56 protein-coding genes (1 of these 56 running past the window's edge) are annotated in these 57671 nt (G+C 43.4%); 7 read left to right on the forward strand and 49 right to left on the reverse strand.

Going from position 1 to position 57671, the window contains the following annotated elements:
• Positions 1-274: 274 nt before the first annotated feature.
• From glyS to M8E35_RS05740, 26 genes are all read right to left on the reverse strand, one after another.
• Complete coding sequence (glyS, locus tag M8E35_RS05615) at positions 275-2350, reverse strand: glycine--tRNA ligase subunit beta (RefSeq protein WP_252467844.1); 2076 nt, start codon at positions 2348-2350, stop codon at positions 275-277.
• 1 nt (position 2351) lies between these two features.
• The gene (gene glyQ, locus M8E35_RS05620; RefSeq protein WP_252467845.1) at positions 2352-3242 is read right to left on the reverse strand and encodes a glycine--tRNA ligase subunit alpha; all 891 of its coding nucleotides are present in this window, start codon (positions 3240-3242) and stop codon (positions 2352-2354) included.
• Between the two features lie 476 nt (positions 3243-3718).
• Positions 3719-4276 carry an NUDIX hydrolase gene (locus tag M8E35_RS05625; RefSeq protein WP_252467846.1) on the reverse strand — a complete coding sequence of 186 codons (558 nt, stop codon included), beginning with the start codon at positions 4274-4276 and terminating at the stop codon, positions 3719-3721.
• Between the two features lie 164 nt (positions 4277-4440).
• On the reverse strand, positions 4441-4875 hold the full coding sequence (locus tag M8E35_RS05630; protein ID WP_252467847.1) for a DUF4342 domain-containing protein: 435 nt from the start codon (positions 4873-4875) through the stop codon (positions 4441-4443).
• Complete coding sequence (recO, locus tag M8E35_RS05635; protein ID WP_252467848.1) at positions 4868-5653, reverse strand: DNA repair protein RecO; 786 nt, start codon at positions 5651-5653, stop codon at positions 4868-4870. Before recO ends, M8E35_RS05630 begins: the two co-directional genes overlap by 8 nt.
• Positions 5654-6179: 526 nt before the next feature.
• Positions 6180-6815, reverse strand: coding sequence for a deoxyribose-phosphate aldolase (gene deoC / locus M8E35_RS05640; RefSeq protein WP_252467849.1), 636 nt, complete (start codon positions 6813-6815; stop codon positions 6180-6182).
• 5 nt (positions 6816-6820) lie between these two features.
• Positions 6821-7762 carry a GTPase Era gene (era, locus tag M8E35_RS05645; RefSeq protein WP_252467850.1) on the reverse strand — a complete coding sequence of 314 codons (942 nt, stop codon included), beginning with the start codon at positions 7760-7762 and terminating at the stop codon, positions 6821-6823.
• 560 nt (positions 7763-8322) lie between these two features.
• Positions 8323-8724, reverse strand: coding sequence for a cytidine deaminase (gene cdd, locus M8E35_RS05650; RefSeq protein ID WP_252468126.1), 402 nt, complete (start codon positions 8722-8724; stop codon positions 8323-8325).
• Between the two features lie 110 nt (positions 8725-8834).
• A complete protein-coding gene (locus M8E35_RS05655; protein ID WP_252467851.1) occupies positions 8835-9218 on the reverse strand; it encodes a diacylglycerol kinase family protein in 384 nt (127 codons plus the stop codon).
• Between the two features lie 42 nt (positions 9219-9260).
• Positions 9261-9734 carry an rRNA maturation RNase YbeY gene (ybeY, locus tag M8E35_RS05660; RefSeq protein WP_252467852.1) on the reverse strand — a complete coding sequence of 158 codons (474 nt, stop codon included), beginning with the start codon at positions 9732-9734 and terminating at the stop codon, positions 9261-9263.
• A gap of 147 nt (positions 9735-9881) precedes the next feature.
• Positions 9882-12149: an HD family phosphohydrolase gene (locus M8E35_RS05665; protein ID WP_252467853.1), complete on the reverse strand. Its 2268-nt coding sequence runs from the start codon at positions 12147-12149 to the stop codon at positions 9882-9884.
• A gap of 64 nt (positions 12150-12213) precedes the next feature.
• Complete coding sequence (gene yqfD / locus M8E35_RS05670; protein WP_252467854.1) at positions 12214-13389, reverse strand: sporulation protein YqfD; 1176 nt, start codon at positions 13387-13389, stop codon at positions 12214-12216.
• Positions 13389-13670, reverse strand: a complete 282-nt coding sequence (locus M8E35_RS05675) for a YabP/YqfC family sporulation protein (RefSeq protein ID WP_252467855.1) — start codon at positions 13668-13670, stop codon at positions 13389-13391. Before M8E35_RS05675 ends, yqfD begins: the two co-directional genes overlap by 1 nt.
• Positions 13671-13820: 150 nt before the next feature.
• Positions 13821-14273 (reverse strand): GatB/YqeY domain-containing protein, encoded by a 453-nt coding sequence (locus tag M8E35_RS05680; protein WP_252467857.1) that lies wholly within the window; start codon positions 14271-14273, stop codon positions 13821-13823.
• A 13-nt stretch (positions 14274-14286) separates the two neighbouring features.
• Entirely contained in the window at positions 14287-14463 is a 177-nt protein-coding gene (rpsU, locus tag M8E35_RS05685; protein WP_014904736.1) for a 30S ribosomal protein S21, read from the reverse strand.
• Between the two features lie 143 nt (positions 14464-14606).
• On the reverse strand, positions 14607-14951 hold the full coding sequence (locus M8E35_RS05690) for a histidine triad nucleotide-binding protein (RefSeq protein WP_073028650.1): 345 nt from the start codon (positions 14949-14951) through the stop codon (positions 14607-14609).
• A gap of 77 nt (positions 14952-15028) precedes the next feature.
• Entirely contained in the window at positions 15029-16360 is a 1332-nt protein-coding gene (mtaB, locus tag M8E35_RS05695; protein WP_252467859.1) for a tRNA (N(6)-L-threonylcarbamoyladenosine(37)-C(2))-methylthiotransferase MtaB, read from the reverse strand.
• A 677-nt stretch (positions 16361-17037) separates the two neighbouring features.
• A complete protein-coding gene (locus tag M8E35_RS05700) occupies positions 17038-17775 on the reverse strand; it encodes a 16S rRNA (uracil(1498)-N(3))-methyltransferase (RefSeq protein ID WP_252467861.1) in 738 nt (245 codons plus the stop codon).
• A gap of 1 nt (position 17776) precedes the next feature.
• Positions 17777-18703 (reverse strand): 50S ribosomal protein L11 methyltransferase, encoded by a 927-nt coding sequence (gene prmA, locus M8E35_RS05705; protein ID WP_252467863.1) that lies wholly within the window; start codon positions 18701-18703, stop codon positions 17777-17779.
• A gap of 16 nt (positions 18704-18719) precedes the next feature.
• The gene (gene dnaJ, locus M8E35_RS05710; RefSeq protein ID WP_252467865.1) at positions 18720-19829 is read right to left on the reverse strand and encodes a molecular chaperone DnaJ; all 1110 of its coding nucleotides are present in this window, start codon (positions 19827-19829) and stop codon (positions 18720-18722) included.
• A 568-nt stretch (positions 19830-20397) separates the two neighbouring features.
• The gene (gene dnaK, locus M8E35_RS05715; protein ID WP_252467867.1) at positions 20398-22233 is read right to left on the reverse strand and encodes a molecular chaperone DnaK; all 1836 of its coding nucleotides are present in this window, start codon (positions 22231-22233) and stop codon (positions 20398-20400) included.
• A 19-nt stretch (positions 22234-22252) separates the two neighbouring features.
• A complete protein-coding gene (gene grpE, locus M8E35_RS05720) occupies positions 22253-22858 on the reverse strand; it encodes a nucleotide exchange factor GrpE (RefSeq protein ID WP_252467868.1) in 606 nt (201 codons plus the stop codon).
• A 138-nt stretch (positions 22859-22996) separates the two neighbouring features.
• Positions 22997-24028, reverse strand: a complete 1032-nt coding sequence (gene hrcA, locus M8E35_RS05725; protein WP_073028660.1) for a heat-inducible transcriptional repressor HrcA — start codon at positions 24026-24028, stop codon at positions 22997-22999.
• Between the two features lie 187 nt (positions 24029-24215).
• Positions 24216-25391 (reverse strand): radical SAM family heme chaperone HemW, encoded by a 1176-nt coding sequence (gene hemW, locus M8E35_RS05730; RefSeq protein WP_252467869.1) that lies wholly within the window; start codon positions 25389-25391, stop codon positions 24216-24218.
• Between the two features lie 104 nt (positions 25392-25495).
• On the reverse strand, positions 25496-27301 hold the full coding sequence (gene lepA, locus M8E35_RS05735; RefSeq protein WP_229245584.1) for a translation elongation factor 4: 1806 nt from the start codon (positions 27299-27301) through the stop codon (positions 25496-25498).
• Between the two features lie 242 nt (positions 27302-27543).
• A complete protein-coding gene (locus tag M8E35_RS05740; protein WP_252467870.1) occupies positions 27544-28419 on the reverse strand; it encodes an AraC family transcriptional regulator in 876 nt (291 codons plus the stop codon).
• A gap of 585 nt (positions 28420-29004) precedes the next feature.
• On the opposite strand from M8E35_RS05740, the gene M8E35_RS05750 reads away from it, so the two are divergent.
• The 6 genes from M8E35_RS05750 (at position 29005) to M8E35_RS05775 (ending at position 33073) form a co-directional block, all read left to right on the forward strand.
• A complete protein-coding gene (locus M8E35_RS05750; RefSeq protein WP_252467871.1) occupies positions 29005-29565 on the forward strand; it encodes an RNA polymerase sigma factor in 561 nt (186 codons plus the stop codon).
• On the forward strand, positions 29558-30307 hold the full coding sequence (locus M8E35_RS05755) for a DUF4367 domain-containing protein (RefSeq protein ID WP_252467872.1): 750 nt from the start codon (positions 29558-29560) through the stop codon (positions 30305-30307). Before M8E35_RS05750 ends, M8E35_RS05755 begins: the two co-directional genes overlap by 8 nt.
• 87 nt (positions 30308-30394) lie before the next feature.
• Positions 30395-30823: a hypothetical protein gene (locus M8E35_RS05760; protein WP_252467873.1), complete on the forward strand. Its 429-nt coding sequence runs from the start codon at positions 30395-30397 to the stop codon at positions 30821-30823.
• Positions 30824-30863: 40 nt separating this feature from the next.
• Positions 30864-32159 carry an amidase domain-containing protein gene (locus M8E35_RS05765; RefSeq protein ID WP_252467874.1) on the forward strand — a complete coding sequence of 432 codons (1296 nt, stop codon included), beginning with the start codon at positions 30864-30866 and terminating at the stop codon, positions 32157-32159.
• Positions 32160-32248: 89 nt separating this feature from the next.
• Complete coding sequence (locus tag M8E35_RS05770) at positions 32249-32725, forward strand: DUF4829 domain-containing protein (RefSeq protein WP_252467875.1); 477 nt, start codon at positions 32249-32251, stop codon at positions 32723-32725.
• A gap of 99 nt (positions 32726-32824) precedes the next feature.
• Entirely contained in the window at positions 32825-33073 is a 249-nt protein-coding gene (locus M8E35_RS05775) for a hypothetical protein (RefSeq protein ID WP_252467876.1), read from the forward strand.
• Positions 33074-33240: 167 nt separating this feature from the next.
• Here the strand turns inward: M8E35_RS05775 and M8E35_RS05780 are convergent, their stop codons facing one another.
• The 19 genes from M8E35_RS05780 to M8E35_RS05870 form a co-directional block, all read right to left on the reverse strand.
• Positions 33241-33867 (reverse strand): cyclodeaminase/cyclohydrolase family protein, encoded by a 627-nt coding sequence (locus M8E35_RS05780; protein ID WP_252467877.1) that lies wholly within the window; start codon positions 33865-33867, stop codon positions 33241-33243.
• 29 nt (positions 33868-33896) lie between these two features.
• A complete protein-coding gene (ftcD, locus tag M8E35_RS05785) occupies positions 33897-34796 on the reverse strand; it encodes a glutamate formimidoyltransferase (protein ID WP_252467878.1) in 900 nt (299 codons plus the stop codon).
• 171 nt (positions 34797-34967) lie between these two features.
• Positions 34968-35837: a DMT family transporter gene (locus tag M8E35_RS05790; RefSeq protein ID WP_252467879.1), complete on the reverse strand. Its 870-nt coding sequence runs from the start codon at positions 35835-35837 to the stop codon at positions 34968-34970.
• Positions 35838-35953: 116 nt separating this feature from the next.
• Positions 35954-37069: a hydroxymethylglutaryl-CoA lyase-like TIM-barrel protein gene (locus M8E35_RS05795; RefSeq protein WP_252467880.1), complete on the reverse strand. Its 1116-nt coding sequence runs from the start codon at positions 37067-37069 to the stop codon at positions 35954-35956.
• Between the two features lie 25 nt (positions 37070-37094).
• Positions 37095-37931, reverse strand: coding sequence for a radical SAM protein (locus M8E35_RS05800; protein WP_252467881.1), 837 nt, complete (start codon positions 37929-37931; stop codon positions 37095-37097).
• 80 nt (positions 37932-38011) lie between these two features.
• Complete coding sequence (locus M8E35_RS05805; RefSeq protein ID WP_252467882.1) at positions 38012-38281, reverse strand: 4Fe-4S dicluster domain-containing protein; 270 nt, start codon at positions 38279-38281, stop codon at positions 38012-38014.
• A gap of 103 nt (positions 38282-38384) precedes the next feature.
• Positions 38385-38786 carry a NifB/NifX family molybdenum-iron cluster-binding protein gene (locus tag M8E35_RS05810; protein ID WP_252467883.1) on the reverse strand — a complete coding sequence of 134 codons (402 nt, stop codon included), beginning with the start codon at positions 38784-38786 and terminating at the stop codon, positions 38385-38387.
• Between the two features lie 139 nt (positions 38787-38925).
• Positions 38926-40221, reverse strand: coding sequence for a nitrogenase iron-molybdenum cofactor biosynthesis protein NifN (nifN, locus tag M8E35_RS05815; RefSeq protein ID WP_252467884.1), 1296 nt, complete (start codon positions 40219-40221; stop codon positions 38926-38928).
• Positions 40214-41581, reverse strand: a complete 1368-nt coding sequence (gene nifE / locus M8E35_RS05820; protein ID WP_252467885.1) for a nitrogenase iron-molybdenum cofactor biosynthesis protein NifE — start codon at positions 41579-41581, stop codon at positions 40214-40216. The genes nifN and nifE overlap by 8 nt, the downstream gene beginning before the upstream one ends.
• A gap of 17 nt (positions 41582-41598) precedes the next feature.
• Positions 41599-43017: a nitrogenase molybdenum-iron protein subunit beta gene (nifK, locus tag M8E35_RS05825; protein ID WP_252467886.1), complete on the reverse strand. Its 1419-nt coding sequence runs from the start codon at positions 43015-43017 to the stop codon at positions 41599-41601.
• 24 nt (positions 43018-43041) lie between these two features.
• A complete protein-coding gene (gene nifD, locus M8E35_RS05830) occupies positions 43042-44475 on the reverse strand; it encodes a nitrogenase molybdenum-iron protein alpha chain (RefSeq protein WP_252467887.1) in 1434 nt (477 codons plus the stop codon).
• Between the two features lie 39 nt (positions 44476-44514).
• On the reverse strand, positions 44515-45342 hold the full coding sequence (nifH, locus tag M8E35_RS05835) for a nitrogenase iron protein (RefSeq protein WP_073028688.1): 828 nt from the start codon (positions 45340-45342) through the stop codon (positions 44515-44517).
• A 56-nt stretch (positions 45343-45398) separates the two neighbouring features.
• Positions 45399-45782: a P-II family nitrogen regulator gene (locus M8E35_RS05840; RefSeq protein WP_073028689.1), complete on the reverse strand. Its 384-nt coding sequence runs from the start codon at positions 45780-45782 to the stop codon at positions 45399-45401.
• Positions 45783-45784: 2 nt separating this feature from the next.
• Entirely contained in the window at positions 45785-46102 is a 318-nt protein-coding gene (locus M8E35_RS05845) for a P-II family nitrogen regulator (RefSeq protein WP_073028691.1), read from the reverse strand.
• Positions 46103-46721: 619 nt separating this feature from the next.
• The gene (locus M8E35_RS05850; protein ID WP_373887424.1) at positions 46722-47147 is read right to left on the reverse strand and encodes a HutP family protein; all 426 of its coding nucleotides are present in this window, start codon (positions 47145-47147) and stop codon (positions 46722-46724) included.
• Between the two features lie 326 nt (positions 47148-47473).
• Positions 47474-49360, reverse strand: coding sequence for an LTA synthase family protein (locus M8E35_RS05855; protein ID WP_252467889.1), 1887 nt, complete (start codon positions 49358-49360; stop codon positions 47474-47476).
• Between the two features lie 107 nt (positions 49361-49467).
• Positions 49468-51036: a murein biosynthesis integral membrane protein MurJ gene (gene murJ / locus M8E35_RS05860; RefSeq protein WP_252467890.1), complete on the reverse strand. Its 1569-nt coding sequence runs from the start codon at positions 51034-51036 to the stop codon at positions 49468-49470.
• A gap of 243 nt (positions 51037-51279) precedes the next feature.
• A complete protein-coding gene (gene spoIIP, locus M8E35_RS05865) occupies positions 51280-52371 on the reverse strand; it encodes a stage II sporulation protein P (protein ID WP_252467891.1) in 1092 nt (363 codons plus the stop codon).
• Between the two features lie 100 nt (positions 52372-52471).
• Complete coding sequence (locus M8E35_RS05870; protein ID WP_073028695.1) at positions 52472-52801, reverse strand: phage holin family protein; 330 nt, start codon at positions 52799-52801, stop codon at positions 52472-52474.
• 199 nt (positions 52802-53000) lie between these two features.
• On the opposite strand from M8E35_RS05870, the gene rpsT reads away from it, so the two are divergent.
• Complete coding sequence (rpsT, locus tag M8E35_RS05875) at positions 53001-53273, forward strand: 30S ribosomal protein S20 (RefSeq protein WP_252467892.1); 273 nt, start codon at positions 53001-53003, stop codon at positions 53271-53273.
• Positions 53274-53389: 116 nt separating this feature from the next.
• On the opposite strand, the gene holA is transcribed toward rpsT, so the two are convergent.
• The 4 genes from holA to M8E35_RS05895 all read right to left on the reverse strand — a co-directional run.
• A complete protein-coding gene (gene holA, locus M8E35_RS05880) occupies positions 53390-54418 on the reverse strand; it encodes a DNA polymerase III subunit delta (protein WP_252467893.1) in 1029 nt (342 codons plus the stop codon).
• A 78-nt stretch (positions 54419-54496) separates the two neighbouring features.
• On the reverse strand, positions 54497-54916 hold the full coding sequence (locus M8E35_RS05885) for a type II toxin-antitoxin system VapC family toxin (RefSeq protein WP_252467894.1): 420 nt from the start codon (positions 54914-54916) through the stop codon (positions 54497-54499).
• Positions 54894-55127: a type II toxin-antitoxin system Phd/YefM family antitoxin gene (locus M8E35_RS05890; protein WP_252467895.1), complete on the reverse strand. Its 234-nt coding sequence runs from the start codon at positions 55125-55127 to the stop codon at positions 54894-54896. The genes M8E35_RS05885 and M8E35_RS05890 overlap by 23 nt, the downstream gene beginning before the upstream one ends.
• A gap of 363 nt (positions 55128-55490) precedes the next feature.
• On the reverse strand, positions 55491-57671 hold the 3' portion of the coding sequence (locus tag M8E35_RS05895) for a DNA internalization-related competence protein ComEC/Rec2 (protein WP_252467896.1). 279 nt of this gene lie beyond the right edge of the window; only the last 2181 of its 2460 coding nucleotides appear in the window; its start codon lies beyond the right edge, outside the window; its stop codon occupies positions 55491-55493.

Here is a 57671-nt window from a genome sequence, read left to right on the forward strand (position 1 = left end):
TAGCTTTATTGCTAGCTTTTTTAACGTATGGATTCATATTTAATTGTTGTACCTGTTCATCTGTAAAATAATTCTTTACCATAATAGGATTGTGTCCTTCCAAAATGAATAGCAAACAAAAAAAAGACCCTGTAAAACAGAGTCAGTTAAATTTTGGCTATAGAGCCTCTTTTTCTAACTGTCTATTTTACAGGGTCCATTTTATAATGAGGCAGCCACTTTTTTAAATTAATGAAGTCTTTTAGTCCATAAAAATTGGTCTTTCATTTATTCACTAAGCCAAAATACTTAATTCACCCAAGCATCCCAACATCCCCACACACTGACCGAGTAACGCCAGACGTGCCTTCTTCAAGTCTTCATCTTCCACCATAATCATGACCGCTTGGAAAAGAGCTTCGATTTGCGGGATCAGTTCCCAGGCAAGATCATAGGCCTCTTCATAATTCCCCAAGCTAATCATCTGATCAAAACTCTGTCTGCGAGAGGATATTGCGTCAGCTAAGGCTATTTCGGTTGCATCGACCAAACGGGATGGATCTAACTCTAAAGTTGGTTCTTTTTTGGTTAGGTTAAAGCAACGAGTATAGGTTTGGGCATAAAGGACAAAAGCTTCTTCCACCCGTTTTTCAGAAAGCACCCGAGCTCTTTTCACTACACGATTAATCTCATGACTGCCAAGCGCCAAAACCGCATCCACAGTATCATAGCGCAGACCTTGTTCCTGAAGCACGAAACGCACCCTTTGTTGGAAGAAATCCAGTAACAAAGGCAAGATGTCTCCAATGGGCAAAGGAACCGTTCCTTGCTTCTCAAGAAGGCTGTAGGACTCCAGAATAAGCTCGTTTAAGGAAAGATCCCACCCTGAGTCTAAAAGGATTGCCACAATCCCCTGGGCCTGCCTTCTGAGAGCATAAGGATCTTGAGACCCTGTAGGTTGAATCCCAATGCTGAATGCCCCAACAATCGCATCTAGTTTGTCCGCAATGCTGACCACGCGCCCTGAATCAGAGGCCGGCGTCACATCTCCTGCGAAACGAGGTTGATAGTGTTCAAGTATTCCTTGACAGACCTCAGGCTTCTCTCCACTGGCTTTGGCGTAGTCCGCACCCATGATTCCTTGCAGTTCAGGGAAATCACTGACCATCAAGGTTACTAGATCCGCTTTCGCTAAATAAGCAGTTCGATCGATCTCTTCTTGCTTAGCTGCTCCGAACCCTTGACGCCCTGCCATGAATCGAGATAAACCACGTAAACGTTCAACCCTCTGTTCAACTGTGCCCAATTTCTCGTGATACACAATTTTCCCTAACTTAGGCACTAATTCTGCCAGTGAAACTTTTTGATCCTCCCTATAATAGAAGGCCGCATCTTCCAAACGAGCTTTCAATACCTTTTCATTTCCAGCTTTAACCATGTCTAAGGCGAAATCATTTCCGTTTCGCACCGTAATAAAATAGGGCAGAAGTTGTCCGTCTCGAGATCGGACTGGGAAATACCGCTGATGCTCACGCATTGGAGTTGTAATCACAGCCTCAGGTAAATGCATGTATTGAGAAGCCACTTCGCCTATTAAAGCCGTGGGATACTCCACAAGGTGAATGACCTCACCCAGAAGTTCTTCATCTGCAGGCACCTCGCCACCGACCTTCTCAGCTAGAATTTTCAATTGAGCTAAGATGGCAGTCTTTCTCTCCTCCGGATCGATGATCACATAAGCCTGACGTAAAGCCTTACGATAATCCGAGGGTTGGCCAATCAGTACACCCTCAGTCGCTAAAGTACGATGCCCGCGGGAGGCGCGTCCCGACTCAAGACCTACGAACTCAAAGGGAACGACATCTGAACCGTAAAGTGCAACAATCCAACGAATAGGCCGAGCAAAACGAAAATCAAGTTCGCCCCAGCGCATTGGCTTTGGAAAATGCAAGGAGTTAATAGTATCAATAGCAAGTTGCGGCAGGAGTGCTTTTGTCTCAAGCCCAATTTCTGATTTTCGAGCAAATACATAGGGTACCCCATTAACCTCTTGAACAAAAAGATTTTCTACCGCTACGCCTTGCCCTCTGGCAAAGCCTTGGGCAGCCTTCGTGGGTGCTCCACTGGCATCATAGGCGGCTTTTAAAGCCGGCCCCTTGACCTCCATGGATAAATCCTCTTGGGTTCCCGCAAGTTCCATTACCAAAAGTGCCAGACGACGAGGGGTGGCAAAAACCTTTATTTCCTTATACCTTAAGCGGAGCTCTGCTAAGCGTTTGCGTGCCTGTTCTTCCAATTGGGTCATGGCCCCTGGAGAAAATTTAGCTGGGATTTCTTCCGTTCCAATTTCAAGTAAAAAATCATTCGCCATCTTACTCCACCCCTTTCAGAGAGTTAGTCTTTAGCAAAGGGAAACCCAATTTCTCTCGCTGCTCTACATAAGCCTGAGCACAAAGACGTGCCAACCCACGGACCCGAGTAATGTAACTTGTGCGTTCCGTGACACTGATTGCCCCCCGAGCATCCAGCAGGTTAAACGTATGCGAGCATTTCAGTACGTAATCATAGGCTGGAAGCACTAAACCCTTCTCAACAACCCGTTTGGCCTCACGCTCATACATATCAAACCAAGTTTGCAATGCTTCAATATCCGCTACTTCAAAATTATAGTGGGAGTAATCTATTTCATTCTGAAGATAAATATCCCCGTACGTAATATCCCCAACCCATTCAATATCATAAACATTATCTTTGTTTTGGATATAAGTGGTCAGGCGCTCCAACCCGTATGTGATTTCAGCACAAACCGGTTTACAGTCAATCCCTCCACATTGTTGGAAATACGTAAACTGAGTCACTTCCATACCATCTAACCAAACTTCCCAGCCTAACCCCCAGGCACCCAAAGTTGGGGACTCCCAGTTATCTTCTACAAACCGAATATCATGCTCGAGTGGATTAATTCCCAGCCGCTCCAGACTCTGCAAATATAGCTCCTGAACATTGTCCGGAGAGGGCTTAAGAATGACTTGGTATTGAAAATAGTGCTGCAACCGATTAGGGTTCTCTCCATACCGACCATCCGTAGGTCTGCGAGACGGCTCAACATAAGCTACATTCCACGGCTCCGGTCCCAGAGCCCTCAAAAAAGTTGCCGGGTTCATAGTACCCGCCCCTTTTTCCACATCATACGGTTGCGCAATAATACACCCTTGTTCTCCCCAAAACTGGTTAAGGGTTAAGATAATATCTTGGAACTTCATAGTAGACCTCCTAAAATTAGTTTCTGGACGACTAGGCTGGATACGTGCGGACAGTTCTTCTGTCCCTTTTTTGATTAGGCAAGCATTATTCTAAATTGTTGTAACTCACAGATCTCCTTAAATATCTCTCCGAAACCTTTTTCCTTTGGGCAAAAAACAATAAAAAACCCTCACCCCCGTAGCATTTTTAAAGCTACAGGGACGAGAGCTTGTTCCCGCGGTTCCACCCTGTTTGACCCCTCAGGGTCCCCTTCGTTTTATGTGCTCAGAGTTGCCCCATTCACTTCTCTCATTTCGGCTTCCACCCACCCGAACTCGCTATTAGAGAGGATTCGTGAACTTCTTTCCCATCATCGCATATTAAAGGCATTAATTTTATTTATTATATGCTGAGGAAGAAATTGTGTCAAATGTATCGAGAACTAGGACTGCTTTTTCCTAATGCAACCTTTTGTTAGGCGATATGCTAAAGTACTCTATAATTCTTTAATTTTAGAGATAAACTTCGCATACACCTTATGCATATGAGGTTCATTGCTATATTCAATCAATTTTTCTAGTGGAATCCATCTAACACCGCTATTTTCATCTTCTTTAACAATCACAGCGTCATTCTCATCAGCTTCCATCAAAAACGCCACTGATAAATGTAGATGTGGGGATACATACTCCCCTCTTTTCATATGCCCCAGCACTGGAAGTATGTCCAGAGAAAATATGCCCGGTGTAACCAAGTGAATATTATTAACTCCAGTTTCCTCCTTCAATTCTTTAATGGCCACAGCTAAAAGGTCTTTTTCCCCATCTGCATGTCCACCTGTCCAGGACCACGAATCATAAATATTATGATGGATTACAAGCACTTTATCTCTTGAATTATTTACTGCGAAAGCGGAGCTTGTGAAATGAGCAATCTTATTATTTCTCGTTAAAACATCCTCAAATACCCCTAAGCAATTTAGAATTACCTCTTTATCCTTTTCCTCTTGCTCATTGTATGGACCATATCTTTTGATTGATTCGACGAAATCCATATTCTCTCTCTTTTCATATAAGGATTATCATTGTAAATCTACTTTAAACAGCTAAATTCTTCTAGGTGACTAAAGCAGCTATTTTTAAATAAGAAAAAATCCTTCTAATTTTTAATACCGCTAATGTGCAAGTCAATTATTCAGCAAAATATCCATTAACAAACTTAAAACTCTCCCGTTCCTTCATCGTGAGAATAATCCTCTTTAGAAGCAACTTCCAACTCAAAATGGTTAATCGCCGCCCCTACAGCGCCTACAAGTGCCAGCATTCGCAAACCAGGCTTCCTCCAAATTGTATACGCTAGAGCTAGTCCCAAGGGAGCTGAAAGGCTGATAATCGTATTGTCATGCCGTTTGAGGCTGATTGTAGAGTGACTTATACTCGATATCGTAGATTTGACACTATCCAAGATCCCCTGTCCACGCTCTTCAAAACTCCAGTCTTGCCCTAAACCATTTCGAACCTTCTCCAAATCATCCAAAGCCTTCAGTAAATCACCCTGAGCCAAGTTTAAGGCCGTACGAGCCTCTTCGTATCCAATCCCCATTCGTTCACGCAAAACATCTATCTTTTCAAGTTCTGTCCAAGGTTCATTCATTTTCTTTGCCTTCCTTTCCATCAAAACTTCGCTCCAATGAATCCTGTGTTAAACTTCCCATCCTCCACGATTTAAGAGGACGCTCAAACTTATGCTCAAGATAAACTCGTAATGTCTCCAAAATCTCTTGCTGCATCCAAGCCCCCCAACGCATACGGTCCAGCTTAGTAATATCAGCACGAATCAGCTGACGCATAAATGCAATACTGCCCGCCCGAATCCATCGCCCAGAATAGTTCTCCTGACAATTCCCACATAAAGTCCCACCAGCTTCTAAACTGAAAAACATCCGATCCCCCTTCACGCTAACCCCACACTCAGCACATTCCCCCAGAAGCGGACGATACCCCAAGACTTCCATTAGCCGCAAAGAGTATGTACTAAGCACAAGAGATGGATCAAATTGTTCAAGTAGAAAAAAACAGGTCAAAGTAAGTGTAAAGAGTTCCGTATTAGGCTGCTCAGGTATTGTCGAGATATCTAACAGCTCAGCAATCCCGGTAGCTGCAAATGACCGATCCAGATCATTCCAAAGATGAGGGAAGCTCTCCTTAGGGCTGCACTGACTGACGGTATCCAGACTCTTCCCCCGATGAATCAGAAAATCCCCATATGTAAATAATTGAGCCCCCGCTCTTTGACGACTCTTAGGTTTGCGCACCCCTTTTGCCACAGCTTGAAGCTTCCCCAACTCACGGGAAAAAAGAGTGAGTACACGATCCGACTCACCAAATTGCTTGCTGCGGATCACCAACGCGTCCGCATGATAAACGGCCACGCCCACTCACCCTTTCTATTCTTTGTATTCAATGATCTTAGTATGCATTTTTTGTGGATGAAAAGCTGACTTTGTGCCCTAAAGCATGAAGGCGCACATGAAATGTGCCTTCCCCCAAAAACGTCAACCCCGTTCCACGCCCCAGTGCAATGTGATACATTAGCGACGTCTTTACGTAAGCAGCCAAGCAAACTTCCGTTCAAGCGATCCCAGATACGGGGCAGTATACAGGGTCCCCTCCCGCCATCCTGCAAATGGCTAATCCGTGCGAAGACAGTGTCTGCAAGAAGAGTAATCCGTGCGAAAACAGTGTTTTCGTGGGCTCCGGGGACACTTGGCCATCCATGGCCGGCGGATGTACACTGCCGCCAGTGAGCCATGGACGGCTCATCTGGCACGATAGTCTCCAGTGGAGATTATCGCCGAAGGATGAACCCCGCTCCCCAAAGCCCAGAGCTTGAACGGTTAGTTTGCTCTGCGTCGTAAGCACCGAGCGGATGTACACACAAGTCCTCCACAAGCCCTCTTAAGCAAGTACCGCACTCGTCCCCAACCTATCCGCTCCAGCCTCCACGAGCTCAAGCGCAAACTCCTTCGTCCTTATTCCACCTGATGCCTTAACCTTAACGTTTTCTCCAACCCATTTTTTCAGATTACGCACATCCTCGATGGTGGCTCCCCCTCCGGCAAAGCCAGTTGAAGTCTTAATAAAATCTGCCCCCGAACGTTTAACAATCTCGGCCGCCGATTTTTTCTCATCTTCAGTAAGCAAACTGGTTTCAATAATAACCTTTATAATTAACCCGCACTCATGGGCTGCTTCCACCACTCTGGTAATATCCCGCTCAACCGCTTCCCAATTTCCGGATTTTGCCCATCCTACATTTATGACCATATCCACTTCTTTACCGCCATGTGCTTTAACCATAAATACTTCCTGAACTTTAACTTCTGTATACGTCGCCCCTAATGGAAAACCCACAACAGCAGCAATACAAATCCCCGTCCCATGCAAAAGTTTAGAAGCCGTTTGCACATAACACGGATTAACACAAACAGCCGCATACTTATACTGTTGAGCTTCATGACAAAGTGCCACAATATCCTTTTCAGACGCTTGAGGTTTTAATAATGTGTGATCTGTTATTCCTGCAATATTCATCTATGTTATCCCTTTTCCTTTCCATAGCCATAGTTTCGCAAGCTATCCGGCCTGTTCCGCCAATCCTTTTTAACTTTAACCCAAAGCTCTAAAAACACCTGGCTGCCCAACAAAGCCTCGATATCCAAACGAGCCAAGCGGCCAATTTCCTTAAGTTGTTTACCCCCTGCCCCGATGATAATCCCTTTTTGAGAATCTCGCTCAACCACAACCAAGGCTCGCACTTTAACCAAAGTCTTCTTTTGTTCTACCTCTTCAATCACAACAGCAATCGAATGCGGGACCTCATCACGGGTCAGTTGAAGTACCTTTTCGCGTACTAACTCCGCCATAATAAAACGTTCCGGTTGGTCAGTCACTTCATCTTCAGGATAATACATCGGACCCACAGGCATTTTATCAAAAATCACTTTTAACAGTTCATCCGTATTTTCCCCTGTTTTTGCAGAAATAGGTACGATAGCCTTGAAATCTGCCAAACTCGAGAATTGCTGAATTTTATGCATCAACTGATCTTTACTCAATAAGTCAACTTTATTCAAAGCAAGCACACAGGTCGTTTTCGTTTGCCTGAGCATTTCAATAATAAACTCTTCCCCAGGACCGAAATCCGCCGAAAGATCCACCATATAAAGGATCACGTCAACCTCTCGCATGGATTCCTTAGCCGCACCAACCATGAATTCTCCGAGCTTATGCTTTGGCTTATGTATTCCAGGCGTATCCAAAAAAACAATCTGTCCCCGTTCCTCGGTCAAGATACACTGGATTCGATTACGGGTAGTCTGAGGCTTATCGGACATGATAAGCACTTTCTGTCCTAACAAATGATTAAGCAAGGTTGATTTCCCTGCATTCGGTCTTCCAATAACAGACACAAAACCTGAGCGAAATTCATTTGATTTTAATGAACCCAACGGTGAAGTCACTTCCCTATCTTCTAGCATTAATTTTTCATGTTATCTATATACTACCATAACCTTAACTAATAACGTCTATTCAGCAGACATTTGAGCAAGTATTCTTAAAGAATTTCACACATCCTCAGAACAGCTCAATAACATAAGCACCCCTTAAGAAGGAAGGTGCACATGAAATGTGCCTTCTCTTAAGCAGTCGTAACCCCGTTCCAAGCCCCGGGACGCAGTGTGATACATCCGCGACGTCTTTTACGTAAGCAGCTAAGCAAACTTCCGTTCAAGCGACCCCACATACGGGGCAGTGTACAGGGTCCCCTCCCGCCATCCTGCAAGAAGGCTAATCCGTGCGAAGACAGTGTCTTCGGGCTCCGGGGACACTAGTCCATCCATGGACGTCGGATGTACACTGCCGCCAGTGAGCCAAGGACGGCTCATCTGGCACGATAGTCTCCAGTGGAGATTATCGCAATAGCGGGTTCTTTAAAATGATACTATCGCCGAAGGATGAACCCCGCTCCCCAAAGCCCAGAGCTTGAACGGTTAGTTTGCTCTGCGTCGTAAGACCGAGCGATGTACACACAAGTCCCCTAGAGAAACTCCGGCCCAAACGCCTCCGGCAACAACACTTTCAAACTTGTCCACCGCAAATGTCCTTGACCATTCATCAAAATGACCGGACAATCCACAGCAAATTCACGAATTACCTGTCGGCATGCGCCGCATGGAGATGGAAAAACGTCACTCGGAACAGCGATCACTATTGCTTTTAATTCTCGTTCTCCACGAGCAATAGCTTGAAAAATTGCATTTCGTTCTGCGCAAACCGTCAAACCATAACTGGCATTCTCCACGTTACATCCACTATAAATCTTTCCTGATGAAAACAGCGCTGCCGACCCGACTGGGTAATGGGAATACGGCACATACGCTTGCTCATATGCTGCTTTGGCCCGGTTAATAAGTTCTTGTATGAGCTTAGGATCGAGCATTCCTAGTAGCTCTGACTCAATTCTCTCTGTATTTTGGGATTGATCCTGCTTCACACAAACAACTCCTAGCAAACCTTTCTAAAGATGACAGAAGATAAATTCTCCTCATTCTAAAAGATCCCTCTTGTTAATCGCAACAATGCAGGGGCAAAAACTATCATCCCAATCACTACTGCTTGAATCGCAGTGACTAAAACAGCACCTGCCGCAACATCTTTGGCCATTCCTGCTAGAGGGTGATAATTCGGTTGCGCCATATCAACTACAGTTTCAATGGCGGAATTCATGACCTCCGCACTAATGACGCTCCCAATCGCCAAAATAAGAATCAACCATTCAAACCGTGTAACCCTGCTCCACCAAGCAAAGAGCAAGACACTAATACCTGCAACTACGTGAAATTGCATGTGCTTCTGAGTCCTTACAGTGTATATCATTCCGCGCCAGGCTTGATTTAGACTGCGCAAAAACCCCGGTTTATGATGAATCCCCATCTGATATCCCTCCGTTTGAAGTTACAGGCTCTTAGCATATTGCTATACTCTCTCTAACTTCAACTTAGCCATTACCTCTTCTTCTTTACTGCGCATTTCTTGTTTATCATTCTCTTCTTCATGATCAAAGCCTAATAAATGGAGAGTCCCATGGACAGCCAGGTATACAATCTCCCGCTCGAAGGAATGCCCATATTCCTGCGCTTGATCTCTTGCCCGTTCGACAGAGATTACAATATCCCCAAGCATCTCGTCCTCTTCCTCAATTTCTGGTTCTTCCTCCATCTCTTCTTGTAAGGCAAAAGAAAGAACATCCGTTGGCCGATCTACTCCTCGATACTCAAGATTTAAGGCATGGATACGTTGATTATCCACTAACAATAAGCTTACTTCCGCCTCTTCCGAGCCATCTGACAGTCGGACAGCCTCATTAATAGCTTTATTTAGCATAGTCGCCAGCGGTTCACGCTGTTCCTGCAAGATCGATTCTTCTTCCCAAGAGATATCTATGATCACACAATTTCGAGCAAACCCACCTATGAGCCGGAATGTGGTCTACCCTTCCCCCTTTCGATTTTCAAAATCAGCCTATTTTTATCATCTTACGATAACCTTTGTTAATTTTATTCTTATTTCATTGTGCCTGTTTTTTCCTAATGTTATCTATCCTTCTCGTGAAACTATACTTTCAACTGTTCCCTCAGGACTTTCTGGTTGCTTTTCCTTTTGAGAGCTTTCATCATCCTCTTGACCCACTTCTCCCTCAAGTTTCTTATGCATTGAATGATTATTATTCTCCTTAATGCTTGGCATCTCCGGATATTCTACCCGGGAGTGGAAAATACCGCTCAAAACACGTACAAAGGCCATTGCAATCCGGTCTAAGTCCTGAAACGTCAAATCGCACTGATCCAGTTGTCCGTCGTTCAGTTTGTCTTTGATAATCTTCCGAACAAATCCTTCGACCCGCCCTGGAGTTGGTTGTTTCATAGATCTTACAGCAGCTTCGACATTGTCCGCCAGAGCAACCAAGGCAGCCTCTTTGGTCTGGGGTTTGGGACCTTCATAATGGAAAGTTTCCTCTGGGACATTTTCATATTCCTCAAGAGCCTTATGGTAAAAGAAACTTACAAGACTGTCTCCATGGTGCTGAGCAATGATATCTTGAATCTGCACCGGAAGTTTATTATCCTTCGCCAGCTCTAGCCCATCTTTGACATGAGAGGTGATAATCAACGAGCTTAGAGTAGGAGCGATCTTATCATGAGGGTTATCTTGGGTAAATTGATTTTCAATAAAAAAGTAAGGACGTTTCAACTTGCCAATATCATGATACATCGATGCAACTCTGACCAACGTAGCATCCGCTCGAACAGCTTCCGCGGCCGCTTCGGCCAGATTACCTACTAGAATACTGTGATGGTATGTCCCCGGAGCCTCCAACAATAAGCGTTTCAGCAACGGTCTATTAGGGTCGGATAATTCTAACAGTCGCACAGATGACGTAATATGAAATCCTGACTCAAACCAATGTAAGGCCCCGACCGTTAAAAACGAAGACGCTAAGCCATTGACAATCCCTAAGATCACACCAACCACCCAAACAGCTAAGCGCATGTCTGAGGTTAACGCAATCCCGCTGATCACCAAAACGTTAACGGCAGAGACAAATATCCCTGCACGCGCCAAATCGGAACGCTGGCTTAAACGAGAAACACTGTAAACACCAACAATCCCTCCAAAGAGCGCCACTACGCCTGAATGCAGGCCAAAAGAGGTCGAAAGAGCAGGATCAACTAAGACAGATACAAAAACCGCTAAGACCAAGGAAACCATAATGGCTATATCCACGCCAACTAAAATCGCGACTGTCATGGTCGCCCAAGCTATTGGAATAAGCATACCTGACAAAGAATTAAAGTCAGTCCCCAAATTTAAAGCGATCACTGCTCTCCCAATGGCCAAAACCAAGCTAATAGTAAGTCCGATAAGCACAAGACGATTAGTCATTCGGAAGATATCCCTTTTATACTGAAATAAATACAGTAAAATCGAGCCCATTCCAATAAGCACAATCATGGCAATCCCCGCCACTGATTTCCCTGTATTTTGGTTGTTAATCAAACCATAGGCAACCAGGACTTCGTAAATTGTCTCATCGACAATATCACCAACTCCCACAATTTTTTGGTTAGCCTTATAATGAAGCTCCTCCTGCTTTATTGCAGTTCGTGCCGCCGCTCGCAACACATCCATAGTTGCTTCATCCACGATCAAAGTAGGTTGCGTCACTTCACGGTCTATGAACCCCTTAAAAAAAACTTTGAAATCCTCATTCAATTCGGACTGATCTAAATCTGTTTTAGTCCGATCACGAAACGCTGGCATATCTTCGCTAGTCCGAGCTCCAGTCTCCAAACTGCGTGCTTTGTTTAAGATAATGTCTCTGCCGGCTTTTTCGGCCTTATCTAATTCATCGGGCACAGTCTCAATCAGAGATGTTAATAAACTCTCTGGCAAACTCGTGAAGGGCTCTAATTTCTTAAGTTCGCTGATGTTGTTATTATCTGAGGCCTCGCGCAGAGAGATAAACGCATTTCCGACTTCTTTAGTTAACAAGGTCAAATACTCCTCATCCGGCTTATACACCGGCGGAACAGCTTTTGCCGCAGCTTCCTTATCTCGAGTATACTTTGCTTGATCCACAATAACCCTGGTCCACGGTGCAGTAATGAGCTGAGGACTAGGCTCTCCTACTTCTAAATGCAGTGTAGATACAAAAATATTGGAAGATAACAAAACCGTAAGCAACAGAAAATACATCACCCCAACAATGGCCCGTAACCAAGTGGTGTGATGTTTAAGCCAATCAAAACGGCTAGACAGCTCATCCCAGATCGTTTTGAACATTTTTATCTTCAATACCATCATCCTTACTTCCCAGTGCCATACCTAGGGTTCACGCCTTCCCCATTGGCAAAAAATATCGCTGCTCCTACGGATTGGCATATACAGCCAAATCTTCGTAGGTTTCTACTTCTACTCTAACTCGTTCTGAATCGGAGTTATTAGAAATAACCTTCACTGTTTCTAACACGATTGGAACTCCCAGCGTGATCTTTTTCTGGACTTCGACCCGAGCTGCTTGTTCAGCTAGTTGGCGAGCTTCATCAACAGAACGTTCAATATGCAGATTACGAAGCTCTATATGATTCACTCTTATACCTTCGACAGGAAAACGCCAATTCCTCCAGAGTTTTAAAGATTGACTGATCTCTTCTTGGCGAGATTGCTCAAACGGGGAATTCTGTATAGTTAGCATTATAACGCGGGAACCAAATTTTATACCTCTTCCCGTGGCAACTCTTCCACTTTCCTCTACTTTATCCTCAACTAATGGAATTTGAGCTTCAGCACTATACCATACTCGCGCTCGTACAAACCCTCTGGCCACAGAGACAGGGGGGGTACCTTTTGAAGTGCTCTGATTATTTCCAGGGCTCTTAATTAAGACTTGCCCAGCCCGAACAGTTTCCCCCTCATGAACCATCGGCATCCCCTCAATCACCATAATTTCCTTAACTATTCCTGCACGACTAGCGACAAGGTTCCCTGCCTCATTGGGAATCGACGGACGTATTTTCTCCGACACTTTAATTTCTATGTTCGTCCCATGACGTTCTATACCTATCCAAGCGGCATCAGGCAGTTGTTCCTGAAGTGTTTTGGCAATCCCATTTAAATTTAGTTTTTTCGAATAGACCCATGTTTTAAGCCCAAGATTTTCAGCCCGTTCAAGTACTTCGGGAGTCCTAAGGTTCTTGTTTCCCGACACGGAAATTGAAAGCACAAGTTGAGACAGAATCGTCAGTACAGAAGCAATAATTATAATCCCCAGCAATAGTCCCTTTCTTCGCCACCAGCGTGCAGCAACAAAAGGCCAGCCATATTTAGCAACAATATGTACCCTTGTACGTGTCTGGCGTGCGGCCTTGCGCAATCGCCGAAAATCTGCAAGCTTAATCTGTGCCCGCATCCCCCGTTCGGATTTTTGGGTATGATAAAGAATGATACCGTCTCTTGAGACTAGATTAACGAAGTGCGCTAATTGCTCTCCCCGTGCGAGGAAAAGAATTCGCCCATGCCAGAACGTTCGCAACCATTCAAACATTACTCTATCTCCCCTCCGCCAAACGAAAAGGAAAACAATTCCCCTTCGATCTGCAGTTCAGTAGCTAAGATAACCTTAAGCATTAACCCCTTTCCTCTAAAAAAGATATCTCCCTCCGCAGTTTCCAGCCGTATTTCTTCCTCTGAAAAGTTAAGAATACTGCTGTAATTCTCAACCATTATTTGCCTTCGTCCAGTTATCGTAATTTTAGGACCTTCTCCCACTACATCCGGTGGAAAATCCAAAACTTCTCCAACGCTGGTCTGTATTTTCTTGAACAAAAAAAGCCCTCCCTTCTCTGGATATTTATGAAAGGAAAAGCAATAATAGTCCAAGCCTTGATCAAATTGTTTTAAAAATTTTAGGAAAATCGTATAAAAGAGGCCCAGTTACTTACGTAACTGGGCCTCTTTTACTAAGCATAATTAAGCTTATGCCCCAAGAATTTCCCGAACAATCTGATTGACAATTTTGCCATCAGCCCGTCCTTTAGTCTTAGGAGATAATGCCCCCATGACTTTCCCGAGGTCTTTAATGCTTTGTGCCCCTAGTGTGGTAACGGTCTCTTGAACGAGTTTGCGAATATCCCCTTCGGAAAGCTGTTGAGGAAGGTAATCCATTAGAACGACTATTTCCTCTTCCAGAGCCTTAACCTTATCAGGGCGATCCGCTTGCCCGAAAACTTCAAGCGCATCCCGACGCAGCTTCATTTCGCGTGCTAATACTTCGATGACTTGCTCATCGTTAAATTCAATTCTCTTGTCGATCTCAGCATTTTTTATGGCAGCCCTAGCCATTCGGATGACGGAAAGTCTAACCTTCCCCTCCTCTTTGGCCTTCATGGCAGCCTTCATATCCTCAACCAAGCGATCTTTCAGGGTCAATTCGAGACACTCCTTACTTGAACTTGCGTTTACGTGCAGCTTCAGACTTTTTCTTTCTCTTCACACTTGGTTTCTCATATGCCTCGTGCTTACGAGCCTCTGCACTAACACCTGCCTTTTGACAAGAACGCTTGAACCGGCGGAGTGCGGCATCAAGGGATTCATTTTTACCAACTTTGACTTCACTCATTGTCTATCCCTCCCTCCACTGGATCATCACAAATATACTTCATTATTATACTGGATGAAGTTGGTCGCGTCAAGCTCACTTTAGTCGGTAGACTGTTATCTCAACTGATTCTCAACTGATCTAACTCAAAGCATCACTAAAAATCATCCAATTCTAGCGTTCAGGGCCTGCCCCCCGAGTAAATGAAAATGCAGGTGCCCCACGACCTGTCCCCCGTCAGTCCCAGTATTGGTAACCACTCTGTAGCCAGATTCTGCCACTCCAAACTCCCCTGCAAGCCGTCGGATGATCCCAAACAGATGGCCGATTAACCGTTCATTTTCGGGGGTTACATCATTGAGACTGCGCAAATGTATTTTAGGAATAATCACCAAGTGCACAGGAGCTAACGGCTGAATATCTTTGAAAGCAATTAACTCATCATCTTCATAAGCGATTTCACTAGGAATCTTACCAAGGGCTATTTGACAAAAGATACAATCCGACATTTGTATTCATTACCTCCCATATCTTATTCACCTAAAACAACTATATTGACTAGTTCACAATCTTTCTTTCAGAGGATTTAAGAAAGTTTGATATGGTATTCCTCCAACACAACAGTTACAAATTCCCCTGAGGCCCACAGCTTGCCGTCCTCACGCGCAGGAATTTCCACCTGAATATAATGAGGAGTATGCCCAACAGCACATCCTTTTAAATCAACTCTTTCGATCAACACATCCACAGATTTTCCAATAAAACTGCGACTAAACCTTGCCTGACTATCCCGAGCAACCACTAAAAGCTCCTTGACCCTTTGATCCTTTAATTGCTTCAAAACTTGATCCGGATAATCCGCTGCAGGGGTCCCTTTCCGCTTAGAATATGGAAACACATGAATTCCGGAAAAATTACAAGACTTTACAAACTCCACAGTAGAGGCATGGTCTTCATCCGTCTCCCCAGGAAAACCGACAATAATGTCAGTCGTCACAGCAAGATTTGGAATCCGCTGTCGAAGTCTTGCCAATAAGGCACTGTACTCCTTTAAATCATAGGGACGATGCATACGAGCTAACACATTATCGCTTCCACTCTGAAGGGGTATATGTAAATGAGGACAGACTTTATCAGACGAAGCAATGCACTCAATCAACTCAGACGTATACTCCATTGGCTCAATCGAACTCAGCCGCAAGCGGCGGAGACCAGGGATTTTTTCCAACTCCCCTACTAAACGAGCTAAATTCCAATCCTCTTGCAAATCCTCGCCATAGAATCCCGTATGAATACCCGTCAAGACAATTTCCGGATACCCCTCCGCAACCAGCCGCCGAGCCTCAGCAATCGCATTCTCAGGGCGCCGACTGCGCAAAGGCCCTCGGGCATGAGGAATAATACAGTACGTACAAAACTGATTGCACCCTTCCTGAATCTTCAGCATCGCCCTCGTCCGGTGCTCTTCACTAAGTTGTGGAAGCTCTTCAAACTCCTCAGCATCCCAAATCCCGCGCACAGCATTCTGAGGCACCTTTTCCGCCTTAACTTTCTCAATCCATTCCAAGATTTTCGCGCGATCCTGAGTCCCAAGAACCAGATCCACCCCTTCAATCCCTAAAACTTCCCCCGGAGCCGTTTGAGCATAACAACCCATAACCACCACAACACTCTCGGGGTGAGCCTTAATCATCCGGCGAATGACCTGACGGGATTTACTGTCACCAGTATTCGTCACAGTGCAAGTATTAACAACAACAACATCCGCTTCCTCTTGAGCACTAACCACTTGATACTGCGCCTCTCGAAAAAGTTGAGCCATCGCTTCGCTTTCAGTTTGATTCACCTTACAGCCTAGTGTGACGAAACAAACTGCTTTTTGTAGTTCGACCATTGTATTTTGACTATCATAGGGCATTAATATTCCACCTTTTTCCGTGGTTATGGTTTACTGTCTCCAAAGCAGACATCCACTGATGCCTGTGAGCCAAGGCCCACTTCTCGCCTCAGTCTCGAACAACTACCCAAACTTGCATAGAAGGCGCACATGAAATGTGCCTTCTCCCAAACAACGTCTCCCCCGTTCCCAGCCCCGGGACGCAGTGTCATACATCAGCGACGTCTTTACCTAAGCAGCTAAGGGCAACCAAGAACGGTCCCCCAACTTGCATAGAAGGCGCACATGAAATGTGCCTTCTCCCAAACAAGCGTCTCCCCCGTTCCCAGCCCCGGGACGCAGTGTCATACATCAGCGACGTCTTTACGTAAGCAGCTAAGCAAAGTTCCGTTCAAGCGACCCCAGACGCGGGGCAGTGTACAGGGTCCCCTCCCGCCATCCTGCAAGAAGGCTAATCCGTGCGAAGACAGTGTCTTCGGGCTCCGGGGACACTAGTCCATCCATGGACGTCGGATGTACACTGCCGCCAGTGAGCCACGGACGGCTCATCTGGCACGATAGTCTCCAGTGGAGATTATCGCCGTAGGCGGGTTCTTTAAAATAATACTATCGCCGAAGGATGAACCCTGCTCCCCAAAGCCAAGAGCTTGAACGGTTAGTTTGCTCTGCGTCGTATGACCGAGCGATGTACACGCAAGTCACCCGATATCCCCAAAATGCCCCAACACCAGCGTAAGCGTTGCCACAGCCGCTGTCTCCGTCCGAAGAATCCTTGGTCCCAACGAAACACTTTGCGCACCCAGGTTTTCTTTCGCCCAAGCCACCTCGGTCTCTTCAAACCCGCCCTCAGGGCCAATGATTACAGCAGTAGGGTGTTCGGCCTTCATCGATCCAAGCACAGAGGTCAAACGCTGCGTCTTCTCTTCCTCATAAGGTATAAGCCACTGGGTATTCTCAGGTAAATGTTCTTTAAGATCCTTCCAATCACACACCTCAAATATTTCGGGTTCTTGTACCCTATGAGACTGTTTTGAAGCCTCGGAAGCGATTTTTTGCCAACGAACGACCCTGTCCTGAGCTTTTTTCCCCTCAATATGTACGATAGAACGTTTAGCGCGCAAAGGAATAAGCCCTGCCATTCCCAACTCAGTTCCTTTCTGAATTACCCATTCCATCTTTTCCCCTTTGGAAAGTCCTGCCACCACAAAAACCGAGGTATGAGCTTCTACATCCGGCTGATCGGTACTGAGAATTCGACAGGTGACACTTTTATCCTCAATATTATCAATAACACTGGTATATTCCCGCCCAGTATTATCATAACCTACCACCAAATCTCCGGGGGTAAGTCGAAGTACTCGAACGAGATGTTCTCGTTCCGCATCACGCAGCCAAAAAACATCTCTGCCCAGTTCAGTAATTTTAAACCGATTCATTTTAAGCCCACCTCGCTCGAAATAAAATCCAGCCAGAATCTTCGACACGTTCTACAATTTTAAATCCTGCTTCCTTTAGTGCAACTTCAACTTCATCGGCCCGATTGTCAATAATTCCGGACGCTAAAAACTCACCATCCTGATGTAATAATCGCTTTAAATCCGGCAGTAACATTAAAATTACGTCAGCAATAATATTGGCAATAACAACATCTGCCTGTCCAGCAAGCACTGTCCCTAAGTCTCCACGTAATACTCGTACTCGGTCATTCACATTATTCAAAGCAACATTTTCTTGAGCCACCCTGATTGCAACCGAGTCAAGATCCACCGCATCTACCTTCGCCCCGAGTTTTGCCGCTGCAATAGCAAGAATTCCAGAACCTGTTCCTAAATCGAAAACCATGTGCCCTGGTCTTATAATGTCCTCTAACGTCCTTAAACATAACGTTGTCGTAGGATGTGTTCCCGTACCAAAGGCCATACCCGGGTCAAGCTCAAGAACGACATCCTCAGGCTTAATGTCAACTTGCTCCCAAGTTGGTTTAATCAGAAAATGCTTGCCAATATGTAATGGTTTAAAATAGGCTTTCCAGGCAGTTTCCCAATCCTCTTCCTTTAACGAGAGTCCCTTTCTCAAAATAAGCCAGTGAGGATAGCGCTCTATGAGCTCAAAAATTCTTAAATCGAGCTTATTAAGCTTATCCGTCAGTTCATCATCCTCTGGAAAGTAACCCTTTACCACACAGGTTCCGGTTAACTCTACCTCTTCAAAAGCATGGTAATCCCACTCACCGGATTCCATGTAGCTTAATAAAAGTTCAGGATCTTCCACACTGACACCAGGACAACCTAACTCATAAAAAAGATCGGCAACAGTTTCCTCTCCTTCAGATGAAACTGTTACCGCCACTTCACGCCAATCCATTGTTTATACTCCTTTTTCACCCCATTGCATCGCGGAGGTTTTCTTTAAACTTTTCGAACAGGGACTTTTTACCCATTTGTTGTTGTTCTGAAGTAACTTCCCCGAATTCACGCAAGAGTTTCTTTTGCTTTTCATTAAGCTTAGTTGGAGTTGTCAAAACCACTCGAACATGCTGATCTCCGCGGCCGGTTCCTCGACGACGCGGGACACCATGCGCTTTAAGCCTAAAGATGGTAGCCGTTTGTGTCCCTTCGGGAACTTTCATCTTAACCACTCCATCTAGAGTTGGCACATCAATCTCCGCACCTAAAGCTGCTTGAACAAAGGTAATCGGAATCTCGCAATAAACGTCATTTCCATCACGCTCAAAGAACTTGTGTGGTTTTACTTGTAAAATGATATACAGGTCTCCAGGCGGCCCGCCTTTAGCCCCGGCTTCACCATCACCGCTCAACCTTAAGTTTAAGCCGTCTTCAGACCCTTCAGGAACACTAATCTTAATAGTTTTAACCTTGCGGACCTTCCCTTGTCCATGACATGTAGAACACGGGCTGCTGACAGTACGGCCTTCCCCATTACAGGCCGGACAAGTTCTTGCTGTTTGAATTTGACCAAAAGGTGTTCGTTGAGTGACCTTAACTTGCCCACTCCCATGACATTGGGAACAGGTCGTGGGATGCGTTCCAGGTGCCGCTCCAGACCCCTGACAATCCATACAAGTTTCGTCCCGCGGAATCTGGATTTCTTTTTCTACGCCAAACACCGCTTCTTCAAAGCTCAAGGTCATTGCATAGCGCAAATCCGAACCCCGTTGTGGACCGCCGCGCCGTTGTCCGCCGCCTCCTCCGCCGAAAAACATATCAAAAATATCACCGAAGCCCCCTGCGTCTCCAAATCCACCCTGACTAGGATCTGCATGACCAAATTGATCATAACGCGCTCTCTTCTCCGGATCACTTAAAACATCGTACGCATCAGTAACTTCCTTAAACTTCTCTTCCGCTTCCTTATTACCCGGATTAACATCCGGATGATATTGGCGGGCTAATTTTCTATAAGCCTTTTTAATCTCCTGTTCACCGGCATTTCGCTCGACCCCGAGCACTTCATAATTATCGCGTTTCATTATTTTCCTCCACACTCCTGCTTAACCCATACTTAGACAGTAAAGTTCTATAGTATTATATGATCCTTCGGCCTGAAGCACAAGGAAATATCCAATTTAATGGGAATCTATTTTTACTTTTCTACAAACAAATGCGGGCACAAAGGCCTTTCAAGCCTTTGCACCCCCAAAAATATCCTAAATAAAATATCACCCAGTCACGCTTACGAAGCGAAAAATCATATTGACTTCAATCAATCAAGTTGAGAGCGTAGCAATTCAACTTCACCCTTTAATCTCGTCGGCCAGACCTTCGTCGTTCCTGCTCCCGTCGACCCCAGCAGGCTGGAGTGAACTTGCGGAGCGAATCCATTAAGCAGAGTCGCGATCAATCGCGCTTACATTACGAGGCGCCAGCGTGGCACCGGACTTGTCCATGGATGGACTGATGTCGCGGTGCCAAGGATGGCAAGGAGCGACGCACATGCAGTAAGCCCTGAGGTTTGCCTAAGCTCGCCTCGTAATCAAGCGTGATAGCGACGGCGCCTTGGTGAGCGGAGCAATTTCGCTCCAGCCCACCCTCGTCGGTCTACAGATCCTTCTTCACTTCAGTGAACTCAGCATCCACAACATCATCATCTTTTTTAGAAGGCTCAGCTTCAGGTTGTGCCCCAGCATTTGGGTCTTGAGCCGCTTGTTGTTGATACATTTTTTCAATATAAGGATGAAGAACTTTATTCAAAGCTTCAGTTTTAGCATTAATCTCTTCAACGCTTTCACCAGCACCCGCTGTTTTCAGCTCTTCCAGCGCCTTCTTGATGCTTTCAACTTCGGCAGCATCACCCTTACCTTCAAATTCCTTCAGAGTTTTCTCTGTTTGGTAGCCTAGCGAATCCGCTTGGTTCTTAGCATCGATTAACTCTCTGTGTTTCTTATCTTCTTCTGCGTGAGCTTCAGCATCTTGCTTCATTTTCTCGATGTCTTCTTTAGAAAGACCTGTAGAAGAAGTAATTGTCACTTTTTGTTCGTTTCCAGTAGCCACATCTTTAGCCGAAACGTGAACAATACCGTTGGCATCGATATCAAATTTGACTTCGATTTGTGGAATACCCCGTGGTGCAGGAGGAATTCCTGTCAATTGGAAACGTCCCAGAGTCTTATTGTAGCTTGCCATCTCACGTTCTCCTTGGAGCACATGAATGTCAACAGAGGTTTGATTGTCGGCAGCGGTTGAGAATGTCTGGGATTTCGTGGTCGGGATGGTCGAGTTACGATCAATGATCCGGGTAAATACTCCACCAAGGGTTTCAATCCCTAAGGAGAGCGGAGTAACATCCAACAAGATCATATCCTTAACTTCACCACTGAGCACGCCCCCTTGAATAGCCGCACCCATGGCAACCACTTCATCCGGGTTAACACCTTTATGAGGATCTTTACCGCTTAATTTCTTAATAGCTTCTACAACTGCTGGAATACGAGTAGATCCACCCACTAAAATAATTTGATCAATTTGGTTCCAAGACAGTTTAGCATCTTCAATTGCTTGGCGTGTAGGTCCAATGGTGGATTCTACAAGTTCCGAAGTGATTTCTTCAAATTTAGCTCGAGAAATATTCATATCCAAATGTTGAGGTCCTTCTTCCGTCATTGTGATAAACGGAAGGTTCACGTTGGAATTTGTAACACCAGAAAGCTCAATCTTAGCTTTTTCTGCCGCTTCTTTTAAGCGTTGGAGAGCAACCCGGTCTTTGGAGAGATCTGCGCCATGACTTTTCTTGTATTCTGCTACCATATAATCAATTAAGCGTTGGTCAAAATCGTCTCCACCCAGGTTATTATTCCCACTTGTAGCTTTCACTTCAACCATACCTTGGCTTAATTCGAGAATTGATACATCAAAGGTACCGCCTCCCAAGTCATACACCAAAACCGTTGAATCATCCTTTTTGTCAAGACCATAGGCAAGGGCCGCAGCCGTAGGCTCGTTGATAATCCGAAGGACTTCAAGTCCCGCAATGGAACCGGCATCTTTAGTAGCTTGGCGTTGGGCATCTGTAAAATAAGCAGGTACTGTAATGACCGCTTGAGTAACCGGTTGCCCGATATAAGCTTCAGCATCTGTTTTGAGTTTTTGGAGAACCATTGCAGAAATTTCTTGAGGGCTATATGTTTTATCATCAATTTTCACTTTGTAATCTGTGCCCATGTGACGTTTAATGGAACTGACAGTTTTATCAGGATTAGATACGGATTGGCGTTTAGCCACCTGTCCGACTAGTCGCTCACCAGATTTAGAAAAACCAACGACGGATGGAGTTGTACGGTTTCCTTCCGCATTAGGAATGACAACAGCTTCTCCACCTTCCATAACTGACACGCAAGAGTTAGTTGTACCTAAGTCAATACCAATAATTTTACCCATTATAATCTTCCTCCTTTAACTAGTTCGAAACTTTTACCATGCTGGGACGTAAAACTTTTTCTTTAAGGTAATACCCTTTTTGCAGTTCCTCTACGACAGTATTTTCAGGATGTTCATCAGACTCAACTCGGAGCACTGCATCATGAAGATTCGGGTCAAAAGGTTGCCCAGTAGCCTCGATCACCTTGAGTCCTTCCTTATTGAGGGCAGTTTGCAATTGGCGAAAAATCATATCCACCCCTTGAGAAAAAGCATTAAAATCAGGGTTTAATTGAGCTGAACTCGCTGCCCGTTCAAAATTGTCCAGAACAGGGAGCAACTCAACTACAAGACGTTCAGACGCATATTTAATGATATCTGTTTTTTCCTTCTGCGTCCGTTTTCGATAATTATCGAATTCGGCCTGTAATCTTAACAAATGATCGTAATGCTCATCTGCTTTAGCTTTGGCTTGGGCAAGCTCCGCCTCTAGCGTCATAATTTTTTCTAAAGGACTCATATCATCGCTACCCAGACTATCTTCTCCCGGAGGATTCTCAAGGTCACGCTCTTGCGCATCCCCCACTTGGTCCTCATCCGTGCTAAGCTTTCGGCCTCTGAGAGTTTCTTCTCTCATTCGCGCCATGCATAATCACCTCTCGCAACTTAATCATCATAAGTTTTTTTATTTATATAGAATGAACCAAAAGGCTCAGTCACCGCATATCAAACAATAACCCATTCCCCGTCGTTCCCAGCTCCCGCCCAGCCTTCGTGACCCTCGTCACCGCCTGCGCTTCGTTAAAACTTCCGTCAAACTTCGTGTCATAAAATCAACAATAGCAATGACTTTGGCGTAATCCATACGGGTTGGCCCAAGTACGCCCACCGCCCCGATCATTAATCCATTTACTTTATAAGTTGCAGAGATTATGCTGCAATCACGAAATTCCTTCAATGTATTTTCTCCACCAATAGTCACATTTAGTCCTTCCTGGCGGGGGGTTAATACTTTTTTCAAGGACTCGTTCTCTTCAAAAACTTTGAACAAGGTTTTAACTTTGCTCAAATCCTTGAATTCCGGTTGATTGAGCATATTGAGAGTTCCCCCGAGATGGATGCGCTCTTCTTCCTCGTTATCATCCAATATAGCTCTTAACATATCTAAAGCGTTATCTATAAGGAGTCTTTGCCTTGACAACTCACTATAGATTTCATGAAGCATACTGCGTTTAACCTGACCTATGGAATACCCGCGCATTTTCTGGTTAAAGACTCCAGCCACTTGCTGCAGTTCTTCCGCCGTCAGATTCTCGCCGACATCAATAATATGATTTTCCACCACGCCATTTTCTTTGACAATCACCATAATAACCTGACCCGGTTGATACGGCAGAAAATGCATTTTTCCGAAAGTACTCTTCCCTTTATGTGGTCCTAGAACAAGACTCGTTAAGTTTGTCAGCTCAGATAATAATTTGCTGGTATGAGCTATGACTTCCTGGAGTTCATTGATTCTTTTCGTACTCTCACGCTCGATTATCTCCATATCCTCAGGATTAAGTACTTGAGGATCCATCAGACAATCCACAAAGTATCGATACCCTGCATCCGAAGGAATTCGCCCTGCAGAAGTATACGGTTGTTCAATAAACCCCAAATCTTCTAAGTCAGCCATTTCATTTCGGATAGTAGCTGAGGATACACCCAGATCAAACTTACGGGCAATCGTTCGAGAACCAATCGGTTCGGCGGTAGCAATATAATCCTGAACTATCGCTCGTAATATTTTTCGTTTGCGTTCATCCATTTGCATACATGCTCCCCCGCTTTCTTAACTGATTCCCATCTAAAGTACCTAGATACTCAACAACAATCAAGCTATGTTTTTCGTTGTTAGCACTCTCCGTCGATGAGTGCTAACAGTTGATGTCTTCACATTACCACGTCATTTTCGCTTTGTCAAGAATCATTTTAAAGATATTAGTCTCACATAAAAGGGCTTAAACAAATTCTTGTAAGATAGAGTTTGCTACAAAAGCATATTTGGGATTTAAGCATAAATAGTCACCCTTGACTATGATGAAAACATCCTCATTTTTATAGCGTTCCAAAACAGATCTGTAAATATCCCTAAGATCCGCTCCAAAATCCTTTTCAAATGTCTTAAAATTGACTCCCTCCTCGAGACGCAAGCCCAAAATCATGCGCTCTGCCATACACTCGCGCAAAGATAAAACCTCTTTCCCTAACTCATCCAGAGGGCTCTGCCCCTTGCGCAACAGGTTATCATAAGCATGTACTTCTTCGATGTTTTTCCAGCGCACCCTGTTCAAACAAGATACCCCTCCCGGGCCAAGGCCTATATAATCTGCCCCGCGCCAGTACCCTAAGTTATGTTGACATTCATAACCGGGACGCGCAAAATTTGAGGTTTCATATTGCCTGTATCCCGCTTCTCTTAATCGCATCACAGCCCATTCATACATCTCTGCCTGCAGGTCCCCATCCGGAAGTAAATCAACCTGCACTGCGCCGGTTGGACGTTCCCCACTGGTTTTTCCTGCGTATCGTTCATAAAGCGGCGTTTCCTCTTCTAGCATTAACCCATAGAGGGACAGGTGTTCAGGGGAATAGGAGAGTGCTTCTTCCAGAGAAGCCTGCCATAACTCCATAGTTTGGCCGGGAAGCCCGAACATCAAATCCAGATTAAGATTCTTAAACCCTGCCTCTCTCAATCGTCGGATGGCTTCACGAGCTTGCTTAGCAGTATGAATTCGCCCCACTGCGTTTAACAATTGGTCATTAAAAGACTGGATCCCCAGGGAAAATCGGTTAATTCCCTGACTCCTTATCAGTTTGGCCTTCTCCTCCGTAATAGTCCCCGGATTCCCTTCCATCGTTTGCTCCACTCCCAAGTCCATGGGAAAATACCGTTGAATCATCTTAAGTAAGCGTTCTAGATCGGTCTCCTTCAATACAGTTGGAGTCCCCCCACCAATAAAAAGAGAAGACACCCCTTGAGGGGCATCTTTTTGCATCTTTGCCATCTCTATTTCTAAACCCTCTAAATACACGGAGATAAAATCCTTGGGGGAATCTATCAGGGAATGAGAATAAAAAGCACAGTAATCGCATTTTTGGAAACAAAACGGAACGTGAACGTATAAAGACGGCATAGGAATATACACTCTTTCCCTTGTTTTTTTATGCTGCCTAGTAGGCATACCTTATCATAGATTCTTCGACTAACAGACCTCTTGGCTTATCGATTCCTCGACCATTAGTCCTCGATCTGCAATACCGCCATAAAAGCGTCCTGTGGTATTTCCACGCTACCTACTTGCTTCATACGCTTTTTGCCGGCCTTTTGTTTCTCGAGCAGTTTTCGTTTACGGGAGATATCTCCCCCGTAACATTTAGACAAGACATCTTTTCTCATGGCATTAACCGTCTCCCGAGCAATAACTTTATTCCCGATCACAGACTGGATCGGAATTTCAAACATCTGTCTGGGGATGATGCCGCGCAGTTTCTCAACAAGCTTTCTTCCCCGATTATAAGACTTTGCTCGGTGAACGATAAATGAAAGCGCATCCACCATTTCCCCATTCAAAAGGACGTCTATCTTGACCAGATCCGTTTCCTTATAACCCGACAGCTCATAGTCTAGAGAAGCATATCCTTTAGTTCGTGACTTTAATTGATCAAAGTAATCGAAAACGATCTCACTCAATGGAAGTTCATAAATCAGTTTCACCCGACTCTTAGACACATAGTCCATAGCAGAATAGGTTCCGCGCTTTTCTTGATTAAGCTCCATGATCGCCCCCACATACTCAGACGGAACCAAAATCGTGGCATTAACAATGGGCTCTTCTATACTGACAATTTGATCCACCGTGGGGAGATTTGAGGGGTTATCGATGTTTAAAACTTCCCCTTTTAATGTGGTCACCTTATAAATTACGCTGGGTGCCGTGGTGATCAAATTGAGGTCATATTCCCGCTCCAACCGTTCCTGAATAATCTCCATATGGAGTAAGCCGAGAAATCCGCACCGAAAACCAAAGCCCAAAGCAATTGAGGTTTCCGGCTCAAAAATTAGACTTGCATCGTTGAGATGGAGCTTTTCCAAGGAATCGCGAAGCCGATTATAATCGCTCGCCTCCACTGGATACAGTCCACAAAACACCATGGGAGTGGCCTTCCTGTAGCCGGGCAGCGCTTTATCAGCAGGGTTATCTGCATCCGTAATCGTATCTCCAACCTGTGTATCCTTGACATTTTTGATACTTGCACAGATAAATCCGACTTGACCGGCTCTAAGCTCTTCGACAATACGCATCGAAGGAGCAAACACTCCTACCTCAGTTACTTCAAAGGTTTTTCCACTCGACATCATTTTCATCGTCGTACCTTTAGTAACTCGTCCCTCTACAATCCTGACATAGGAAATAGCACCTTTATAAGCGTCAAATTTCGAGTCGAAGATCAAGGCCTTCAGAGGTGCCTCATCATCTCCTTTTGGGGGGGGAACCATAGCCACGATCCTCTCCAGGATCTCTTCAATTCCTACGCCTGTCTTTGCCGAAGCCAGAATAGCCTCACTGGCATCTAAACCAATGACATCTTCAATTTCCTGTTTAACCCGCTCAGGCTCCGCACTGGGAAGGTCGATCTTATTAATAACCGAAATCAGCTCCAGATTATTATCTAAAGCTAAATAAACATTAGCCAAGGTCTGGGCCTCAATTCCTTGAACCGAATCGACAACCAACAGGGCGCCTTCACAGGCTGCTAAACTGCGAGATACCTCATAGGTAAAATCGACGTGACCCGGCGTATCAATCAGATTAAGCTCATAAATTTTCCCATCATGAGCCTGATAATTTAACCGCACGGCCTGCAGTTTAATCGTAATCCCACGTTCACGTTCTAAATCCATAGAATCAAGAACTTGCGCTTCCATTTCTCGTTTACTCAAGGCCCCGGTATATTCAATCAGCCGGTCCGCTAAAGTAGATTTGCCATGATCGATATGTGCAATAATTGAAAAATTGCGGATAAGTTGTGACGCCTGTGCCAAGGTCCTGTCCTCATTTCTATAATCAAGTTTTAAGTTAGCAAACTTAGATATTCTAAATACTAAGTATAACAGCTTAAGGGGGAATTTCGCAAGAATTCCTTACTCAACATGTTGCTGATCTCTGATATTGTCATCATGAAAGTGTTCTTAGGAAAAGTCTAGTACAAAAAAGGGGTACCCTCTGGCACCCCAATACTTATGCGCTCTATTACTACCATACTGGTAGATTTCCATAATCCTTATTACTTCCGTTTCAAAACAGGTATCCATATCTCACTTCTAAACGTTGGTGAAGTAACATCTTTGTGCTCATTCCATAAGATTTCAGGCCCTTCCGTTTGTTCATAGTTTGAAGACGGAAACCATTCGGAATAGATGCGTCCCCAGACATTTTGCAAAGTGTCTGGAAATGGTCCAACGGCTTCGAATACAGCCCATGTTGAAGCGGGAACTTCAAGCTTGGTCAGGTTATCTGGACACTCCTTATCAGTTGCTACCCCGATATAATGATCAAGCTCTCCCTTTTCCTCCATTCGCCCTTCCGAGAAGTTTGTGGATGCACTGAGCATCCCCATAGGCTCTACGTTAGAGAGTCCCTTTAGTTGAGCGATCAACTCCCCTGTTAAACTCCCCCACATCGAAGCGATCTCTGGGTTCACTCCATTGAAAATAATGGGAACCCTTTTCATCAGACCCACTATATGAAATGCCTCTTTTTCTTCAATTCGATAGTTCATTTCAATTCCTCCTTTAATTGACAACTGGAAGGTCATTGGTGGATAGGCTTTTAGTGATTGGCCATTATTTCTGGCTTCTGACGGTGTTACACCATGCAAACTTTGAAAAGCTCTTGTGAAAGAGTCTGCTGAGCTGTATCCATATTTAACCGCAATATCAATGATCTTTAGGTTCATATTATTTAGCTCAAAGGCTGCAAGAGTAAGTCGTCTGCGACGGATGTACTCCGACAGCGTCACACCTGCAAGAAAAGAAAACATCCGTTTAAAATGATACTCAGAGCAATAGGCCCGCCTTGCTACTTCTTTAAAGTCAATATTATCGTTAATATTTTCTTCAATATAGTTTAAGGCACCATTCATTCTACTTAGCAAGTCCATTTATCTGACCCTCCTGTCGTAAATAGAATAGCAGAAATCGAATGCATCCATCCGACACTTCTTGCACAATTATGTAGGGTTAATCATTTTTTAGGGATAACTCATAAATCAACTACGGTATGTAATGGTCGTGAAGCCTATAAGTGGCGATTTGTTGGACGAAAATACAGGAGAAGTGAAGGCAAATAATAGCTATGTTATATTTTACTTCGCTATATTCCTCTGTCCTGCTGCACCGGGCTGCGGCTATCTATATGGACCTCTGGGATATGGCTGACAAGGACAGTAAATGGTGTCCGGGGCTATTGGTGCCATCGCTAGGGAATTAACCTGGACGCACTGTAAAAGGAGCACTGCGGACCTTAATAAAACGAGATATCTTCGCAAGGAAAATAGATGGTAGAAAAAGAAGCGATATTGATTATGTGCTATAATATATCAACTCTGAGGGATTTCACTTTCACAAAAAGGCACTTTAGACTATCTATTTAAATTTAGATACATTAACGTAATCACCACATGATGGTTTGTATTTGCCAAGGAAGAAATAGATTTTAGTTCTATATTCTAATGAGGAGAAAGTGTATGTTAATTATTTTGGCAGCGATACAAAATATAGAAAACCGTAGCAGACTAGAAGCTTTGTACAAAGAACATGCTTCTTGGATGTATAAGGTTGCATATAGGATATTAAAAGATGAACATCTGGCTCAGGACGCTGTTCAGGAAGCTTTTATCAATATTACCAATAATCTCGAAAAAATTATCGGACCTGACTGTAATAAAATAAGGGCTTTATTCGTTATTATTGTTAGAAACGTTTCCATTGATATCTATCGACTGAGGAAGAAGCAATACAGTGTTTCTATCGAAGACATTGAAGAAGATTTATCAGAATCGGGACCAAGTGTTGAAGAAATTCTAATGAATAATGAAGCTTTTACCAGAGTGGCAGAAAAAATTAAGGAATTGCATCCGTCTTACGCCGATATTCTTGCGCTCAAATTTTTTTATCACTATGGAGATGAGGAAATATCCCAGATTTTAAACATCACACCCGAAAACACTCGAACACGGCTTCACCGGGCCAGAAAGAGTCTGATCAAATTATTATCTCAGGAACAGGAGGCGAAAAATCATGACTGAACAAGAATCAGCGAAAGTGCAAGCTAAGGAAAAAATACTGGAAGCACTCTTCGAATATGCGGCTGCCTGTCATGTCGAAAACATAATCGCTGAGAATCCGATTGAGGATGATCCTGCTCCTGATTTTGCTATTTCACCCGAATTTGACCGGAGAATGAAGAAGCTGATTGCCAGGCATGACAGAAAAGAAACATTTAAGAAAACAAGAAAAGAAACCGTCAGGTTCCTGCCAAAAGCAGCGATCTTTTTGCTGGTCTTGTTAGGAAGTTTTGCTATAGTCGTAACTAGTGTTCAAGCTTTAAGAGTGAAAGCATTAAATATCATTCTGAATATCCAGAATCAATACACCAGCATTCAAACGAAAGATGAAAATAACGGTCAAACGAAACCGGGTAACGAGCAAGTGCTGCCTAACTGGAGTGGATATGTTCCCAACTATATTCCTCCTGGTTTTAAAATTGTTAAAACAGAAGAACGTGAACTGTTAAATGCTATTTATTATACAAATGAGCAAGGCCAAACCATTCGATTCACCCAGTATAGAAGTAGCGATACAGACTTAAGAGTAGATACAGAAGGTGCTATTGTAGAAAATATTTTGATACACAACAACGATGCACTTTTAGCCGAGAAACAAGGACTTGTCAGTATTGTCTGGAAGGGAGAATTTCTGTTTTCCCTTATAGGAGAAGTAGATAAAGCAGAGATTATTAAAATGGCTGAAAGTATAAGTAAAAAATAAATGAATATTTTCCCAATAAAAGTGTAACAAAAAGCTGCCTTCTTTCGTTTATCTGGATGTAGGGATAAATGAAGGGAGGTGATTTTTATGAGAAAGAGAGCAACAGTACTCGTCCTGTCACTTTTAATTCTTTGCCTGGCTCCCATGCAGGCGTTTGCCCTTGGGACAAATCGAGTAACCAACTCAGAAAGAGGGCCATTATGGGTAAGCATCACGGAATTCACAAATTCCTTTGAAATTTCCGGCAGCGGACTAGCTCAATTTGATACAAGCCTTTATGCCCGCAGCAACATAAACAAAGTGGTCATTAATGCCTGCATTCAACAATATATCGATGGAAGTTGGCAGACAGTCAAAAGCTGGACGAGTAATTCTTACAGCAACAGCGGCTATCTGAATCAAAAGTGGTATTTAGTGAGTGGTTATAATTACCGCCTGGTTTCAACCGGAGCAGTCTATCAGAATGATGTCTTGGTAGAGCAGACTTCTTACACAGGTTCAAGTTATTGGTATTAGGAAAAAAGAATTAAAATTAATTTAAGAGAGGTTGATTTTAATGAAAGTTAGAAAAGATATTCCTGTATATGTAATAGTAGTTATGCTATTAATTTTCAGCATTGTACCTAATACTTTAGCGGCGACAGTTAATGAAAATGCACTATATGCCGGAGATCCAGTCAAACATGTAATTTCACAGTATTTTGATAATTATTTTAAATCATATCAAACTCTTGAAGTTGTCAATTCGGATAATCTTGTTGAAGATAATGAAAATACCTTATTATATAAAAAAATGCATGAACTTTCTGTTGAGGCAAATAAATTAGTTCGATTAAGCTATACCACATTTAAAGTTACTCTAGATTATCAGAATATCTCTTATTTAAATGATACTGTTAATGTGAATCTTTTAATGAGTTGTGATTATGTATATTCATCAACACCAGATGCAAAATCATCAATAGGGAATATTAATTATAAGTTTAGCTTGATTCATGAAAATGATGAGTATAAAATAATTTCAATCGATTCAAATTTTGATGAATTCGATAATTTTAAAAAATCTGTTGAAGAAAAAGTTTCTTCTTCCAAAATAAGCAAAATAGATGCAATTAATAAAACGGCAGAAGAAAAGTCACAAGAAATTCGAGATACTGTAAAATATATCTCTGGTAACTCACTAAATAGTGAGAATAATCCAGCAGATAGTACAACCTCATCAAACGAAGTAATGCCTCTTGGGGTTAATTCAACTTATTCATTTAATAGAATGCTTGCTCGTAATTGGGCACAAAGATTTGCTGAAGCTGATGAATCAGATAGGTTCTTTTACACTGCATATACACCTAGTGAGAATGATTGTACTAATTTCGTATCCCAATGTATTTGGGCTGGTTACGGGGGATATGTTGAAGGAAATGATACACAAACCAAAAACAATATTAACAATAGGGTAAGAATGGTTAACAATGTATGGCAAGCTGGTACAGGTGGAGGCGTACCTAATTGGGAAAGTGTTACTAATCTATGGAGCTATGCTACTACAAATACCGGAAACGGTCCAAGAGCAACAGGATTAAATAATGATCAACCGTACTATAACCTTTCACCGAGTAGCATATATTATGGAAATGCAATACAGGCTAGAACTGGTAGTTCTGGGAATTATACTCATTCGGTATTTGTTACGTATAGCTTAGATTCGTCTACAACGGAATATAACCAAGTACTAGTGTCTCAACACACAGGTGATATGTATAATAGAAACCTTTGGGAACTTATTACATCAAAGGGTGGCAATAATTGTTATCTTAGAAAAATGTCCTTTAAAAATGCCAATTTTAGCAGTTAATTTAAAATATTTTTATGAAAACGGAATTGATTCTGTGTATATACAACAATTCCGTTCCATTTTTTTACAGAAAGGAATTGATAATAATCATGAAAAGAATTTTATTGATGGCATTCCTGCTAATTTTATCTTTCAACGTAATTGGATGTTCTCAATTTCAAAATACTGAAAATATTAACAGCTTACCTGTTCCTGATCAAAAAATTACAACGGAAGATATTAATGAAGGGAAACAAGTGATTAGGGATTATGTTAACGCCTTAAAAAGCAGGAATTTGGAAGATTTAAATAAAACATTAGGAATGTATAAAAATGGACTTTATAATAAAGACAACATTGGTAATTTTAATTCTAACCTTGAAATTGATACTATTGCGTATCCGGGTAAATATCTTAAAGCTAATATCCCCCCAAGTAGTTATAAATCCAATTACGGAAAAGACCCATATAAATCTATGTGTCTTCATGTAACTTTTACAGAAGGAACTAACAAAAAAGACTGGGATTATATTTTAATTAAAGAAACTGAACAATCTCCGTGGGTTATACATGATTGGGGCGTTTGAGAATCATTACTCTGTGACTCAGCTTTCACCTCGCCAACGGGGTCGAAATTTTCGTCCCAACAAAATCATACGCTCAAACAACGGGAAATGATTCTGACAATGTCTGGAGTTACATACCTGGATTGGCTGAGTTCCGGAAATATTCCTTACAGAGCCGCGGGTATTCCGTATTGTTGGGGTGGATTTGATTCATTAAATACTGGCTCATCTTCTTCTTGGAGTAATTACGGCAATGCAATGAGTTATGGTGCAAATGCAAGTAATGTTTACTTTTCTAGTTATTATAAATCAGGTCCATCTGATATCTCGATTGTTCAGGTTATGTTTCGCTTAAAAAGAGAAGGCTAGTTCATTTGGGTTTCGGGGCCTTCCGAATGGGATGCTTGGGTAAAATCAAACTTGGCATAGAACCGTGAATGACAAGGGGACGGGGTTATTAACGGGAATGCGTGGTGTCAATAACCCCATCCCCCTGACGCTTTCCGAGGGGCCGATGCTCTACCATTACATCTATCTTAACCAATGACCTCTTGAGCTCGCGCTAAAATCAGCTGATTATATTTATCGGCGTCTTCTTGTAACACCACGATCTTTTCCCGAATATTTTTAAGAAATGTCTCATCATTTATGGAACCTAAATTAATCTTAACGTTGAATATCGCCCCTTGAAAACCTGCATAAGCCGTTACCCCGGAAACCGCCGCATCACAGGCCGTGTTAGGGTTGCCGATTGTTAAGACTCTGAGCGAAAGTTTCAAGACCTCAACACAAGACTCAGCTACTTTAAGGGGCAGAAGGGTTGCCTGTATTGTAGCCTCTTGTATCTTTTCTGACCTTAGAGTTTTCTCAGCATCCGTTTCCTTCGGTAATTTATAAGCCTTCATGACCTCTACAAAGGAATCCGTGTCCCCATCAATATAATCCATTAAATCATTTTTTAAGGCCAGCCCTTTTTGCTTAATTTCGGAAATCTCGTCTTGGACACTGCTAAACTTAGGTTTACCTTCTGTAAAATTACAAACCATGATACTCAAGGCTGCCCCTAATGATCCGGCAAGAGCCGCCGCACTCCCTCCGCCGGGAGCCGGGGAATTACTCGCTAACTCTTCCACAAATCCGCTCACAGTCTTGTTAATCAACATAAATTTACCCCCTTTATTCCAGTTCGATATTAGTCTTCAACCAAATTCTCTTCAAAAACTTGCTTGCGGTCAAAGTTTTCTAAACGCAGATAAAACTCAGCCACATCCAGGAGCGCCTGCAAAGGAGTCACCCCCACTAATTCACTGCCAATAATACTCACACCATACCGAGCTGCCTCGGATTTCACTGTCTCGAAAACCCGGAACAGGGGAGTGCCTGTATAATTAACCATATTAATAGACACTTGGGCAACATCTCGATCCTCCAGCATTACTCCCATCGCTCGAACATACTTAAATCCTCCCTTGACTTCACGGATGGAATCAGCAATTCTTTTCGCAATACTGAGGTCATTCGTGCCCAGATTAATATTGTAAGCCACCAAGAATTGCCGTGCACCAACCACGGTAGCACCGGCCGTAGGATGCATTTTAGGTTGGCCGTAATCAGGATGTCGTTCAGGGTTACTTATTTCAGCCTTTAACCCCTCATACTCGCCTTTCCTAACATCAGGCAGCCTTTTTCTGTTCGGTACTTTAGCTGCTTCCTCATACAAATAAACAGGGATATCCAGCTTGCCTGCAATCTCAGAACCCAGTTCATTGGCCAGCTGAACACATTCTTCCATGCTAACCTCTTTAACAGGAATAAAGGGAATGACATCCGTTGCTCCAACCCGCGGATGCCCTCCTTGTTGTTGCTCCATGTCAATCAATTCACACGCCTTGGCACAGGCATTAAAGGCGGCAAGTTTAACACTTTGGGGTTCCCCTACGAAGGTTACGACGGTTCGATTATGACTGGCGTCAGGCTTAACGTCAAGAAGTTTTACCCCCTTGACCTTTTTAACCTCCTCAACGATAGCTTCTATTACTTCCGGACGGCGCCCCTCACTAAAATTCGGTACACATTCTACGAGTTTTCCCATTTATTCTTGACCCCTCTCTATAATTATAGGTTTTTTACTCCAACCTAAGTTTCAGCCTTAGTTCTTATATCTGCAAATATAACCAAAGCTTATTCCTTTGATGTCTTATGTATCTATATAAATACTGCCCTTTTTATGACCTTAGAGAAAAGGCAGTCCATTTCTTCATATTTATACAGAAAGCTTAAGCAGGGCGACCCCAACCAAGACAAGTATAACTCCAATGATTTTACGTTTCAAATTCCATCTCTCTTTGAGAATAACGATGCCGACAATTATTGTTAGAACCGTCGAGGTTTGGGCTAAGGGTCCAACCACTGAAAGGTCTCCGCCGTATTTATAGGCTGCATATAGTGCCAAGGTAGAAATCATTTGGAAGACAGCGCTTATGAGCACAATTAAGGTGCTTTTTTGCGGTTTTATAAAATATCTCAGATTTCCAAACGTCTTAGGAATAAAAATCACCGTAAAGATTGCTGGAATTATGTAGACAACCACTTGATATAAGACCACCGAGAAAGAGTTCAGGGCAATCTTATCCAATGCATACGAAGCACTAATTAAAAGAGAGTAGATTAGGGTGTAGAGGTGAGGTTTTCCAAAGTCCTTAAAGCTCCCTTTGTCCCAATATATCACAATTAAGCCCCCGAAAATAAGGGCAATGCCCAGGAAGCTACTTAAATTGACGGATTCCCCAAAGAGAAAAATTCCAAACACTAAAAACCAAATTGATCGTGTTGTGGCAATGGTTTCAACCTGGCTGACCTCCGTACTCTTTAAGGCATTATAATATAAAAACATACACACCATATAAAAAACACTTGATAGTATTACAACCAACCACAGTTCCGGACTGCTCGCGATACTAGGCTTCTCCACCATTAGGAGGGGAATGCTCAAAACTCCGACAACGAAAAGAAAAAACGCACTGAAGGCGGCAGGATCAACCTCTTGATCCTTCAACACCTGCTTTTGAATAACCTTAGATGCTGAATTAGTAACAATATAGATCAAAACTAATTGAAACCAATCTAAATACATTATGTATCCTCTCTTCGGTTAGGTAATCCAATCCCTCCAATTCTACGCCAAATGACAAAAACCTTCTTTTCAAGCAATTTGCTTAAAAGAAGGTTTTTGTCGTTTCTTTTGATCAATCATGAGCTTAACACAATTCCTAAGAATTCTTCTTCCTCCAGGGGCCTATTGAGTTGCTGAATTCTATCAAGGGCTTTACCTAACAGTTCTTTAACCGTGTCTTGATCACAGTCCATACCTCTTGATTTGAGCAGCCTTACAACGTTCTTAGACTTGGTATGCTTGCCAAAGGCAGTTGAGTGCTTCCTGCCTACGCTCTCCGGCGGAAAAGTTTGATAGTTAGCATAGTCCTTCTGTATCCCATCAATGTGAATAGCAGACGTATGAGTAAATACATCAGATCCAATAATCGGTTTTGCCCGAGGAATCCTACGGTCAGATGCTGCACTTACTATTGAAGCAATTGAATTTAAGCGTTTAAGATCAAGTCGCACCTCTTGCTTGAGACAATATTTCAGAGCAACCGCAACTTCTTCGAGGGCAGCATTGCCAGTTCTCTCTCCTAAGCCTCCTACCGTAACACTTACCGCTTTAAAGCCCGCCTGAACCGCTGCCAGAGAATTAGCCGTCGCCATTCCTAAGTCGTTATGAGCATGAAGTTCTAACGGAATCCTCGATAGCTTTGCTAATTCTTGTAACGTAAAGAAAACCTGCAGAGGCTCAAGGATACCCATGGTGTCAGAAAATCGAATTCTATCAACCCCTAATTTTTGAGCTTCCAAAATAATCTCTTTAACAAAGTTTAAATCTGCTCGGCTGGCGTCTTCCAGGCCAAGAACGATATAGCCGACTTCTTGCTTGGCATTGCGCACACATTGGCCCATCTGATCAAGAAGCCAGCCCTGATCCTTATTTAACTTATGCTTAATTTGCTGTTCAGAGGTGGGAATGCAAATGGCAACTCCCTCGACCCCAGTTCGATAACTTGCCAAAAGATCCGATAAAACGACTCGATTCCAGGTGATTAACCGAACTGGCAACTTTAGAGCGACCAACTGAGAAATTTTCTTTGCTTCGGCACCACCCATGGCAGGTACTCCTACTTCCAACTCATCAATCCCAGCGTCCACCAAGGCCCGGGCAATCATTTCTTTCTCTGGCCAACCGAAGGAAACTCCGGGAGCTTGCTCTCCATCCCTTAGGGTTGTATCGCATAATAAAACCCGTTGCGCCATCTTAACTTTAACCCCTTTCTTATCATCAGACCAAACCAATTGCGTCAGCTCGGCATTGTTGACAATGCATCATTTGGGGAAGAATTGAGCTCAGAACGCTTCGGTAGTTTTTAATCAGCTCTTTGGGTGGAGCCATTGTGTGAGCGAGTTTCCCTTGAGGAATTAAAGGCAATAAATTGTGAATATGCGCTCCTCGTTTTTTAACTTCCAACGCTAAACTATATAACAGATGTTCATTGACCCCAGGAATAACCACAGTATTGACTTTCACCGTCATTCCGGCCTTTGACGCTTGCTCAAGCCCCAGCAATTGATTATTTATCAGAATCCTTGTCCCCTCAGGACCAATCATAGTTTTTCCTTCCCAGCGAACATGACTATATATCTTAGCACCTACTTGCGAGTCGAGTGTATTGATCGTTACTGTAACGTGGGAAACTCCTATATCCACCAATTCTGCGAGCTTTTCCGGTAAGAGAAGTCCATTGGTACTCAGGCAAAGAATCATTTCCGGAAAGTGCTCTTTTACCTTTCTCAGAGATTGAAAGGTCTCCTCATTAGCTAAGGGTTCTCCAGGGCCCGCAATTCCTACAACAGTCAGTTGAGATCCTATAGCAGAGGATTTTGCCTTTAGGACTGTTTCAATTGCTTCACTAGAGTTAATCACCTTACTGGTCACTCCCGGACGAGATTCGTTGGCACAATCAAATTTGCGCACACAATAATTGCAAGATATATTACACTCGGGCGCTACTGCTAAATGGATTCGTCCGGTTTTTCCATGCCCGGAAGTTGAGAAGCAGGGATGTCCTTGATTTAAATTTGATCCGGTTATACTCGCATGATTACATTCTCGATGCATATTAATCTCTCCCTCGTTCATTCTTATTTGTTTTTCTAAATCCAAAAGTACACACATGCACGCGAATGTCCCTCACAAAATCAAGCTAATTTTGCCTTAAACGTATAGGCACGGCGAACGCAGATCCTACCACAAGATTGGCAACCAATGCATTGATCCTTATTGGAAATCTTAGCAACATGCCGTTCGGTCCCCTCATCATCTTCGAAACTTTCCAGCCCTAAGCATTCCTGGACACACAATTTCACACAACGTCCACATCCCAGGCACAAAGCTTTATTAATCTCATCTACAAACTTGGGAGTCCAGGGTAATCCCCCATAGGTTTTATATACTAAAACGTCACTCAATTTTATCCATCCTCCTTCTAGCTGATCCCTGCGTCACTTCGATTTCTCCGCACTTTCTCAGGCTTCGATCCTTTAAAAAACTTTAATTTCCAGAAAACTTTATTTAGAAAAACTTAATACTTGTAACAGCCTCAGCCCTGGCACTTTTTCCGAGTTTCTTCATTAACCAAGGCGGCAGCTTTTTGGATTGCAGCAATTTATTCAGTCTGTCAAGTTCATCATCAATATTCGTTCCTTCCGGTACTTTTAAAGGATGAATACCGCTTTGTACTAACCGAGCTGCCGCAGGACCGCCGATCTGGGTGCAGTACACAATGGCACACTTCTTAAGCATCTTAATTCGCACATCAACTTTATCTTCGGATTCCTCCATATCTTCAGCGGCAAGGGATGTATGGATAATCTCTTGAGGTTCGTCCGTGAATTTATACATCTCAAATGAAGGAGATGAGGCAAAATGCGAGTCAATGGTTTTTCCGTCGCTACTAGCAAAGGCTACCAGCATACTAATACCTCCTTTTAATCTCTAAAGATCTCTTTTTCCCCCAATCATTAGCATCAGCCAGTGCTATTAACGCCTTTTGGTAATAAGCCATTATCAGATCTACCCCTATGGAAACAAGGGAATTTGAAGGGTCGGCTCTCTAACTCAGTGAATTTAACATATCAAACAAAAACTGCTGAGTACCTTCATACCCAATCCAACGTTTTTGTGGATAACCGGCACGATCAAAAACTGGTAACCCCGCTCGGAGATGAGGAACTTTGAGCATCCCTGCAGCTTGACGTCCGTTGGAATTGGCAATGATCAAATCACAATCTGCGGCCCTTTCCTCCAGCATCTCCAGGTCACCTACTTCTACAGGAAAAGGTAAAGATAAGGTATTACCGCTTCCTTGGGATGCCGACAAGGCTACAGAAATTTCCGAACCAACCTCGACCAAGCATGAACCCAGACTGTACAAAAGATCCATCTCTAGGGCTATGGCAATCTTTTGACCGCCAAGTTGGTCATGATAATCTGCCAGGGTATCCAATAAACGGCTTCTTTGGCGCAAAAGCCTTTCCGGTATCGTCTTACCCGATATCTTAGCCAAGGTTAAGATGAAGGTATCTGTTGCAGTCAAACCGGTTAATGATGGAATATTAAAATGAGGGATCTGGTAAGTTTTCTTCAGGAATTCTCCGGCTTTTTCCATACTTTGCCCAAAGGAAAAGCAAGCCTTACATTCCGGCAAGCGCTGAAACTCTTCGATCAGCGTTCCTCCTTGTACCACCGGTGCAGCCTCCAGTTCAGCATGACCATCCAATGAAATCGAAAGATCCGGAACCGTAATCACCCTATATCCGAAGCTCTTGACAATCTCTTTTAGTTCATCCACATCCCCAGGCGTTAAATGACAACCAGGCAAGAGGGCAACAGAAGGAGCATCGTTAGAATCCGCAAGTCCCAGGGACTTAGTCTTGTTGGTCTGTCCGGCTAAGGTCATGAGCAGAGCCTCCACCGTTCGCTGATAACCCTCTTGCATAGAACCGATATAGTCTGGTGTACTGGCCAGCACCACTGGCAGATCCTCTAAATCCGGGCGTTCTAAACGCAAACTGGCCAGAGCACTTACCATGTCATCTCCATAGGTTTCCGTGAGACCCGAACTCATAACTCCAATAATTTGAGGCTTGTATTTATCCGCCGCCACGGCAATTCCTTTCTTAAGATGATCCCACCCCCCAAAAATAACTGACTCCTCCAATAAAGCGGTTGAATTAAGGGGAATGGGTTCCTTATAATGCCTGGAAAGCTGTAAGCGAATAAATGACGAACATCCTTGAGAGCCATGAAGTAATGCCAGAAGTCCATTGACACCCAGAAAGGCCAGAGTGGCTCCTAATGCAGGGCTGTTTTTCTGAGGGTTCCCATTATAATGTCTTAGCTTAGTCATCTAGTTCACCCTCTCTTGGCGGGAATTCCCGTTTTAAATGTCCCCAAACAGGACTAAGCACTGTGCGAGCTAAGGTCTCTGCGAAGGTAATCATCCCCTGATAACCTGCATAAGGAAGTTTTCGTCCATGGTTGATATCCAAAAAGGGAGTTCTTGTTTTATGAGCCAGATACTTTGTTTTCCCTCCGGCTACGATCAGGTCCGGTTTTTTCTCAGCAATAATCTTGAGAAATCCCGCTGAACTTGTGTCTTCGATGATCTGGGCCGAAGGATCCATCAATTCTTTCATACGCTGGAAATCTTCTGGTGTCGAGTTCTGTGTTCCCCCTGCTAAGATATTGATCCCTAATTCGGCCAAGGTGGACACCATCGACCAGGTTTTAACCCCACCCGTGAACAAGATGGCCTGTTTATTCTCAAGTAACTTTTTGTAACCCGCAATGGTTTTACGCGTTTCCTCTTCCTTCTTTTGAACATAGACCAAGGTTCTCTCCACTAAATCAGGATCTCCCAGTGCTTTGGCAATCTTGACCAGTGTTTCAGAGGTGTCATGAATCCCGTAAAATGAGCCTTCCATAAAGGGTATGCCATAGCGAATTTCCATTTTCCGGACTAAGTTGGTCAAGCTTTTAGAGCAGATAAGCACATTAAGACTGGCTCTGTGAGCTGAACGCAAGTCATCAAATTTGGCATCCCCGGTAATAGCTGTTTGAAGGGTAATTCCTAAGTTTTTTAAATCGGGTAAAACCCCCCAAAGATCTCCGGCAATGTTATATTCTCCGATCAGGTTAATGGAAAGGGGTATTTTCTCATCCGAACCGGCAGCGCTCCCTATAACCCGATCATATAAGACCTCCCCCGCAATACGATTTCCAATATTCTTATCTCCCAAAAAGCCGGGACAATTAACGGCAATCACCGGAATAGTCAGTTCAGCTTCCGCTTCCCTGCAAACCTTCTCCACGTCATCCCCTATTAATGAAGAGACACAGGTTGCATAGACAAAGATTGCTTTCGGATTATGTCTCGCCGCGATTTCCAAGATAGACTTTTTAAGCTTAATCTCTCCGCCGTAGATTACATCATTTTCCATGATATCTGTGGTCAGTCCCCGTCGGTACAGTTGGGAACCGGAGGAGCGAGCTCCTCTGTTATCCCAAGAGTTCCCGGCACAGGCAATCGGTCCATGAACAAGGTGGGCTACGTCAGTAATTGGCATGAGCACAACTCGCGCCCCGTCATAAGCGCAACTTCTTTCTGCACCTTCGCCGGGCAGGGCCTTCATGCATAATTTAGGCGAACCGGCATCCGACATGCATTCTTTATCTTTGAGATCCAATTTTGTAAGATTGGTAAACACAAAGACCCCTCCCTTCTTTAACGCATCATTTCAAAGTATGCCTCTGGGGAATTCCTGTCGACTTCCTCCAAAAACGTATTTACGATCATGGTTATCATATTAATAACTCCGGAATACCCGATGATGGGATAACGATGGAGATTCACCCGATCCGTGATAGGGAAACCTATTCTGACCAGCGGAATATTGGCGTCGCGGGCAGCCCATTTACCATGGGAGTCCCCAATTAACATATCGACTGGTTCCGTAACCAAAAGGGATCTGAGATGCCAAAGGTCTTTGCCCGCATAAAGAGTGGCTCCTTGACCATAAGGACTTGCCTCCAGCATACTTTCCATGGCTTTCTTAAATAATGGGGTGGAATTTGTGCAAACGATGTGAACCGGTTCTCCTCCCATTTCCAGCAAGAATGAAACGACTCCCATCAAAACATCCGGATCACCAAACAGTGCAAATTTCTTACCATGAATATATTGATGGGCATCCGTCATGGCATCGATGGAACGTCCTCGTTCAATAGTAATTTCCTTCTGTACCTCTTTCCCCGTGAATTTGGCGACGGCTTCTATGAATTTGTCCGTGCCCCCGATCCCGATGGGCATGGAAATCACTTCGACTGGGACTTCCTTGCCGGCCAGATATTTACGAGTTGTGGGAGTAGCGTAAGTCTGTGCGAATAGGAAACTTCCAGCGTTTAGAGCTTCCTTCATTTCTGTAATAGGTGTTCCCCCGGGATACAATTCGTAGGTTCCCAAATTAGGAGCATCCAGAACATCACTCTGGTCAGGCAACAGGGTAAAAGGTGCCTCCATCACTTTCAGCAGTCGTTTATATTCACGAAGATTGGCGGTATACGTGTCAAAACCAGGAACGACATAAAGTCGGTCGTTGATTTTATCTTCCTGTCTGGGCACAGCTAAACATTCTATGAGACCTTTGAGCATGGTGTCATACCCAGTTATATGCGACCCCTTAAAACTCGGGGTGTTAGCCAAGGCTACGGGAAGATCTTTGGGAATCGCTTCTTGTTCTTTGGCATTGCCTAAATAAGCATTGATATCGTCCCCAATGACTTCAGCCATACAGCTGGTGAACATAGCGATCACCTTTGGGCTGTAAAGTGCATTAGCATTCTTCAAACCTTCAATGAGATTAGACTGTCCGCCAAATACCGCAGAATCCTCAGTCATCGAATCAGATACTGCTGCGACCGGTTCCCTGTAATGGCGGGAGAGGGTACTGCGAAAATAAGCGGCGCATCCTTGTGAACCATGAACAAAGGGGAGGCTTGCTTCGATTCCTAAGGCACAAAGCAAGGCGCCCAGGGGTTGGCAAGCTTTAGCCGGATTAATGACCAGTTTTTCACGGGCAAAATTCTTTTCTCGGTATTCTTGAGTATTCAGCCATTCTTTTGTTACCTTAGTACAAGTTTCCATTGTGTGACATCCTTTCTGCCCGATTTATTTTGACCAAGGAGCTTTGATAGATTTCCAGGTTGGGCTGTTAATGGCCATATCCATATCCCGAGCAAAGATAGGGAATCCTTCGTATCCGTGATACGGACCCGAATAATCCCAAGAGTGCATTTGACGGAAGGGAAGACCCATTTTTTCAAAGACATACTTCTCTTTGATTCCTGATCCAACTAAGTCAGGCTTGAGCTTCTTTACGAACTCCTCGAGCTCTAAAGCTGTTACATCGTCATAAATCAACGTTCCTTCTTTTAAGGCAGGAATGGTTTTCTCGTAATCTTCATTATGAGCAAATTCATAGCCTGTTCCGATAACCTCCATGCCCAAATCTTCATATGCTCCTACAATGTGTCTCGGTCGAAGACCTCCTACATAAAGCATGACGCTTTTTCCTTCCAGGCGCGGGCGGTAGATATCGATCACTTTCTGCATTGGTGCTGTATATTTCTCAATCACTTTTAAGGCTTTTTCCATAATATAGTCATCAAATTGGGCAGCAATTTTTAGAATTGATTCCTTAATTTTAGTGGGTCCGAAGAAATTAAATTCGATCCAAGGAGTTCCATAGGTTTCTTCCATGTGTTTTGCAATGTAATTCATACTTCTGAAGCAGTGGATTAAATTAAGCTTGACAAGATGTCCATTCTGAAGCATTTCCAGGGTGGAGTCGCCCGTCCAAATATTGACAACCTTTAAACCCATCTCCTCCAGAATTTTTTTACTGGCCCAGGCATCTCCGCCAATATTGTAATCCCCAATAATTCCAATATCGTATTTTCCGATTTCTCTGGCCGGACCTTTACCTATCAGATGATCCCGAATGGCATCATTCGCAATATGATGGCCCAAAGACTGGCTTATTCCCCTAAATCCTTCACAACGAACCGGGATGACCGGAAGTTCAATTTTCTCGCTCATGCGGCGAGCGACACTTTCAATGTCGTCTCCAATCAGTCCGACAGGACATTCTGATAAAACAGAAACTCCTTTGGCGTTCGGGAAAAGCCCCACAACCTCACTGATTATTTTCTCAAGCTTTTTATCTCCGCCGTAAATAATATCGCTTTCTTGGAAGTCCGAGGTGAAGAGAAAAGGCACAAAGTTGTCAACGCCGATTTCTCCATCTGCTAAGTTCCGGCGGTTGCCCCAAGAATAATAGCCACACCCTACCGGTCCATGGGAGATATGCACAACATCCTTGACCGGACCCCAGACAACCCCTTTAGCTCCAGCGTAAGCACATCCCCGTGCGGTCATGATCCCGGGAACTGTTTTCGCATTGGATTTGACTGCGCAACTGGCACACTCACTATCTTTGACCGCAATATGTTGTCTCCGATTCTTTTTGGCCTTTTCCGGGTAAATCTCCAAGACATCTTCCACGACTTGTTTTCTGAATTCAATTGTTTCCTTTGTGCTCACAACGCTGTCCCCCCTCAATAATCCTATAACTAGCGGATCTTACATTTCCATGATTCCGTATTCCATCAATAATTCTTCTAGCTCCTCCATTGAGATCGGAGTCGGAATGGTCATCATTTTATTGTCTTCAATTTTTTTGGCTAATGTTCGATATTCATCAGCTTGTTTATGGGTTCGGTTATATTCGATAACGGTCATTTTACGCAATTCAGCGCGTTGGACCTCGTTATCCCGGGGGATGAAGTGAATCAGCTGAGTATTAATTTTTTTGGCCAAAGCTTCCATTAATTCAAGTTCTTTGTCTGTTTGGCGACTGTTACAAATCAAACCACCCAGACGAACAGTCCCAGTTGTCGCGTATTTTAAGATTCCTCTCGAAATGTTATTGGCTGCATACATGGCCATCATTTCTCCCGAGGCAACAATGTAGATTTCCTTGGCTTTATTCTCGCGGATCGGCATGGCAAATCCGCCGCAAACTACGTCCCCTAAAACATCGTAGAACACATAATCCGTATCCTCTGTATACGCCCCGTTTTCCTCCAGGAAGTTAATGGCTGTGATTACCCCACGGCCGGCACAACCGACACCCGGTTCCGGACCACCGGATTCTGCACATTTAACGCCTAAAAACCCTTGCATCAAAACCTCATCCAGTTCTAGATCTTCGACAGTCCCTCTTTCACGAGCTAAGTCCATAACCGTTGCTTGGGCTTTAGTGTGCATAATCAAACGTGTGGAATCTGCTTTAGGGTCACAGCCGACAATCGTAATCTTCCTGCCCATTTCAGCCAGTGCGACGACCGTGTTTTGGGTTGTGGTCGATTTTCCGATACCGCCTTTGCCGTATATCGCGATTTGTCTCATATCAATACATCTCCTTAACTTACCTAATCAAATTTCTGAGTAACTTATATATCGATCTAAACAACTGCTTCTTTTCCCACTTCCCCCGTGCGAACCCGAACAACCTCTTTCAATGGACAGACGAAGATCTTACCATCCCCCATGTGCCCCGTCTGATTAGCTTTAATGATCACGCCGACGGCATCTTCTACTTGATCGTCCTGAACCACAAGGGTTAATAACCGTTTGGGTATCCAATGGAATCTGGGCTCATCAGTGTTTTCACCGCCCATCACCGAATTCAATTCAGGATCAATCTCAGCTGCCCATCCCCCGATGCCCCCCTGCTTCCCTCGACCCTCAACGCTTTGTATGGTCAAAGCAGGGAAGCCTGCATCCTCAAAAGCCTTTTTTGTCGCCGGTACCTGATGACGTCGAATCACCATCATTATTTCCTTCATCGTTACAACCCCTTTGTCCCTTTACTTACGGTATAAGCCTCTTCCACTTCCGTCACAAAGATTTTTCCATCTCCCATGGTTCCTGTTTTGGCACTCTCCAGAATGACACTTATAGCCTCATCCAACTTTTCATCTTCAACAACCATGAGCAGCAAAGTTTTGGGAAACTCATCATAAACCACATCCCCAATTCGAATCCCTTTAGTTCTGCCGCGACCAAAAACGTGCATTTTTGTCAGCGAAGGCATTCCGGCCTGTGCTAGGGCTTCAGACACAGCCTCAGTTTTATCGGGTCTTACAATTGCTCTAATCATTTTCATATAGTTCATCCTCCTCAAAATTAAGTCGCTTTTTCATAACCTGCAGTCTTACATGAGTCTAAATAAATGTCCACCGCATCACCTCCCTTAAGTAGCACTCATTTCAAATTATCAAAGTAAATCGTATAGTATCTCGGTTCTAAGCCCTTCCTCTCTGTCGGAAGATGTTATCTGAGAGTCAACGATGAAAAGACAAAGAGAGCCCTTAATTAATTAAAATAATTAAGGGCTCTCTAAAACACTTTTCCGCTCCAAATCTACGCTCGATTTGGTGCCCGGTTATGAAGTTATACTATGGGAATAAATATTCGCTTTAGTCTTCTCAGACTTACTCTAACTCTCACTCTGTCACTAAATTCTTTATTCTTTATTCTTTATTCTTGGTATCTTAATATCTAGCTATCTAGCTATCTGGTATCTCGGTATCTACCTATCTTAGTATCTTTCGATCTGAAGCTTTTTGACTCTGTCCTAGCCTATATTCTCAAGATCCCTATACTTATACTTTGATCAATTCCGAGAGACTCCCCCACCGAAGTCTCGATGTTCAACTTTAGCTGAACGAGTTCACTTAACTCTCCGACTCTTTCAGTCCCAACTCTTAACCTTTTCTCTCTAATCAAAGATGCATTACACCTAATCCAACACGTGCGTGTTCTAATAGAGGATGAAGGGAAGAACGGCCATAAATCGCTACCGCAATCCACTCGGTGTCTGTGGTTAACCCAATTTTAAGAGCGAAACTAGCATTACTGTTGGTATGAATAAAAATACTGTTGCTCGCTTCTAACGTAGCATGGATAAGAGCATGAATCTTTCGGTCTTCCTTGGGAATGACCCCAGTATTAAATGCTGTTGCCATCACTGAATTTGTAAGCTTACCCGTATGTTGGAGATTCGCTACAGTTCCTCCAAGTTCAGTCACACCGCAACGTAGATCAAACGATTCATAGAGAGACTTCTTAAGTTTCTCCTCTTCCTCCCTCGTCTCTGTCATAGCTAACTGCAAGGCTGACCGCTCTAAGGAAGGTTTCACTTTTTCCATAGGTACTGATACTTTCAAGTTTACCCCTCCTCTTCTTACTCTATGAATTGCAAGGTGTCGTCATAGATGCATCATCCTTATTAAACTTATGCAATAGCTAGAATTAAAAAAAGCCGCCAAGTATCTTTTAAAGATACCTTGACGGCTCCATTGCCGATTCCCTATCACTAAGTGATATTCCATATAGTACTCGAAATTCCGCCCTTTGTCACCAAGCAAAAAAACTCAAATCTGTTGTAATACTATCAAAAACATCATGTTTTAGTACTCTATTAACCCGTGACGCCATTTTACTTAATAATTCAATCTCCCTTATCAAGAGACGTTCAGTCATCTGAAAAATTCAAGTAGTTGCTCCGAATAATCTCATCCGCGATCTTTAAACCGAGGATAGCATCCTCCCTCTCTTTATCTGAGAGACAGTTCCCGACGACTTGTCCATTTGATAAAACTGTAAAGTTCTTATTAGTATTCAAGAGATTTCGCCCCATTGCCGTGCCCTCATACTCTTTACGATCTACCCCCATAAGATAAGCCAAGGTTGGCATAATATCAATCTGTCCACCAATCGTCTCTATTTCCTCTCCAAAGATCTCCTTCGCGTAAATAAGCAGAGGTATCTGATTATACCCTTCAAGCCACCAGCTTTCCGGGTCCTGCAGTTGCTTTATCTCATCATCATAAAACTTATGCACTCCCGTATGATCGCCATACAATACGATGGCTGTATTCTCCAATAATCCATCCCTATCCAATTGATCAATAAACTCTCCTATTTTTTGATCCGTATAATGAATGCTTTGAAAATATCCTCCCAACTTAGATTGATCTAATACAGGGTTTAAGTTCAAGTCGCAATATTGTGCCGGTAAATTAAACGGGGCATGACTGGTAAGCGTAACAAGAAAAGTATAAAAGGGTTGCTTTTCCGCCTTGATCACCGAACTTACCTGCCTCAGGTAGCTCCCGTCACTGATACCTAAGCCAATCCACTCGTCCATTTCAAAATAGCTTTCATCAATTGTCCGTTGAAATCCAATCGCGGTAAGAGCTTGACGCCAATTCCAATAGCCCCCCTTATCGGGATGGATGGCCAACGTTTGATAACCCTGGTTTTCCAGAATTTTTGGTAACGAATTGTAGGTATTACCTGGGAACCGGAAGAAAGTCGCCCCCTGGCGCACCGGATAAACCGAAGTATTAATCATTAAGTCAGCATCCGAACTCGTACCATTCCATACTTGCTCATAAAATCTAGAAAAGTACAGACTGTTCTTCAACAACCTATTCAAGTTAGGCGTAATCTCTTGGTCATTAACACGCTTCCCAATCACAAAGTTTTCAAGGGATTCTACTTGAATCACTATTAGATTTTTCCCTTGTAACTTGTTTGAGTAGTGGTTCACAGGAAGGTTCTCTCTTTTATCTGTAAACCAGGCCTCGATTCGTTGCTGATCCTCAACACTTAGTAGCAGCGGTTGGCAATCTTCCCAGTAATTATAAGCATCGTAGAGGTGATAACCGAAGGGCGAGAGATTAGAGATCGTTTGGTTGGATGACCAAGAACGCTTAAACAAGAAAGAGTTATCATTTATCTTTAAGACGTCGAGCATAAAATGATTGACAAAAATATAACCTGAGGAAGAAAGAATTAACATTAAGAAGATTGGAAAACTCCGTACGACGGATTTAAACCTGGGCGCAATTTTGTAGCCAACCACCAGAAGCAAAATTATATCAATTACAAAGACTAAATCAACCGGCCTAACCATGGAAATAATGCTCTCCCAGAGATTGTGCAAATTGGTGGCTTGGGAAAACGCATGAACGGAAAAAAAATTGCCAAATGCCCTAAAGTTCATTAAGTCCACGACCATTACAACTGACAATAGCAGGTTGAAGAACACCAGCATCCAGTAATGAAACTTACCCCTAAACAAAAAAGCAACGCTCAGCAAGGCAACTTCAAAGGAAATATAGATCATAAAAAAAGGCTTATAGGTAAACAGTTGAAAGGCTTTACTAAAGCTAAAATGGACCCCATCATTATTTACTAAACCTAAAAAAAACATTGCTTTGAAAAGTAACGCCAACCAAGTATAGTGAAATAGCTTTTCATGACGACCAACGCGGTGCAGACTTGCTTGTATTGATTGAAGGGAATTTACAGGGCATGCCCCTTGAGTCCTGTAATTAGTTCTTTCAATTTTCATTAATGCTACCCAATTCCTTTGTAGGTTATAAAATAAAGCCTCGTCTGTCTTAATGACAAACAACACTTAGTACAAGAACCCTTATCGGATCCAAGGCTGAAAGTGTTCTAACGTGTTCCGATCTTCCGACGTACTAAACCCATGACCTGGTTAAACTCATTCATTCTCAAAAGCTTTGCCATTCCAGCAAATACTACCCCCCCAACCGCCGTACCAGTTACCAATACGAGTAATGAGCCTAACGTACGGACACCCGCCAGCGGGGTCAACCATTCACTCCACACCCAAATTACAACCGCCATACAAAGTGAAGCCACTAACGATTTTATACTCGTCCAAAACATAGCCCAACCATCCATTGTCTTTAGCCTCTTGCGCAGCAGGTAAAACAAGAGCAACATATTTACAAAAGCAGCAATTGTAGTGGCAAACGCTAAACCCCCATGAGCTAACGGACCAATCAATATGTACATGGCTAAAACGTTAACTACCATTGCAATAATTCCCAATACTACAGGAGTCCAAGTATCTTGAAGGGCATAAAAAGCCCGCGGCAAAATCTGGATTACAGCTTGCGAGGATATCCCTATTGAAAAGTAAAACAGAGGAATTGCCATTGTGAATGTGTCATCCGCTGTAAACTGGCCATGCTCAAACAAAACCCTAATTAAGGGAAAACGCAAAACAATCATACCTGCAGAAATCGGCAGGGTTATGAAAATGACCATGCGAACAGCATTAGACAATGTTTGCCGGAAATCATCCCACCGCTTCAGTGCCGCTTGCTCAGTCATCGTCGGAAAGGTCGCCACAGCAATTGCTAAAGCAAAGATCCCCACAGGCAACTGAAATAGGCGGTAGGAATACCAGACTGAAGTGATACTTCCCGGAAAGAGCAACGAACCAAAGTTATTATTAACAACAACCTGAATTTGGTTGAGAGAATAACTAAGAATAATAGGTACCGCTAAAGCCCCAATCAGACGAACACCTGGATGGTTCAAATCAATAATCGGATAATACCGTATCCCTACCTTGCGCAAAGCCGGAATTTGAACTGCAAAGCTTACTAGAGCCCCAACAACCACCCCAAAGGCAAAACCCGAAACGCTCTCAGGTTTTTCCGGGTTCGCTAAAATCGTCCCAAAAAAGATAATACATGCATTATAAAGCACAGTCCCCAAAGCTGAAGGCCAAAAAATCTTGTACGAATTCAAAACCCCCATTGTCAACCCGCTTAGAGCCATGAACAAGGGCTGAATCAAGAGAATTCTAGTTAAATGAGTCGCTAAAACCATATTCTCAGGTGCAAAACCCGGCACCACCAGACGAATAAACTGGGGAGTAAAGAAGAGCCCCAAAAGCACAAGCACTCCCAAAGTAAGTAAGATCAAATTAATAACTGAACTGACCACACGCCAGCCCTCATCCTCATTACCCTTAGCAATAAATTCTGAAAAGACAGGAATAAAGGCGGCACTCAAAACTCCGCCTACTAAAAGCCAATATAATAAATCTGGAAGAACAAAAGCAGTATTATAAGCATCAGTGACACCACTTTGTCCAAAGAAACCCGCCATTAATGATTCTCGCAAAAAACCTAAAATGCGCGAAACCATTTGAGCGGCCATAAGAAACCCTGCCGCTTTCATAAGTGTTCGGTTGGTTGATGACATAATGAATTAACCTCTTCTCCCCATCGCTAACTCTGCCATCCGAATTATAGCATTTTTCACCATGCGAAAAAAGAGAAACCTTTCCAATCTAGAAGGCAAGCAGAAAGCCCAGAAGTTTTACGGTTTAGCCTGAGCAACAAGTGAATAGCAAATGGATCACGTAAGTCTCCGGTACGATAGTCTCCGGTGGACACTATCGCCGAAGGCGCTGACCCACAAACGAACACTTATCATCGTAGGATGCTAAGACACTTCCTCCTCCAACCACTCAGCCAAGACCTCCGCAAAAGCCTCCGCTGCCCTATTAGATTCATCTAATGTATTATACTGACTCCCAAATTCGAGCAATAATCCACCATCAGAAAGGTGTTGATTGTACCTCGCATCGGCTGCATAACTAATATTCGAAGCAAAAAGCCCCGGATATTTCTTTTCCCCTATAGCCATCAATTCCTTAGCTAAAGCCTCATTCTTTTGCCAATGAGGATTTTTCTTCCCTATAACAAATAAAACTTTACTGGTTTCTTGACCGTTCACTTTGACCGTTGACTTAGAAAATCCCGGTGGAAGTCCATCTCGATGAACATCCAATAATATCTTTATCGAAGGATAGTCCTTAATCAATTGAGTTGCTGTCTTCACAGACTCACTGTATGCCTTCATAAAATCGACTGCGTCGTGGATTTTCGCATCATGTACTGCACCGATTCCATTTTTCTCAAGGGCCTTTTTTAATGTCTCTCCTACAGTAACTATATCTCCATTCTCCCCTTGTACCCGATCAGGGCCCCCTTTTCCCGCATAACTTTCACTATTGTGTGTGTTATAAACTCCTACGACCACTTTCCCATCACCTGGTACCGCAGGTGAAGAAGGATTAGGAGACTCGTTCCCTTTAGGGTTCTGTCCATTAATCGGTTCTAAGATTGGACCCTCAAACTCAGGATCGTCCGGGTTATATGCCCACCCTAACCATACCGGGCCTTGCGCAGTATGAGAATAATATCCCAAAAAGAATGTGCGAGGGTCTGAAATATTTACACCTGTCAATAAAAACATGCTTACTGCCGCGCCTTGATGTCTAGTTAAGTCCATACGATCCCGTTCCGGTTGAGAAAAGCCTGGAACCCCTTCTAACAAAATAGCTTCAAAGGGAAAAGATTGTTGAGTCAGAAAGTGAACAAACTGGTGGGAACTTCCGCTGCGTAAGGCATAACCTAATCCTAAAATCACTAGAAGACTCACAGCTCCCAGCATAAACCCACGCATCCATTCATTAAATGTCCAAATTCTAAAGTGCTTTTTTTGCCGATGATAAAAATCTTCCCGTAACAAAGGACTTGTCCCCCTTCCTCTTATTGAAGAAATATGAAGGACAAGTCCAAGGTAGAACCCTGTAAATATTATTTTCTAAAGAAACTCAGCATTATTATGTTCACCGAAGCGTCGTCGGAACAAAACTGTCGACAATTCCAATGACTAGTGAAGCTAACAAGGCACCAATAATAGAAACTGAAATGGATCCAGGAACAAGATACTGACTGAAGTAAATTACAACAGCCGCGGTGAGAAACCCAATTGAACCGCGTCCCATACGAGTAATCTTATCTCCAAATATTCTTTCAATAACATAACCCAGTATAGCAATCACAGCAGCTGCGATAAGCGCTCCCGTAAATCCAGCTACACGAAGTCCCGGAACAATCCAACTCACCAAAAGCAGAACCAAAGCAGATACAATAAACCGTACGATCATTCCTATCATTTACAAATCCCTCCAATTATTTTCTTACTAACACTCAATTGTGTTTTATTTGATACAAGGTATAGTTTAAACAAAATAATCGTTTTTTATTACATTGTATTAATTTCCTGAATTTCCTTGATAATTTCGGACCCTGATGTTAGAATATAGTTTGTGCAACAATGCGAATAATATCAATAACCAAAGGGGGTGACTATTAGTGCCAAACATTAAATCCGCAATCAAAAGAGTTGAGTTGGGAAAAGCTCGCACGATTAAAAATGCTGCTGCGAAATCTGCTTTACGGACAATCATTCGCCGTTTTGACGAAGCAATCAGCACGGATTCCGAAACCGCAGCACTCGCTTTGAAAAGGGCTGCTCGTGCTTTGGATAAAGCCTCCTCCAAGGGTTTGATTCATAAAAACTTAGCTGCTCGCAAGAAGTCCCGTCTTACGAGAAGATTCAGCAAGCATTTCGCCCAAGTAGGCTAAACATCCCTGCAAAAAAGAAGCGACAAATTGTCGCTTCTTTTTTTTGTGCCTTTCTTCTACTGCGCGCATACTCATGCCACTTGACACTCTTTGCATCAATGATAAAAACAGTCCCCTCACCTCGTTCCAATCCTGTCGCCTTCTTCCTCCCCACAAAACCGAACAATCATCATTTCCAATAACAATCCCGAATCCCCGCCCCCTGATTTCAAAGCCACATCTGTGTTCAAACACTCAAACAGCCCTTTGGACAGTTGTTTCGTCGATAATCTTTGCGATTGTTGCCAAACCTTTTGGGCTTCATATGGTTTAATCCCTAACGCAGAAGGAACCTCAGATACATCTCCCCCTCGTTTCCGAAGAGCATCACAGCCAAGGAGAAGTCGAACTTGCCTAACCATTAACGTTAGGACCTTTAAAGGATGTTCGTCACGTAACACTTCACGCAAAGTCTGAATAGCCTTTGCTGAGGAGCGAACTGCCACCGCATCCAGAAGATTAAAAATACTGGCCTCAATCGTACGGGTTGTAATCTTTTTAACATCTTCCATCGTTATCTTGGGGCGATCCCCTGCATAAATGACGAGTTTATCTAATTCTTGACTTAAAACACCCGTTTGATGCCCTGCCCAGTCAATAAACTGAGATGCCACCTGACTATCCATCGATTTTCCCCGTATTTTTAATTCTGACTGAACCCAGGCGAGCCACTCCTGCGGACGTTTCGGAGCACAGAATTCCAATATCCCGCCAGTCCGATCTAAAGTTTTATACAGTTTTCTTCCTCTATGCACACTTTCAGCGATAAATAAAAGGCAGGTAGAGGGATTAGGATTCGAAAAATATTCCAGAAACGGCTCTAAATCTGCCGTCTGCCCATCTTGAAAGTAGGTTGCATCGTCAACCACCACAAGTCGGTTGGCAAAGAAGGACATCGTATTTGCTCTCTCAACAATCTCTGCCGGAGACAACTCTTTAGGGTCAACCACTTCAATCCCGCTGCCAGAAGGATCCGTCGTGAAATAGAACGACTTAAGGACTTTCAACCCTTCCTTAATTAAAAAGCGATCCTCACCATACCAAAGATAAACAGGCGGAATCTTTCCCTTCTCTATGATTTCCTTAATTCGTTCAATTTCACGCATTTAAACCACCTCTATCGCTTATTATAATGGGTATGAATTCAATAGTCCAAGGCGGTTTTCCTCGATAAATTTTTTATTTTAAAAAAATTTAGCTAAAAGGTCATCTGGAGTAATCGCTTTAATCGGGGACTCAGCAAAATCCTTTAGATTGCGGGTAATAATTAGATCAAGTTTCCTCCGTTTGGCACAAGTCGCCAACAAGGCATCTTCATAATCGCGCATAGGGATGCTGAGCGCTTTCTCGCAGTCGCTTCCTGTAACATCAAGAACCTCAAAAAGTCTGAAAAGCTTCAAAAGTACTTGCTTTGCCTGATCCGCATCATGCAGATACTTGTGAAGTAAATAGTAAGTATCGGTAATAGAACTTGCAGTTATAGCTGCGTTTAATTTATCCTCAGCAACCAATAGTAAAATCTTTTCAGCAGCAATATGGTGAGGAGCACGACCGATCAGAGCATCAAGGATAACATTGGTATCAATCAATACGTTCATGTTCATGCTTACTCAACCTCTCCTCTTTTGCCTGTTCTAAAGAAGCATCACCGGAGAGAATACTAAACAATGATTTTGCTACCTCAACCTTATCCTCGTTCGTATGGGTAAGCTTTGCGATGCTCTTTCCGTTCTTAGTGATGATGATTTCTTCATTGGCAACGAGTGTTAGGTATTTCCCGATGTTTGTTTTAAATTCAGTTGCAGTGATAATCATTTAAACGCCTCCTGTTCAAAACACAACAGATTACTTCTCTATATCAGCATACCAAATTCGCACGAAATAGTTAATATAATTTGTGCGATCATTTTAGAAAGTAAAGAAACCTTAACCCTCTCCAAGACCTTTATATAAAGAAAACTTGGCTTGCGCCCGAAGACACTGTCTTCGCAACGGATTGCCCTTCTTGCAGTATTAACGAAAGTTATACTTTCTGACTAGTACAAAAAAAAAGCCCTCCACGGTAGTGGAGGAGCAAAAGAAAGAGGAGGAGAAAAGAGATGTTCCTTGTTATTGTTACCCAGTATTTCCTTTTTATACATGGGAATCCCAATCTAAGCTAAATAAATATCTTTATTATTAACGACCAGGAATGATTTCAGTCCCATTGTCTCCTAGTAAAAGTTGTATTGTCCCGTGATTATCCGTCCGAAAAACTGGAATATGACGTTCCTCCCAATACTTCAACACTTCCTGAGAGGGATGCCCAAAGGAATTTTTCCCTACTGAAATCCATACAGCCTGGGGATACATACTGTCTAACCAAGGGGTATACAAGGAAAACTTACTTCCATGATGCGGCACCTTAAAAATATCTGTTTCTACATTTACCCCTGTCTCATATATGTCCTGCATTTCTTCTTGCTCCATATCAGCGGTCAGCATAACGCTTTGCCTTAGATAATTAAGCTTAAGCACCAAAGAATTATTGTTCGGATCTGAATGTGTCCCTTCGAGAAGTTGATGCGGACCCAAAACCTCCAACCAGACCCCCGAGCCCAAATCAATTTGATCACCCACTTGAAGCATACGCAGTTTTTCTGACTGGCTAGTTAACCCCAAGGGAAGCCCCTCTTGCCATTCCTCATTTTCCAGACCCTCGCCTACCGCAGGAACCCCTACCCAATCTGCAGGAATATTATCAAGCACTGCCCGCACTCCACCAATATGATCCGCATGTTCATGCGTAATCAATAAAGCATCCAAGTGCCCTATTCCTCTATTTAATAAATAAGGCAAAACAATACGTTCCCCTGCATCGAAGGTATCACTTCGCGGTCCGGCATCGATTAAAACTGCCTGTTTCTCAGGGCCTCGAATTAATATCGCATCTCCTTGCCCTACATCAATCATGACCACTTCCAGATCAGTTTGTGCATTCCAAGGACTCCACAGCAAGAATACAATAAGTAAGATACCACCCCAACGAACCAACAACCGATTGAGAACAACGGGGCTAAACGAGAAGTTCACTAGCCTTCGTTGCATAGTATGACAAAGTTCCCAGGGACATCGCTCAATCAGCTTAGAGGCAATAATGCTTAATTCTCTGCGGTGATAAACCCATCTGACTTTCAGAGTAAAGAGAGCACGCTCTTTTCCCCACAAAACAATTCCGATTCCACCATACCAAATGATCCAAAAAATGGCCCCCGGATTTAAAACCCAGACATCAGCATACGGTAATTCTGCCAACATCTTTAAAATAATATTCGTTCCTTTTAATAACCATAAACTCGCCTGAAACAAAGGAGCAGACAACACTCCGGAAAAAGAGAGGATTACCCCTATAAGTCCTAATTCCAATACACTACCTAAGATAAAAAGAATAAAGACATTCACCAATAAACCGATCAATGATAAACGATGAAACGCTGCAATTAGAAGTGGAAACGTAGCGACTTGCGCTGCTATGGTACAGGCAAAAGCAAATCGAAGCAACCCCGGAATATTTGCAAAAAACTTCCCCTCAAGAATTCTTGGAGTCAACACAACGATTCCCCAAGCGGCTGCAAATGACAGTTGAAACCCCAGATCTCGAATAATTAAAGGGTTAAAGATAAAAAGCCCCACCGCAGCAAAAAACAACCATCTTAGGGTAGCCACTTTACCCCGGCCCAAACGTCCAAGTAAAAGTGCACTACCCAAAATTGTTGCCCTGACAATCGGAGCATTTCCTCCACAAAGCGCAGCATAAAGCAACAACCCCAAAAGCGTGCCAAAAATCCTGATCCGCATCGGTAAAAAGCCTAAAATCAACCAAGAAAACCCTAGCACAAAAGCAACATTAGAGCCTGAAGCAGCAAAAACGTGAAGCACACCAGTCACCTTATATCGTTCTTGAACCACTTCGGGTATACGACTTGAATCCCCAAAAAGGATCCCTTCTAATACCCCCGTCTCCTCCGAATCCCAAGCCAAAAGCCTGTTTCGTACCTGCTGACGAATCTTCCAAGGCAGACTCGCCTCTCCCGCAGAGAGAAGCACCGCATCCCCTTGTGCATACATACTTCCGCTTAACCCTCTAACTCCATAATAAAGGCGCAAATCAAACCCGCCTGGAGTACCAAGAGACTTAGGCCTCTCCAAGTGGGCCCTGAAACTGACATAATCTCCAGGCAGAACCCGTTTCCACTCACCAGAAAACTGCCCCAAGCTATCCGGATAAACAGTTAACCGATAAGACTGCCCCTTAACCTCACCTTCCTCAACGCTTATCAGGCCAACAACCTTATCCTTAGAAACATTCCAATCCTTTAT

The organism is Desulfosporosinus nitroreducens (assembly GCF_023897015.1).
Classification (GTDB): domain Bacteria; phylum Bacillota; class Desulfitobacteriia; order Desulfitobacteriales; family Desulfitobacteriaceae; genus Desulfosporosinus; species Desulfosporosinus nitroreducens.

Excerpts from the sequence above, each read along its gene's own strand:
- M8E35_RS05750 (WP_252467871.1), top strand. The coding sequence starts at position 29,005 with ATGTTAATTATTTTGGCAGCGATACAAAATATAGAAAACCGTAGCAGA.
- M8E35_RS05885 (WP_252467894.1), bottom strand. The coding sequence starts at position 54,916 with ATGAACATGAACGTATTGATTGATACCAATGTTATCCTTGATGCTCTG.
- dnaJ (WP_252467865.1), bottom strand. The coding sequence starts at position 19,829 with ATGAAACGCGATAATTATGAAGTGCTCGGGGTCGAGCGAAATGCCGGT.
- glyQ (WP_252467845.1), bottom strand. The coding sequence starts at position 3,242 with ATGAAGTTCCAAGATATTATCTTAACCCTTAACCAGTTTTGGGGAGAA.
- M8E35_RS05655 (WP_252467851.1), bottom strand. The coding sequence starts at position 9,218 with ATGGGGATTCATCATAAACCGGGGTTTTTGCGCAGTCTAAATCAAGCC.
- ftcD (WP_252467878.1), bottom strand. The coding sequence starts at position 34,796 with ATGGGAAAACTCGTAGAATGTGTACCGAATTTTAGTGAGGGGCGCCGT.
- M8E35_RS05840 (WP_073028689.1), bottom strand. The coding sequence starts at position 45,782 with ATGAAGGAAATAATGATGGTGATTCGACGTCATCAGGTACCGGCGACA.
- nifN (WP_252467884.1), bottom strand. The coding sequence starts at position 40,221 with ATGACTAAGCTAAGACATTATAATGGGAACCCTCAGAAAAACAGCCCT.
- M8E35_RS05765 (WP_252467874.1), top strand. The coding sequence starts at position 30,864 with ATGAAAGTTAGAAAAGATATTCCTGTATATGTAATAGTAGTTATGCTA.
- M8E35_RS05780 (WP_252467877.1), bottom strand. The coding sequence starts at position 33,867 with ATGTTGATTAACAAGACTGTGAGCGGATTTGTGGAAGAGTTAGCGAGT.
- M8E35_RS05870 (WP_073028695.1), bottom strand. The coding sequence starts at position 52,801 with ATGATAGGAATGATCGTACGGTTTATTGTATCTGCTTTGGTTCTGCTT.
- mtaB (WP_252467859.1), bottom strand. The coding sequence starts at position 16,360 with ATGCCCTATGATAGTCAAAATACAATGGTCGAACTACAAAAAGCAGTT.
- nifH (WP_073028688.1), bottom strand. The coding sequence starts at position 45,342 with ATGAGACAAATCGCGATATACGGCAAAGGCGGTATCGGAAAATCGACC.
- holA (WP_252467893.1), bottom strand. The coding sequence starts at position 54,418 with ATGCGTGAAATTGAACGAATTAAGGAAATCATAGAGAAGGGAAAGATT.
- yqfD (WP_252467854.1), bottom strand. The coding sequence starts at position 13,389 with ATGTTTGAATGGTTGCGAACGTTCTGGCATGGGCGAATTCTTTTCCTC.
- M8E35_RS05790 (WP_252467879.1), bottom strand. The coding sequence starts at position 35,837 with ATGTATTTAGATTGGTTTCAATTAGTTTTGATCTATATTGTTACTAAT.
- M8E35_RS05690 (WP_073028650.1), bottom strand. The coding sequence starts at position 14,951 with ATGTCGGATTGTATCTTTTGTCAAATAGCCCTTGGTAAGATTCCTAGT.
- M8E35_RS05755 (WP_252467872.1), top strand. The coding sequence starts at position 29,558 with ATGACTGAACAAGAATCAGCGAAAGTGCAAGCTAAGGAAAAAATACTG.
- prmA (WP_252467863.1), bottom strand. The coding sequence starts at position 18,703 with ATGGATTGGCGTGAAGTGGCGGTAACAGTTTCATCTGAAGGAGAGGAA.
- M8E35_RS05845 (WP_073028691.1), bottom strand. The coding sequence starts at position 46,102 with ATGAAAATGATTAGAGCAATTGTAAGACCCGATAAAACTGAGGCTGTG.
- glyS (WP_252467844.1), bottom strand. The coding sequence starts at position 2,350 with ATGGCGAATGATTTTTTACTTGAAATTGGAACGGAAGAAATCCCAGCT.
- M8E35_RS05740 (WP_252467870.1), bottom strand. The coding sequence starts at position 28,419 with ATGGACTTGCTAAGTAGAATGAATGGTGCCTTAAACTATATTGAAGAA.
- M8E35_RS05770 (WP_252467875.1), top strand. The coding sequence starts at position 32,249 with ATGAAAAGAATTTTATTGATGGCATTCCTGCTAATTTTATCTTTCAAC.
- hemW (WP_252467869.1), bottom strand. The coding sequence starts at position 25,391 with ATGCCGTCTTTATACGTTCACGTTCCGTTTTGTTTCCAAAAATGCGAT.
- M8E35_RS05775 (WP_252467876.1), top strand. The coding sequence starts at position 32,825 with ATGTCTGGAGTTACATACCTGGATTGGCTGAGTTCCGGAAATATTCCT.
- M8E35_RS05630 (WP_252467847.1), bottom strand. The coding sequence starts at position 4,875 with ATGAATGAACCTTGGACAGAACTTGAAAAGATAGATGTTTTGCGTGAA.
- M8E35_RS05800 (WP_252467881.1), bottom strand. The coding sequence starts at position 37,931 with ATGCATCGAGAATGTAATCATGCGAGTATAACCGGATCAAATTTAAAT.
- M8E35_RS05810 (WP_252467883.1), bottom strand. The coding sequence starts at position 38,786 with ATGCTGGTAGCCTTTGCTAGTAGCGACGGAAAAACCATTGACTCGCAT.
- M8E35_RS05700 (WP_252467861.1), bottom strand. The coding sequence starts at position 17,775 with ATGAATCGGTTTAAAATTACTGAACTGGGCAGAGATGTTTTTTGGCTG.
- M8E35_RS05890 (WP_252467895.1), bottom strand. The coding sequence starts at position 55,127 with ATGATTATCACTGCAACTGAATTTAAAACAAACATCGGGAAATACCTA.
- grpE (WP_252467868.1), bottom strand. The coding sequence starts at position 22,858 with ATGGCGCGAATGAGAGAAGAAACTCTCAGAGGCCGAAAGCTTAGCACG.
- M8E35_RS05760 (WP_252467873.1), top strand. The coding sequence starts at position 30,395 with ATGAGAAAGAGAGCAACAGTACTCGTCCTGTCACTTTTAATTCTTTGC.
- hrcA (WP_073028660.1), bottom strand. The coding sequence starts at position 24,028 with ATGCAAATGGATGAACGCAAACGAAAAATATTACGAGCGATAGTTCAG.
- M8E35_RS05855 (WP_252467889.1), bottom strand. The coding sequence starts at position 49,360 with ATGAAAATTGAAAGAACTAATTACAGGACTCAAGGGGCATGCCCTGTA.
- dnaK (WP_252467867.1), bottom strand. The coding sequence starts at position 22,233 with ATGGGTAAAATTATTGGTATTGACTTAGGTACAACTAACTCTTGCGTG.
- M8E35_RS05795 (WP_252467880.1), bottom strand. The coding sequence starts at position 37,069 with ATGGCGCAACGGGTTTTATTATGCGATACAACCCTAAGGGATGGAGAG.
- murJ (WP_252467890.1), bottom strand. The coding sequence starts at position 51,036 with ATGTCATCAACCAACCGAACACTTATGAAAGCGGCAGGGTTTCTTATG.
- rpsU (WP_014904736.1), bottom strand. The coding sequence starts at position 14,463 with ATGAGTGAAGTCAAAGTTGGTAAAAATGAATCCCTTGATGCCGCACTC.
- M8E35_RS05850 (WP_373887424.1), bottom strand. The coding sequence starts at position 47,147 with ATGGAAAAAGTGAAACCTTCCTTAGAGCGGTCAGCCTTGCAGTTAGCT.
- era (WP_252467850.1), bottom strand. The coding sequence starts at position 7,762 with ATGCTAGAAGATAGGGAAGTGACTTCACCGTTGGGTTCATTAAAATCA.
- M8E35_RS05625 (WP_252467846.1), bottom strand. The coding sequence starts at position 4,276 with ATGGATTTCGTCGAATCAATCAAAAGATATGGTCCATACAATGAGCAA.
- cdd (WP_252468126.1), bottom strand. The coding sequence starts at position 8,724 with ATGCTCGATCCTAAGCTCATACAAGAACTTATTAACCGGGCCAAAGCA.
- M8E35_RS05665 (WP_252467853.1), bottom strand. The coding sequence starts at position 12,149 with ATGATGGTATTGAAGATAAAAATGTTCAAAACGATCTGGGATGAGCTG.
- deoC (WP_252467849.1), bottom strand. The coding sequence starts at position 6,815 with ATGAATATTGCAGGAATAACAGATCACACATTATTAAAACCTCAAGCG.
- nifK (WP_252467886.1), bottom strand. The coding sequence starts at position 43,017 with ATGGAAACTTGTACTAAGGTAACAAAAGAATGGCTGAATACTCAAGAA.